The sequence below is a fragment of the Vibrio sp. KUL80 genome, assembly GCF_059725495.1.
In genome coordinates this window covers 807,400-865,070 of record NZ_AP045842.1, presented here as the reverse complement: position 1 = coordinate 865,070, position 57,671 = coordinate 807,400, and the positions used below count along the sequence as shown (strand labels likewise).

The window sequence follows — 57,671 nt, the reverse complement described above, 5'->3', positions numbered from 1 at the left end:
CTGAGTAATTGTAGGGTTATTTTCGTCGTTACATTTAATTGAGCCAGCAATTGGGTTTCTCATCCCCCAAATACTTTGCTTTGCTTGATAAGACCAGCGTTGTCCATTTAAAACAATCTCTATATTTTCAATGCCTCCCGATTTCAGATAATAAGTGCGACATTCATGGGAAGGTGTAGAAGAGGAAGCCAACTGCTGAAAGTGGTACGCTCTTCTCGCCAAAGAAACAAGCAGTACTACCATGAATTATCAGCAGTTGACCGAGGGCAGAAGATACCAGATTTCTGCTCTTTTGGAACGGGGAATTTCAGTTTCTGAAATAGCTAAAACAGTTCAGTGCCACCGCTCAACGGTTTATCGAGAGCTTAAAAGAGGTCGTAAAAGCAACCATTACTGTCCAAGCACGGCACAGATGCTGTCCATTACGAGACGAAGAGCTGCGCTTAAATACCGAATACCAAAGGAGCGTGTTGACTTTATTCGTCTTCTTCTAGAGGCGGATTGGAGTCCAGAGCAGATTTCGAGTGTATTGACGAAAGCTGGCGCAGCAGTCAGCCATGAGTGGATTTATCGTTTTGTTGCTAGCGACAAGCGCTCAGGCGGTAAATTATATCGTCACTTGAGACAAGGCCATAAGCGGTATCGTCGTGGTAAAAAAGAGAAAGCTCCAGCGATTAAGAATGCCGTTTCAATTGATGACAGACCAAGCATTGTTGACAGCAGAGAGCGGTTTGGTGACTGGGAAATTGACACTGTTCTCGGGAAGCATGGCACAGGCGCAATGGTGACTATTTTAGAGCGCAAAACACGGTTTTACTTGGTAAAGAAAGTACCATCTAAGTCAGCCGATGATGTTACCCAGGCCACAATAGATCTACTGATGCCTTACAAGGAGCATGTGCATACTATCACCGCAGATAACGGGCGAGAGTTCGCTGGTCATGAAGCCATCGCGAAAGCGCTCAAGGCAGATGTGTACTTTGCTCACCCCTACAGCTCTTGGGAGCGAGGTGCTAATGAAAATGCGAACGGCCTTCTAAGGCAATATGTGAAGAAAGGAACCGACCTATCGACGGTGACAGACAGTGATATAGAGTTCGCCCTATCGCGGATAAATTATCGACCAAGAAAGTGTCTAGGCTTCAAACAGCCAGCCATAATATTTAACAAAATGGCTTTGGCTGCTTGATATTGGAGAGTGTCGCACTTCGCCGTTGAATTCGGGCTTCTTTAGTCTGCATTAGAGTATCGAATTCAAATAAATCCTCAAAATCTAGCTCACTAAATGCTTTAGCCATTAGCTTCTGGTTAGCCACTTCCCAACGTTGGTTTCTCACTACTATGAGCCTCTTCTATGCTATCTGTCTGATAATGCTATCAATATAAATGTTAAACAATTTATAGATAATGTATTGACAAACGATAGTGAGATCAACAATCATAGTGATAATTATTATCATTAACGTAACTTTTGTTGCACTCTTGTAGCCATGTGGATGTTAGGTGCCCTGCTCTCAATGGGGCTAAATCAGACTTTATTATTTAGTTTTCTGCCGTATGTAGCAGATGTGTTAGGCATATCTGGTAGTTCATTAGAATGGTCTGGCGTCATAATTTTGTTGAACGTTAATTTGCTGAGTTATTTTATTGGTTCAAGCTATTGGCCCAATAAAATAACAAGTGATGGTTTTGCGGTTAGTGCTCGTCTCACCTTTACAGGTTACGCTTTAGTTAGCGTGATTTTTATTGTTGTATTAACGCTATTGTCGTTTGATTTATCTTGGCATTGGTTGTCTCTGATTATTCTTGGTGCGACAAGATTTGCAATGGGGTATTTTTCCAGTGCATTTCTCCCTATTGCTCATGGATATATATTGGCGCAGAGCCATGACCATGCTTCGCAGTATAAACAGCTCTCCAGAGCAAGCAGTGCACTAACACTTGGCCGTTTAATCGGACCGGCCTTAGCGCTTATCCCCATAAATTGGCTTTTGATATTGGTGGTACCGCTTCTCCCCATGTTGTGGAGTTACGTTCAATGTCCTTCTACTGACAACAATAGACAAGACCACAAGTCCCAGGTCTTGCCTGTCATGCAGAGGCTCAAACTTGTCCCAACTTGGACGCTCATTTGTGCGCTACTCACCACCGCTTGGGTTGCAAGTTTTCAGTTAGCGTTAGCTCCTGAGATTCACCGTCTGATCCCCACGCCTACTGAGGCGAGTCACCAACTGGCGATGTTTCTACTCGGCGTCTCGGTCGTTGCCTTATTTGGTCAAGCTGTGCTTATGCCCTTGCTCGCCCAATTTATTAGGGTACGTATCAGTTTGATGATTCTTGGACTGCTTGTTTTCACCGCTTTAATCATCGCCAAACCAGCGACTTACCCAGTTTTAGTGATGGCAGGAGTGGGCTTGGCATTGGCGGTGTCGGCTCTTCCTACTTGGTATAGCCAAGTAACGTATCACAATGCGGATGAGCGCATAAGCAAGGTGTCTGTCAGTGGTTTGATTGCTCAAAGCCACTCCATAGGGCATCTCGTCGGAACGGGAGCCACGGCACTGTTTTTGTCCCTGGGCGTAAATGCGCTCTATGCATCAGTCCTATTTGCCTTACTTCTTTTGATCTCGATGTGCGCTATCGGTAGCACGTCATTGTCACCTTCAACTATGTCTATATCAGAAAAATAAAGGAACATTATGAACACTCTAGTGAGAAAGGGACTTCCCCTAAGCTCCTTAGCTCTTTTAGTCCACAGCACGGTTTACGCCGAGCCAAAGAACGATCTGGATACTGTGATTGTCACGGGTACTAAGATTCAAACCACGATTGCAGATTCTGCAACCACGATGTGGGTTATTGATCAAAAAGAGCTAGAAAAGCACATCAATGCCGGGACGGATTTGAAAGGTGCATTGGGTCGCTTAATCCCAGGGTTTGATTTTGGCAGTGGTAGTCGAACCAACTATTCACAGAATCTTCGTGGTCGTTCTGCACTAGTCATGATTGACGGCGTATCGCTTAACTCGACACGTGAAATCAGTCGTCAGTTTGACAGTATTGATCCTTTCAATATTGCTCGAGTTGAGGTGTTATCTGGTGCAACGGCATTGTTTGGCGCGGGTGCGTCGGGCGGTATCATCAACATCATCACCAAGAAAGGTGAGGCTGGCGATACCAAAGTGGAAGCGCGAATCGGAGGCGTATCTGGCTTTAACAGCAGTGAAGATTTGACCAAACAAGCGGCGCTCGCTATTTCTGGTGGTAACGACACTGTAGCGGGTCGACTCTCTGTCGCTTATGAGGGCAAGGGGGCCGCTTATGATGGTGACGGTAACATGATCATGCCAGATATCACTCAGACCGATATGCAGTTTAACCAAGCTATCGATGTCATGGGTAATTTGGAGGTCAATATTGATGAGCTGCAATTGCTCTCTCTAACAGCACAGTACTACGATAGTCAGCAAGATACCGAGTATGGCGCCTACTTAGGTCCTAACTTAGCCGGTCTATTTGGTTTTCCTGAGCTGATTGAGATCCGCAAAGGACTTAAGCTCGATGAGCAACCACATACAGAACGCGTCTTTGTGAATGCGCAATACAAACATGACAGCGTGTTAGACCACGCCTTGCTTGCTCAACTTTACTATCGCAGCGAGTCATTGGGCTTCTTCCCATTCCCTGACACAACGACACCGATGTACGGTTCCTCTGTTCAGGATACCAGCATCTTTGGCGGTAAGCTGATGCTGCAAAAAGAGTGGCAGGATGTGGCATTAAATTACGGTGGTGAATATGCCTCGGAAACCTTCAGTGCAAAGCAGCGCGTATTTGATCTGCAAAAAGCGATGGCGTCTGGTGCGATGGAGTTTGAAAAGCTTCGTGAATTGCAGCGCTATCCGGATATCGACACGCAAAACGCAGCGCTGTTTGCTCAGGCTAACTGGCGCGTGGCAGAAGATTGGTTACTAACCGGTGGCGTGCGTTATCAAAAGACTCGTTTTGATGTCAGCGACTTCGTTGGCTTATCGCAGCAAGAGTATGTAGCAGCGGGTTTACTCTCTGGTGCCGACGCTATCCCTGGTGGCAGCTCATCAACAGACGTTTGGTTGTTTAACGCAGGTGGTGTCTACGACTTAGCGGATAGCCAGCAGCTATGGGCAAACTTTAGCCAAGGATTTAACGTACCGGACCCTGCCAAATTCTACGGAAAAGGCACCTATGATCTGACATCCAACCCAGGACACGCAACACTAACTAACAGCGTTAACATCAATAATACGCCGCTACCTGGTGTGAAAACGAACTCGATCGAGCTGGGTTGGCGTGCCAGCGGTAATAGCTATCAAACTCAGATTGCAGGCTACTACTCGCTATCGGATAAAACGCAGAAGATTAACACCAGTGATCTGACGTTGGACGTCGGCAGTGAAGAGAGCCGAATCTACGGTATTGAAGGCCAGTTTGATTACTACTTCACTCAGAATATTTACGCTGGTGTACAAGGTCAGTGGATCCGCAGCGAAGAGAAGAACCAAGGTGCTTGGCAGGATATGACCGCCCAGTTTGCTAGCCCATCAAGCGCGGTAACTCGCGTAGGTTATGACAACCTTGATTATGGTATGGAAGTGTTCTTGCAGTCACTGGCTGACTATGAAGATGCCGATAACAACAAGCTAAATGGTTACAACATCGTGGGCTTGTCTAGCTGCTACATGCTGCCTGTTGGTCAGATCAACTTCGGTATTGAGAACCTATTCAATACAACATACGAAACGATCTGGAGTCAACGAGCACAAGTATTGTACAGCGCGGTGTCGGCACCAGAATTGTTCAAATACAACGGTCAGGGTCGAACCTTCGCACTTAGCTACAGTGCTGAGTTCTAGTCAAACTATGACTCACCTCCGCTGATGGGGGTGAGCATCTAGATTGACCTAAAGAACGACAACCTTCTATCAAACGTCAGTTGGCTCAAGAAATATAACAATGAAACAAGAACTCAGTGATTTATATCAGCGCGTGTCCTATCACGTGCATGAAATGCGCGCGCCTGCGCCCGACAATAAGCAAATGCAAGCCATTCTCCAGGCGGCAATGAGTACTCCCGATCATGGCAGACTCAAACCTTGGCATTTTCTGGTGATCGAGTCATCACAGATCCCTCACATGATTGCGAACTTACGTGATGCGTGGCTCGCACACGACAAACAGGTATCAACCGCGCAAGCGAATCGACTAGCGGACTACCTCGCAAAGGCGCCAAGCCTAGTTCTGATTTCTGCGAAGGTGCAAGAGCATCGCGAAGTGAGCAAACAAGATCAACTGTTCTCTGCGGCGGCAGCGTGTCAGATGACCTTACTCGCCGCCGATCAATCAGGTTTTGGCGGCGTTTGGTACTCCACCGATGCGATTGAGTTGCCGGGTATTCGACAGTTACTCGGACTTACGGAAGCACACGTCCCCGTGGGCTTTATGATGTTCGGGACACCAGTAGAAAAGCGAACTAAAAAAAGAGGCAGTGTGAGCGCACATACTCAAGTTTGGCACGGACCTAACCAAGTCACTCATTGGTTAGACGAGCATTAAGGATTAGCAAGATATGACACATTCACTGACTTTTCAGTCCTTCTTTAACAGTTTATTCGTCGATATGCAGGGAAGTACGAATCTATGCCAAATCAACAACAAAGCGGTACAGTGCGCAACCTTTGAGCTCAATAATGCCCAGCTTTGGTTGCCACTTAGTTATTGCTCACCAACGGGTCGTCATCGGTATAAAGAGACGCTCTACCTTAGCCAAGATGATCACTGCCAACTTTTATCTTTCCCAGAATCGCTAGATTGGGTATTGGCGAACTACGATGATGGCGATGCAGCAAAGCGAGATCGACTCATTCAGCGCGTTGGTGCATCGGATGAGTTTGTTCAGCGAGCGAGCCAATCTAAGCAAAAGCGTGGTGCTGGCGAGCCTGTGACTTTTATCGAATCGGAACAGTCGCTGATTGGTGGGCACAGTATGCACCCAACACCAAAAAGCTGTGCGCCACTGACTCAAGAGGAGCAGGCAGTATACCTGCCAGAGTTTGAAAATAGCTTTTCGATAGAGTGGTTTTCCATCTCCAAAGAGCGCCTGATGTCAGAGTCAGTTGGGGAATCTGCTCACTCCAAACTGGAGGCGCTATTTAAGCTAAGCATTGCGGATAGCAAGCGACCGAATCTCGCAGAAAATCATGTAGCTTTCCCAATGCACCCTTTGCAAGCAAAAGCGTGGCGAGAGAGCGATGATTTCGCCGCGATGGCCAGTGACATGGTTGATTTGAACATAAGTAGTGCAGGGTGGCGGGCGACCTCTTCGACCCGTGCTATTTATCATCCGGATATGCCATGGATGCTCAAGGTTTCACTACCTATCAAATTGACCAATTCGCTGCGCTTGCTATCGGTTAAGGAGGCAAAACGCGGAATTCTGTTTAGCCGCTTATTGGGGCACGAGGCAGGACATGAGCTTTCTCAGCGCTTGCCAACGACAACCTTTTTCGAAGAGCCTGCTTGAGCAACGGTCACAAACCCACAAGGAGAAGGTTTAGACTTGCCTCTAATTAGTTTGCGCGATAATCCATTCTTTGCTGAAAAGCGCACCCAATTGGCGAGTACTTCAGCCAATGAAGGCAACACTCACCTGCTTGCGACGGTTAACCAAGTTTGCGTAGGGCTGCAGCAAGCTCAGGTTGTCAGTTGGGTTCAGCAAGTCGCCCTGCGCGAAGACATTTCTCAATATCAAGCGGCATGCGATTGGATCGGTGCATTTATGCAAAACGTCATTGCACCACTTTGTATCGCGCGCAGCGATTACGGTGTGGTTATGCTTGCCCATCAACAGAACATACTTTTGCGAGTTGATAACGGAATGCCAGCGAGCATGATGTATCGTGACTGCCAAGGCAGTGGCGTGACAGAACTTGCTTTAGAGCGTTTTGCTTCAGTGTTTGAAGGTGAAAAGCCAGAGTATTTCATGGAAGGTGAGTTTGTTAATCCTTATCTTGCCTATTATCTGATTGGTAACTCTTTGATCAACACAGTGGCTATCATTGCAGCAAGCGGCATGGTGACAGAACAAGTGCTGTATCAGGTATGTCGAGAAAAGCTAGCGGCATTGGCAGCAGCATCACCAGTAGACCCTAGCTTTTATAACTACTTGTTGAACTCAGATACCTTGCACTGGAAACGAAATTTTCTATGTTTTGTCGAAGAGCACAATGAAGCGACACTTAGCGACCCGACTAAGATCTATCGCGAGATCCCTAACCCGCTCAGCGAGGGCGCGCTCCCTGATTGCGTAAAGCCTCTACCTGATGGCTTTGATGTTGCGATTTTTCCGGTAGCGACTAATCAATGGTCTCTTAAAACCAATGGTATTGAACGTGGTCTTTTAAGCGTAAACGAGACTAACTGTGTTATCTCAGTAAAAGTCGATACCGGAGATCCGCTTATCTATTGGTCTGGTTTAGAGCACGCTTTCTTTGCGCTGGATTGTCAACAAATCACCTGTGAACTCGCACCTGAGTTTGTCCGAGGTTGTCTTGATACTGCGCAACGAATGACGAGAGCGAGTTTTTTGGAACATGCCCCAATTTGGCATCAGCCAGATCATAAACCGACCGGTGAGATTAGGTTAGAAGCAAGTAATGGTTTAACTCATCCGCCGAGGCCAGCTAAGCCAGTAGGCGTTTTTTATCAGCGCTATATCTACGGTCTGAATAAGGTGCTGACGTTTCGAAAGGCGTCGCTTTCCAGAGATCTTGAGTGCTTCAATCGTTGGCACAATGATCCTGCGATTTCACCTGTATGGGAGTTGGAAGGATCTCACCAAGACCATATCGACTACTTAACCAAAATGGAAATGGATCCTCATCAGTTTCCAGTTATTGGTGAGTTTGATGGGGTGCCATTTGGGTACTTTGAAATCTACTGGACGCCAGAAGATCGCTTAGGACCGTACTATCAAGCGCAAGATTTTGATCGTGGTGCTCACATGCTCTCGGCTAACCCTCGTTTTCGCGGCTGGCGATATTTCTCAGTTTGGTCTAGAGGCATCGTGCACTACTGCTTTCTAGCTAACGCCAAAACCAACAATGTAATGGGAGAGCCAAGAGCGGATAACAAAAAAGTCCTTGCCCTAACTGAACGGATTGGATTTGAGCATCTGTTTGATTTCGATTTCCCACATGAGAGAGCGGCGATGCTGCAATGCAAGCGCGAACGCTTCTTTGAGTTTTATACGTCCCAGGCTAGGTAGGTAATAGAATGAAAACAAAAGATTTTGATTTAGTAGGTGTCGGCATTGGTCCGTTCAACCTAAGTATAGCTGCGTTAGCAGCACCGAAGTCAGAGCTCAGCACGCAGTTTTTGGAGCGAAAGCCAGAGTTTGCATGGCACCCTGGTTTGCTCCTCAATCATGCCAAGATGCAGACCTCTTTCTTAAAAGACTTAGTCACCGCGGTTGACCCAACAAGCCCGTATTCGTTTTTGAATTATTTGGTACAAAAACAGAAGTTTTATCCGTTTACAGCGCGCGGCGACTTTATGATTTCTCGTCTAGAGTTCTCAGACTATATGGCGTGGGTTGCGAAACAATTGCCTAATACCCAGTTTGATTCAGGGGTGAGTGATGTGCGTTTCGAAGGCGATCATTTTGTTATTCAGTCCAACGGGCAGACTCTTACTAGCAAACATCTTGTAGTAGGGACGGGAACCCAACCTGTCGTTCCGGATTGTGCAAAGGGTAAGCTGGCCGACAACTGTTTCCATGCTCACGAAATGATGCAACGTAAACCGGATCTTCGCGGCAAGCGAGTGGTGATTGTAGGTGGTGGACAAACTGGCGCTGACATCTTTCAGCACATTTTTTCGGGTGACTTTGGTAAGCCACGTCAGCTTGATTGGATATCTCGCCGAGCAAATCTAGAAGGGTTGGATGAGAGCTGCTTTAGCGACCAATTCTTTATGCCCGATTACGTGAATCAGTTCTATCATTTGGACAAAGCGCAGCAAGCACGAGAGGTCTCTCGGCAAAAACTCACCAGCGACGGTATTACAGACGACTGCCTGAGTACCCTTTATCAGGCCTTGTATCATGACAAGTATGTGTTGCAAAACCCTAAGTGGTGGAGCATTCAACCTCATCAGGAACTCGTAGGTTTAGAAATGGTAGGGGAGCTAAATCAGATCACACTCAAGCATGGGATTACCAATAATATCAAGGCGCTACAGGCTGATGTCGTGATTCTTTGCACTGGATTCAAGCGAGTGCTAGCGCCGTGCTTAGAGAACATTGCTGACCAGCTACAACTTGATGAGCTGGGGCGTCCTTTATTGAATGAAGACTATGCGGCGTTTTGGAAGCAGCCAACTGACAGCAAACTATTTGTCGTGAACTCGGGTACTCACAACCATGGCATTATCGAACCCCAGTTGAGTTTGGCCGCTTGGCGAGCGGCGACAATCCTAAATAGTGTCAGTGATAAATTGCTCTATAACAATACCAGCTCAAGCAACATTATGGATTGGGATTTACACTCTTCTTCGATTCCGCAGATAGTCCAAAATAGCAACCCGCTCGATATTGCATCGTGAACAGTGCACCGTAAACAGTAAGCCCCGCATTGAATGCGGGGCTTACTGGTGTTTGAAGGTTTCTCTGACTTACGCGCGCACTCTTAAAGAATGTGAATGCAAGTTGTAGGTGATCGCGGTTGTCTGCCCTTGTTGAATGATGCTGAAGCATACTTCGTTGTCATTCCAAGAGACATCACTAAGAGTCGTATCATCATCCGAGTTCGACATATCGTGCAGTACAATTGTATTCAATGTTGCCGCATCAGAGCGAACTAGCGTGTAGGCTAAATTTGACGTTGCGGGATTATCCGGCGCTTCACCGATCAATACATCACAAGGTGAATCAAAGCGCATGTGTTGCTTAAATGGCTGTTGACCTTCTATGTCGTAATGTCCGTTGTAAGCTTGAACCGAAGTTAAAATACGAGTCTCGGTCATCCGTTCTAGCGGTCCATTTAGCGGGTTTTTGCAAGATTCAAAGTCTTTAAGCTCGAAGTGAGTGCCTCGAACATGATAGGTCAAGTCGAGCTGTTGCCTGTGCGGGTTCGCTATGAAGTTTGCTTCAATGTAGGCATCTCCCACACAAAATAGTATGCGTCTAAACATCACATTCTGATAAGAGGCGTTATCCCATTGCTCAATGGTGTGACTGTCAACTTTTGCTGGTGGCTGGTTCCAATCTGCTAACGTATCGATGACCTTACAGATCGGAGAGTCGGAGAAGTGCAGCAATGTTGGGTTAATTGGCGATTGGTTTTGCTGATTCACAACGAGTGTGTTGTGGGTGGCGGTATTTTTGTAGTAACCATAATGAAGCTCTGCTCCGTAGCCAGTGGTACCGAGATCGGGCAGGATCTCTTTGCCGTCACGTACCAAAATAAGACCTAGTCGATCGTAGTGATCATGCTCACCGCCATAAGGGCTGTGCTTAAGAAGCATGGCGTTATTTTGCAGTTGATCGTAATGAATCGTCACACCTGCTTGCGGAGTATGAATAGAGCGGCACTGTAACGGCAGCGCTTTCGGTAAAGTATCGACACCGTAGAGCAGTGCATCAATATTGTCGCGTGAGATGTTCTGATAGATGCTCGATAGAGCACTAGCAAACTCGTCACATGGGTATTGAGCGTAAGCGAACTCGAACAAATGAGAGTGCGTGATTTTCTCTTGCCCAGCAATACAATCGTTAAGGCGCGGGAAGTCGCCTGTATTTAGTACCAGGTTCAATGGAAACTTTAGCATCTTCAGGAAGTTCGGATTTGAGCTCACCGAGTAAGGGGTGTGATACGCCATCTTCTCGAAGTTTAACAGTGCTTGCAGGGCATAGTAATGATAGTGGATTGAGCCTTCGAACCACATCCCCTCTTCAGTACAACCATTATTGAGTTGGTAGTGAATACCGTAGTCAGTATTCAGCGCGAATTCGATGTAACGGCTGTCGTCGAGTATTAATCCTATCACACCGATAGTGGCATTGATTTTCATCTCGTGGTTGTGCAACTGATCGGTGCGATACTCCATCAAGAACTCAGCGCCTTCACGCAATAAACGCTGTTCTATGTAGTCACGTTCTTCGGCAGTAAACTCGGAGCGAACAAAATCATAGCCGCGAGCAAGATCCAAGTGACAGTTGGCTTCACAAAGCGTTTGTGCGTTGGCTTTACCTGGACCATTGTAGGGGATGCCACCATGCACTTCGTAGTCCGGATAATATTTGGCAGACTGCAGCAGAATTTCTTTTACTTTCAGAAGAAAGCGCGACTCCCCAGTAAGGTTCCAAAGTAGGCCTAAGTCATAGCAAGCCTTTGCATTTAGTCCGTTCAGCCAACGCCACCATGCGCCGTCATAAGGTTCACCAGTAAACTCTTTGCCATCGACAGGACAGCAGTGAGAGTTAGGTTTGTTTCTATCCCAAGTCAGACGAACGCCGTGCTCAGGGCAAAAATAATAGAGGTTCCAGGTTGCACGACCGTCTGGTGGTACTAGTGTGTCGCTGTTGAGTACCACCTCATTATCTTTAATTAGTTGTGAAATAGTCTCGTCAGAGGCGCGCTGTTTAATGGTTTGGATTTGTTGTTCACTGAATTGGATCATTGTGCGTCCCCTGTGACTTCATGTTGAGGAAAGTTGAAATAGCGCAGTGCATTGTAATAACAGATATTTTGAATCGTTTGTTTGAGAAGACTCTCATCGTTGGGCAATTCCCCACTCTCTACCCAAGATGCGAGGAGGTTGCATAGAACGCGGCGGAAGTATTCGTGACGACTCATTGAGAAAATATTTCTCGAGTCCGTTAACATGCCAACAAAGCGACCGAGCGCTCCGAGGTTTTTGAGCGTAGTTAGTTGAGCCTCCATGCCATCTTTGTGGTCGTTAAACCACCACGCAGCGCCAAACTGAATTTTTCCGGCTGCGGTATCACTGTCTTGGAATGCCCCGGCAATACAGCTGAGTATGGCGTTGTGATTTGGATTGATGCTGTAGAGGATGGTTTTTGGTAGTTGGTCACTGGCATCGAGCGCGCTGAGCAGCTGTGTAAGCCCTTCGGCGATCAAACGATCATTAATCACACTAAACCCAGTCCCCCCTCCGAGAGCCAGCTTTCTTCTCTCGTTCACATTGACGAGCACTCCGATATGAACTTGCATTGCCCAACCACGCGCATGGTATTGCTTGCCAAGCTCCTGAAACAGATAGGTTTTGAACTGAATGATTTCTCTGTCTGATAGAGGGTGCTGCTCGAGGATTTTTTGGAAAATATTGGATGCCTTAGTTTGGTCGCAAGACTCAAATTCAACGATAGTCAACCCAAGGTCAGAGAGTCGACAGCCCAGATTATGGAATACGTCCATTCTCATCGTGATGGCATGCATCAGATCACCAAGTGACGTTATGTCACATGCCGTTAGGTGTTCCAATGCATTGATAGTGCGGCGATAGCTTTCGACATCGGTAAAGCCAAACAGATCATCAGCTCGAAATGTCGGTAGTACGTCTACCTCAAAGTCAGACTCAGCGATGAGCTGGTGGTAGTTAAGCTCTGACAATGGAGAATCGGTGGTGCAAAGTGTTTTGACCTTACACTGCTTCAACACATTTCGAGTACTGAGTCTTTGCGTCGCCAATTCTGATTGGCAGTGTGCCCAGATGGCATCGCTGTTTTTGGGATCAAGTAAGAGATCACAGTTGAAGAATCGCTTTAATTCTAGATGTGACCATTGATAGAGGGGATTACCCAAAATAAATGGGGCAGTTTCGCACCACTTTTCAAACTTCTCTCGATCACTTGCATCACCCGTAACATAGAACTCATCCACACCATTGCTACGCATGGCACGCCACAGGTAATGGTCGCTGTGCAACCAACTTTGGGCAATATTGCTAGCACAGTAGTCTTCCCAAATCTCTTTGGCATCGAGGTGGTTGTGATAATCGATAATTGGCATCTCGCTTGCGAAGCTGTGATATAGATGCTGCGCGAGAGGTGATGCTAAAAGAAAATTGTCGTTGATATAGTCTTTGCTCATACGCTCTGTCTCAAAATACTAAGTAAGACACTGACTTTTTGCCTTACTTAACACTCTAAACAAGGGGCTGGAGACCAGCCCCTGTATGGTTAATTAGCTTTGTGCTTGAAGAGTGAAAACTGTGGTTTCTTTTGCGCTTTTAAGCAGTAAAGCCCCCACCGTTACAACAACACCGCCGCAGAATAGGAACGCCATGCGACCCCAGAATGGATTCGGAATAAGAACCATGGTGATAACTAAAGCACCAAACACAAGAATCAACTTACCAAGCATGCTACGTTGCTGGCGATCCACCGCATCTTGACCCGCTTCTTCAACAACTGGAGTGGCTACGTCAGTCCAGAACTCGTTGAGTTCAGTCTTACGCTCGCCGACAGGTTCTTTGTAGAACTTAGTGGTTAGACAGAAGAAACCGCCGGTGAATACTAGGTGACCAATGATGCCGTTCATGACTGTCATGTCTGCTGCTTCACGGCTAGTGAAACCACCCTCGATACCAAGCAGGTTAGCGATAACGTCAGGTGTAATCACAAAGCTCACCATGTAAGACACAACCATACCAACAGCCAGTGTTCCCCACGCCGCCCAATCTGGTGTCTTCTTAATGAACATACCAAAGAACAGAGGCACTAGGATTGGCATTTGAAGAAGTGTACTGACGTACATCATAGCATCAAACAGGCTTAGACCGCGCAGCGAGTTAATGAACAATGCAACAGCGATGATAAGAGTGCCGAAGACAATAGTTACGCCTTGGCTCACACGCATCAGCTTTTTCTCAGACGCATTTTTATTGATGATAGGGCTGTAGAAGTTACGGACAAATACCCCAGCGTTTCGGTTTAGACCTGAATCCATCGAAGACATGGTCGCTGCAAACACGGCTGACATTAGAAGACCCACCATACCGACAGGCATGACTCGCTCTACGAACACCAAGTAAACGGCATCTGCTGCTTTACTACCAAGCGCATCTGCGTGAGCCAGTGCTGCATCTGGATAAATAATTGCAGTTACCCAAGGTGGCATAAACCAAATCGCTGGACCAATCAACATGAGAACAAAGGCAAGTAATGCCGCTTTGCGTGCGTTAGTAGAGTCTTTCGCCGTTAGGAAGCGGTAAGAGTCTTGCATGTTGTTGATGTTTTGAAGCTGTTTGACAAACATGAAGATAAACCAAGCCACAAACAGCAATGGATAGTTCATGTTTGGACCCATAATTGAATCTGCTGGGAACTGCTCAATTAAGTTTGATGGACCACCAATTTTTATCAATGCCGCAACAGCACAAACTACCGTTACTGCCGTGATCACTACCATCTGTACAAAGTCAGAAGCGACCACGCCCCAAGAGCCACCAATCACTGAAATAAACAGTACGATTAAACCAGTAACCACAATCGTCGTTTCAATGTCGATCTTGAACACTGCGCTCACAAATAGAGCAAGGCCGTTAAGCCAAATACCAGTATAAACAATGCTGGTTGGCATGGTTGCCCAGGTGAACACCTGTTCGTTGGTTGCACCGAAACGACGTCTAACGCCTTCTACTGGTGTGACTACACGCATCTGGCGGAAACGATAAGAGAAGAACAACCAAGAGAGTAGGAAACCAAAGGCGTTAGCCATAAAGATAACCATAACTGGAAAGCCATCTGTAAACGCTTTACCAGCGGCACCAGTAAACGTCCAGGCACTGAACTGTGTCATGAAGGCGGTAGAGCCGACCATCCACCAGAGCATTTTACCGCCCCCACAGAAGTAATCACCGGTTGAATTGCCAGCGAGACGCTTGAATATGACACCTACAGCGATCATGAAGATGAAGTAGACGCCGACAACAAAAATGTCGATATTCATTACACTTACCCTTAAAAAATGAAATTTCTAACTTATAAAAATAAAACGATGGTTCAATAATGCTACATTTCCGGTGCGGACGCTACGTCTCCGTTCATTTTTGTGATGAATGAAACGGTTTTTCATTTTTTTATTTTTTAAGTCGAATTAAATTAATCTTCATATTTGAGAAGCAATAGTGACATGTGTCGAGTACAGAGATGAGTGATCAAGAAAACCACTCTAGTTCATTGAATGGGGCAATGATCAAACCTAAATTTGCACTTTTTATGTGTTTATGCACATATTTGGCTCAAACTACAGTTAGCACCAGTCTGATGTCAATGTTTAAAGATATTCTCATGATTTTTGTATTTAATTTGCTGATTTATAAGTCTAATATTCTTGATCTTAATTTGGATTTCGTTCGATTTATCTTCAGGTTCTAATTGTCTTTGTCGTATCGATAACTTGACTTACACATTATTTGATCGCGTTAACACAAAAGAGCTGTGTTTGACATATTTAGTTACATAGGTCACATATCATGCTAATTGAACTTTATAAAAACGGCATTTGTCAAATAATGAAACGGAGTTTTAAAAAATTACAAAGACAAAAAATGTAAAAGGAGTTCAGAATGAATGTCGATATGCTCGTCGTGGGCGTTTACTTTATCTTTATGATAGCGATAGGCGTCATCTTTAAACGCTTTGCGGGTAGCTCTACAAGTGACTACTTCCGTGGGGGCGGTAAAATGCTCTGGTGGATGGTGGGGTCCACTGCCTTTATGACGCAGTTCAGTGCCTGGACCTTCACAGGTGCCGCAGGTAAAGCCTTTACCGACGGCTTTCCTATTATGGTTGTGTTCATGGCCAACGCATTTGGTTTCCTACTCTCTTGGTTGTTCTTCTCTTATCGTTTCCGTCAAATGCGCGTAGTCACTCCTATTGAGGGTGTACGCCGCCGTTTTGGGGCCACCAACGAGCAAGTCTTTACTTGGGCAACCATGCCAACGAGCATTGTTTACACGGGCATCTGGCTAAACGGTCTTGCTCTATTCGTGAGCGCGGTATTTAAAGTGGATATCGAAACCACCATTGTGGTGACGGGTTTGATCGTACTGTTTATTTCAGTGATTGGCGGTGCATGGGGCGTTGTGGCGTCAGACTTTGTACAGATGGTGGTGATCATGGCGGTAACCGTGGTTTGTGCGGTTGCGGCATTGATTAAAATTGGTGGTCCGTCAAATCTGATTGAGCAGTTCCCAGCGGATTCAATCATGGGCTCTGATATGAACTATTCATTGCTGTTCGTATCTTGGTTTATCTTTATGTTTGTTAAGCAGCTCCAAAATATCAACAACATGCAAGATTCCTATCGTTTTCTTACAGCAAAAGATTCGACTAACGCTCGTAAAGCCGCATTACTTGCTTTTGTGCTAATGCTTATTGGTCCGGCTATTTGGTTCCTGCCACCTTGGGTAACAGCGGTAATGTATCCTGATGCGGCGACGGTGCATGCGGCTGAGCTTGGCAAAAAAGCGGCAGATGCTGTCTATCTGGTCTTTGTAGAAAATGCGATGCCTGTGGGTATGGTCGGTCTTCTGATGTCAGCTGTGTTTGCAGCGACTATGTCTTCAATGGACTCAGGCTTAAATCGAAATTCTGGTATCTTCGTGCGTAACTTCTATGCGCCGATCATCGACAAGAAAGCAGACGACAAAAAGTTAATGCGTGTTAGTCAGCTTGTGACTATGTGTTTCGGTGGTTTGATTATTCTTGTGGCATTGTTCATTAACTCGCTGCGCGGCTTGAGCTTGTTTGACGCGATGATGTATGTAAGTACTTTGCTTCAGATGCCAATCCTAGTTCCGCTTTTCTTCGGTATTTTCATTAAGAAAACCCCTGATTGGGCTGCTTGGGCAACGTTGGTTGTGGGTATCGTTGTCTCTTATTTAGTGAGCTTTGTTATCACGGCAGATGTTGTAGCTAACTGGCTGAATCTAGAAACACCATTTACCGGTCGCGAAGCAAAAGATCTTAAAGTTCTACTCGGCATTATGGGTCATCTATTCATTACGGGTGGTTTCTTCTGCCTAACAACTAAGTTCTATAAAGCACCTGTTGGCGAACGCAAACAAGAACTTACGGAGTTTTGGGATGATGTTGCGACACCAGTTATTGAAGAAGCTGGTCAGGACGAGTACGACCGCCAGCAACGTAAAATGCTTGGTAAGCTGATTCTGGTGTTTGGTGCACTGGTTACCTTAATGGTGCTGATTCCAAATCCATTCTGGGGTCGAATGGCATTCGTGTTCTGTGGAGCTGTCATTGTCACCGTAGGTAGTTTGTTACTTAAAAGCGCTAAGCAAGCCGATAAGCTAACCGCCAGCACGGCGAGCTAAGGTTTTACATCTCTATCCCCCTCAATTAGGAGCTACGCAGTTCACAGTAGCTCCTCTTTCAACACCAACTCTATATATCAATAAACACGGAAGGGAGACCAACGTGAAAATGAAAGTGAACAAACTAGTACTGCTGCTACCAATTACCCTCTATAGTGCCTATGGATTAGCCTCACCTGGTTATGAACAAGGTAAAGCACTTCCTACGCAATTTCAGAATACGATTTATGCTGTCGATCATGGTGTGATTGCCAACGATGGCATCGATGATTCAGAAGCACTTCAAGCCATCATCGATAACCATATCAGTGCCTCTAGCGAGGTGAATACTGTCATCGTGTTGTCGAGTAGACGACACTTGTTACCAAGTGCCGTCCCTCTAAGAACCTACGTGCAACTTTCACTGCATACGGCTCAAGCCTCCGCTAAGGCATCGTTTGATACCCAGCAACTCATAAAGCAGTTGGAACAGGTTCAACCCAAGAGTTTCGTGCTTGTCTCTTTGATTTCCGCTTAGCCAAGTATTCTTGGTAATCGGGGTCATAAGGAGTCGCGGCGTTTCGGATTTTCACATGTCGCTCTATTGGCACTTTTGCGATTTGGAACAAGTTGAAGTGACAGTCCATGTTCATAATTTTCTGCCAACCATGAAATTGCCATTGGCCTTTTCGGTTGAGAAAATATTTGGCACGCAAATCTTCAAAGTTGCGTTGGTGAATAGTGGCGCTAATAGCGTGACGCTGGATAGACCGCTTGAGTTTGATGTCCCGCTCAACAATGAAAATGGTTATAACAGCCGTGTGATGCCAGTAAGTGCAGTAGAGAATTTTGGGTTACAAGATTTCTACCTCACAATGGATACACAGGGCAGTCATTGTGAGGGGTACAATCGCAACCAGGTGTCAGAGAGTAATCCTAATGGCGTTCTCTACCGATATGAGAATGTCTGTGCTCAAGATGCCATACATGGAATCATCCTTAAATGGGCGAACAATGGTTGGGTGGATAACGTTCAAATCGATATGATAGGTTCTCACCCTATCGTTACCGAGTTCGCCAAAGATATTACCATCTCGAACAACAAGATTGACGGCTCATGGAACAAAGGTGCTGGTGGTAACGGCTATATTAGAGGCTCGAAACTCTAATATAGTTGGATTCACAACAACGATATCCTAAATATTCGCCACCTAGCTCTACAATGGTCTGCGACCGGTAATGTCGTCGAGCATAATGTACTCAATGTTGATATGAATCTTCATGGCGGTTGGGAGCGCAATAATCTCATTCGTGCCAACCAAATTGAGGTCCCGTTTGAACATCGCAGTTGGTCAAATGGCGCTCCGGAGTCTGGTGCAACTTGGCAGCCTATTTGGGTGGGATCGGGTATTGGTAACGTATATTTTGGCGTAGAAGCCATGCAAAAAGGAAAACCTTTTTCCGAATGGCAGTCGAAAGGGAATGAATTCGACTTTGGTTATAAATATAAGATTGACGATAATTGGACTCTAACTCCGGGTATGCCAATTACCTTCTTCCCAGGACATGTTACCTATAAGCCTCAACTACGCGCTCAATACAAATTCGATTCTGGGCTAGTCACTAAGCTTCGCTATCGTCATGAGTTCAGACAGTTCTCGGATGACCGTTCTGGAGAGCAAAAGAGTAAAGTGACAGCCAATATTGACTATAACTACAACGGATTTCAGTTTGGTTTAGAAGGTAACTACGAGAAAGGTCACGATGACCAGAAGTTCTTCAATAATGGTGACACTAACTGGGACGCTTTATTCAAGCTTGGATACAAAGGAGAAGATTGGAACTGGAGACCTTATGTAGAGTTTGCCAATGTTTCCGTTTCAAGCACATCCAGCGACCGTCAACTTAGAAGTCGTATCGGTATTACCTATAGCTTTTGATTTGTGAATAGTTCTACTTGTTGACGTTGTTTAGACCACTCTAAGGAATCATAGAGTGGTCTTTTTTTAGTTTATTATGGTCGCCAAAGCACTTCTGCAAGTGGGCGGTGGCAAAGCTTTAGCCGCTTGACTTGTACCAAAAATAACTCGGCACATCCAAGTGCGTCACTGGCAGCGGAATGCGCTTGATACGGGGGTAGATTGTAGTGTTGACGTAAATCATCGAGCTGAAAGCTACTGTGACCTCGGTTCTTTCCAAGGTAGCTAAATTGTTTTTCAAGGGCCAATGTATCCACCATATAGCAGGGGAAATCTGATAGACCGTAACGCTGTGACAGAAAGGTTTGGATAAAGCCAAACTCGATACAAGCACTGTGAGCGATGATTACTTTTCCGGAGATACGTTCGAGAAGTTGATCAAACGCATCGCTTGAGTCGATACCCTCAAGCAATACTTGCTGCGGCATGATGCCATTCACTACCGCACTTTCCGCGCGAACATAGCTCTCATTACGTAAGTAGACCTCATTCATGCTACCAAGATTAATTTCTTCGTAGTTGAGCTCTACACTGCCTATTGAGAGGACACGATCGGACTTAGGCTCTAACCCGGTTGTTTCAAAATCAATAGCAACAAACTCTAGGTCGCTGAGTGGTGATTTAAGGTCTGGAAGCGGCTGATCAAAAAATTGCGTTAGAGAATCAGAATTCCATTTTTGATTGGCCAGTTTTGAGTGCAGCGCCTGTGTTCTATTTTCATCTGAGAAAAGACGTCTAAGTGTTTTCGCTAACATGTCAGAATCCACTAGTAAATTTAAGCTTGGCTACATCCTGAAGTTCACTGATGATCTTGAATGCATCTTTGAGGTGTTTGCGTTCAAAGCTACTGAACTCATCCGGTCGGATGTGATTATCAGGGGTATCGTCTCTGAGAATTGCGTTTAGCTGATGTTTAAAGCGTACCTGAGTCAGGAAGCGGTAAGCACCAATAATGTTGTCGCAACTCTCTTGGGAAAGCGTACCTTTTTCCACCGCATAGCGAAAACGTTCCTCTGTCCCCGTAAGGGATCCCCCTGCAGCTAGGCTGTATATGCGTGCCAGATCGATGATTAGGTTCAGTGCGAATTTCTTAATATTAAGTGACTTTGTATTGTCACCGGTTTTCTCTAGCACCAAACTATTGAAGATACCCAATGGCGGGGAGGTTTCTATTGCATCTCGGGTTAACGCGGGGATAAAGCGTGGGTTAGCATGAATGGTATTGTGTAGGTGATTTTGTAGTTGTTCGACAAGATCGGCGTTGCCATAAACAGAGCGAATTTCCATAAAAACACTGATACTTAGCAGCTTGTTGTATTCAGGACTTGCCACCCATTTGGTGTAGTACTCTTTCCAACGCTCCACATTTTGGTTCCATTTTGCTGTTGCTGCCATGTACTTACCACTGCAAAGTGGATAACCCACAGCGGCTAAACCATTGCATACGCGCATGGCGAAGTAAGAGAAATAGAATCGGTCATCTTCTGTGGCATCTTTAGCTAAGACGAGTGCATTGTCTTGGTCAGACAGCATGTGGACTTCATTCCTAGCATGAGAGCCCGCTACCATCCACGCATAGTCACACGGTGGCTTGCCAAGCACTTCTTCTGTTAACTGAATAATACGTCTTGTGAAGGCGTCCATAATCATTGACATGACCTGACCGTGAATTTCTGCACTGACTCCACTCTCAACTAGGGCTTGGAATATGGTCTCTTTTTCGTCGCGAAGATTGGCAAGCGCGCTAATGGAGTCGGCATACTTGATTTTTTCAACAAGAAACAAAGATTGGGTTCTGTGGTTATGAACGAGATGAGTAGTAGTTAATAAGCCCTTAACTCTATGGTTAGCTACCACAGGTAAACAGCGGATATTGTATTGCAGCATGAGCGAGATGGCTTGAATGACTTTATCTTCACTATTGATAAGAATAGGGTTGGTGGTCATAACATCACTAATGGGACGACTGGTATCAACACCTTCAGCAACAACGTGCTGTGTCATATCTCGGTCGGTCACCAGTCCAACGATTTCCTCGTTCTCGAGCACGACCGCACATGAGCTGCGTTTTTTACCGCACATGGCTTTGGCGACATACTTTATTGAATCGCTTGTTCTAACCACCGTAATGTTCTCACTCGCCACCTCACCAACTGTGCGAAAAAAGAGTCCCTTATCTTCTTTGTTAACGATCGAGCGTATTGCAGAATGAAGGCGAGTCTTAGCTGTCGCAGCAAAGTAGTCCTTAAACTCAGGATGCTGCTCGCAGGTTTCTTGAATAATGGCGTGAGGAATAAGGTACAGCAAAGAGTCTTCAATGGCCTCAGCTCGATATCCATCTTCGGCATCCTTTAATGGCTCTAGAAAGGTAAATCCGAATTGGTCCTCTTCTCCTAGACGGGCTCTGAGCTTGTTAAGTTGAGTGCGTTGTTCGATGGCTCCTTTTCGAATCACATAGAGAAAGCGCTTCTCACACAATGCTTGGAACTCGATACTTTCACCTTTAGCCAGATACTTGACGGTGACTGCGCCTGCGAGTAACTCCACCACAGGGTTTGGTAGAAGATCAAACGGATCGAGGTGGACGAGAAAATCATAAACGTTATTGGAAGCCGAAGTGCCCATAGATATCCTTAAATCAAAACGCTGTTTCACTAATTATTATGATGGTAAAAAAAGCAGCACGAATGCTGCTTAATGGTAAGGTGTTGTTTAAACTGGGTAGTTATCGAAACCCAGATGTTCTGAAACGTTACGGCCTGCGGTATGCAGCAGGGCAATGTATTCTTGTTTCTTTTCTTCATCGAATCTAATCGTTGGGAAAGAAACTGAAATAGAGGCAATAGCCGCACCAAAGCGATCATAGATCGGCACGGCAATACAACGCAAACCAGGTTCTTGCTCTTCGTTATCTTCACCATAGTGCTGTTCTCGCACCAGTTTCAGCTCTTCAAGCAACTGATCCACATTCTCATGAGTGTGTTCAGTGTGTTTGATAAACTCTATATTAGCCAGCAGATCACGTACTTCGTCTTCAGACATATGTGACATCAAGACCTTACCGATTGCCGTGCTATATAGGGGATTTCGACGACCAACACGTGAATGCATTCTTAGGTGATAACTTGAGTCAATCTTATGCAGGTAGATTATCGACTCTTCATCTATCGCACCAAGGTGAGAAGTCTCATTGATGACATGACAAATCTTAGCCATTTCAGTATTTGCTAAATCGATCAGATCAACATGTTCTAACGCCTTAGAGCCAAGTTCAAATAGCTTCAATGTGAGAGCATATTTATCAGCCTCACCCTCTTGCTCTACGTAACCTAGAGTTTTCATTGTCTGCAAGAAACGGTATGTCGTTGCTTTAGACATCATCAAACGCTGTGATAGCTCTGATACGCCAATTTCTTTTTGCTCTGATAGTGCAGACAAAATGTTGAACACTTTTAGTACGGAGGATACTGCTTCTGGTTGGGTTGATTTTTCCATGTCATGCTCTGGCTTTTGTTTCCAATAGCTATGGATTATACCTGACCAGAATGCCTACGTCAGTAATTTCAAAAAGCCATTTCATTAATTTGAAACCAAATTGTGAGACGGCCATCACAATATGCAAAAGACGAATAAAAAAATGAAACGCAATTTCAAAAATAACTTTCGAACGTGTCATTTTTTGTGTATGTTTGTTTTAACACAGTGAGCATCCCCCTTTGTTCACCACACAAACACTACAAAGGAACAGACTATGATTCTTGATTCATTCAACCTTGAAGGTAAAGTAGCAATCGTAACGGGTTGTGATACTGGTCTTGGTCAAGGTATGGCACTAGGACTTGCTAAAGCGGGTTGTGACATCGTTGGCGTGAACATTGTTGAACCAACAGACACCATCGCGATGATGGAAGAGACAGGGCGCAAGTTTGTCGATATTCGTGCCAACCTTATGAAGCTAGATGATATCCCAGGTATTGTAGACCGCGCGGTGACGGAGCTAGGTAGAATCGATATTTTGGTTAATAACGCGGGTATTATCCGTCGTAACGATGCGATTGATTTTTCAGAGCAAGACTGGGATGACGTGATGAACATCAATATCAAGTCTGTGTTCTTTATGTCTCAGGCTGTTGCTAAGCAGTTTATCGCACAAGGTGAAGGCGGCAAGATCATCAACGTGGCATCTATGCTTTCATTCCAAGGCGGTATCCGCGTGCCATCTTACACAGCGTCAAAAAGCGGTGTTATGGGTGTGACTCGCTTAATGGCAAACGAGTGGGCAAAAGAAGGCATTAATGTGAATGCCATTGCACCTGGTTACATGGCGACTAATAACACAGCTGCATTGCGTGCGGACGAAAAACGTAATGCAGAAATTCTAGAGCGTATTCCAGCGGATCGCTGGGGCACGCCAGAAGATTTGGCTGGACCATGTGTATTCTTGGCATCAAAAGCTTCCGATTACATTAACGGTTACACCATTGCGGTTGATGGCGGCTGGCTGTCTCGCTAACTAGGTTGCGAGAAGATGGTTGACCTATTTTCTGTCGGACAAGCATTGGGCTTTTTGAGTTTTGGTTTAGGAATCTCCACCTTTTACCAGAAAAATGACAGACAGCTCAAAACCCTAATGCTGATCTTTAATATCAATCATCTTCTCCACTATTTATTGCTTGGTTCACTTATCTCTGCCGTTGCGGCTTTATTGTCGGCACTGAGAACCTTTGCATCAATTCATACACAATCCAAGTTAGTGGCTTGGTTGTTTATAAGTTTCGCTGCTGCTCTTGGTGCTTATTTTGCCGAGGACGTGTCACAGCTGTGGCCAATAATTGGCACGGCAATAGGAACCTATTGCATGTTCGCTCTCAAAGGCATTGCGATGCGGGTAGGTTTTTTGATAGGGGCAGCGTGTTGGTTGGTAAACAATATTTTAGTGGGCTCTATCGGCGGGATGCTGCTCGAAGCGACGCTGATCGCCACGAATATTACAACCATATGTCGAATGCACACAGAATCGTCGACCAAGACACAATCATACTAGGTTTTAAACATGTTCGTATTTAACAAAAATATTCAGTTAGAAGATTTGGGCGATGGCGTAAGTCGCAAAGTTTTGGCGCACAACGACAACATGATGTCGGTTGAAGTCCATTTTGAAAAAGGTGCCGTGGGCGCGATGCACTCGCATCCGCATGAGCAACTTACCTACGTACTATCAGGTGCGTTCGAGTTTACGATCGGTGATGAAAAGCACATCGTGAAGGCGGGTGACACCATGTATAAAGAACCAAATATTGAACACGGCTGTGTTTGTGTTGAGGCGGGAGTTCTCATTGATACATTCACACCAATGCGTAAAGACTTTGTTTAAAAATTCAAATTATTAGCGAGTATAATCGCTGGAGAAAAAATATGAAAATTGCACTAATGATGGAAAACAGCCAGGCAGCGAAAAATGCGATGGTACTGTCAGAGCTTAACCAAGTTGCTGGTGATTTAGGTCACGATGTATTCAACACGGGTATGAAAGACGACCAAGACCATCAATTGACATATATTCACCTCGGTATTATGGCTAGCATCCTTCTTAACTCAAAGGCTGTAGACTTCGTTGTTACTGGTTGTGGTACTGGTCAAGGTGCACTGATGGCAAGCAACCTACACCCAGGTGTGGTTTGTGGTTACTGTCTAGAACCGTCAGATGCGTTCCTATTCAACCAAATCAACAACGGTAACGCTATTTCATTGGCGTTTGCTAAGGGCTTTGGTTGGGCTGGTGAGCTAAATGTTCGTTATATCTTCGAAAAAGCCTTTACTGGTGCACGCGGTGAAGGTTACCCAACTGAGCGAGCTGTTCCTCAGGCGCAAAACGCAGTCATTCTTAACAATGTTAAGGCTGCAGTATGTAAAGATGTGGTTGAGTCACTAAAAGCAATTGACCAAGAGTTGGTTAAACAAGCGGTTGGCAGCACCCAATTCCAAGAGTGTTTCTTCGCTCATTGCCAGGTTCCTGAAATCGCAGAGTACGTTCGCACACTGATTGACTAAGGCTCTTTATGTAGCCTAAAGGACATTCGGTTTCAGTGTTTGTCCTTCATTCCTTATCGGGAATTTAATAGCCAGTCTTCTCGACTGGCTTTTTTTGCTTTGTGTTTGTTAGATCGTGAAAGCACTAACATGAAGAAATTGGTACTCATACTAAATTTGAACTTATCGGAGGTGGTGTATGACCACTCAAGGCTTTGCAAGATGCACTTGTTGCGGAAAAAAACGTGATCGAAGTTACTTTCGTTATCTCTCATTTATCAGTAGTAGCCCAATGTGTTATGACTGTGAACATAAATTGGAATCGATTGAGCTAGAGGTCGATAAAACACAGAGTTGCGAGAGCTTATCTGTGTCATAGCTCATTGTTGGGGGGCCAGCAAGGTGTATGGACTAGCATAGTGTACTGATAGTGACATAACTACACTTGATACCGGTAACATGGGTAACTCTCTATGTTGGCCAGATTACTCTTCCAACAGTTCCATCTACATCTCATAACCTCTTTTATTCAAATTGAAGTAACCATATCGTTTGTCTACTTATACCTGTTCGCTTTGAAGATGCAGGGTTGAGTAGCTGAAAACTATCCGTAATTCGGGATGTCTGCGAACCTGCAATTTCTGGTAATGCTACATCGAAAAATTCTTTGATGGTGGTGATGAGTGCTTTCTTAGAGGAGAAGTAAACCTTTTTCCGATCATATTCATTCATGACTCTCCAGAGCGGTTCTATCGAACTATAGGGCGGTAGTAATGAAGGTCGATATTGAGTACTTTCGCAGCGTCCTTCACCAATTCTGTACCGCCCTCTATGACAAGGTGTACTTTCTGCTCCAATGGGTAGTGATCTTTCTTTAGTTTCCAGAAAAATGAACAGTGCTTTCTCTGTTGATGGTGTCATACGTTTCAGAGACTGCTGCGCCAATGTCTTCCAGTGGCACAGCGTCGATTAGATTCAGGCGTGTACGGCTATCCGTTGTTTCGATGAGTTTGTCCTGACCATTCGAATCCAGCCATCGCTGAGTTTTGTCGACTGAGTTGGATGGACGGCATCCATAAACAATATTAGGGCTTCGCTCGGCTTAAGAACGTTATTGTATTACTCGACAAAGGCTTGCTGCATTTAATGAGATGGTACGTCCCTCTTCACAGCTAAACTTAACCAATGTTTAGCGCTCAAAGGAAGGTGTCCCATGTCAACAGCTCATATCATTGGTATTGACCTAGGTAAAAATACATTCCACATCGCCGCTCACGACAAAAGTGGCAATGAACTTTTCAGAAAGAAGTTATCACGCAAGAAGTTACTCGAATTTTTATCTTGTAGAGAGTCTTCAATCATTGCGATGGAATCATGCTGCGGCGCACATTGGCTTGCTAGAAAATGTGAGTCGTTAGGGCATATTGCGAGACTCATTCCTCCTCAATACGTTAAGCCTTACGTAAAAACTAACAAGAACGATTTTATTGATGCGTGTGCTATCGCATAGGCAGCATCGAGACCTTCAATGCGATTCACGAGCCATAAAACCGAATCGGCTCAGATCATTTCAACATTAAGAAAGCTTAGAAACGGCTATATCAGAGAACGGACAGCGTGCATGAATCGAATTGGTTCTATATTACTCGAGTTTGGAGTCAGTTTACCTAAAGGTCATGCTGCGATGAAAAAGCTGTTTCAGTGGCTTGCAGATGAGGGCCACTATGTACCACCTCAAATAATCTTCGAGCTAAGTGAGTTGCTCGAGCATTATAAGGTTTTGGATCATAAGGTTGAAAACCAACAAGTTAAGGTCGAAAAATTACTTGCAGAAGATCCACAAATGGAACAGCTACAAACTATACCTGGAGTCGGCCCAGTGATAGCAAGTGCATGCCTATCATCCATCGCTAACCCAACGGACTTCAAAATGGTAGAAATTTCGCAGCTTGGATTGGTCTAGTGCCTATTCAATATTCTACAGGCGGCAAGACCACAATGCTGGGCATTTCAAAGCGTGGGAACCGAGAGTTAAGGACTTTGTTCATTCACGCAGCTCGTTCAATTTTATGGAGAGATAAATCTGCGGAAAAGTACTTCGGTAGCTGGCTTATGGACCTTAAACAAAGGAAGCCTTTCAATGTTGCTGTCGTCGCGTTAGCAAACAAGCTTGCTAGGATAGCATGGTCTGTAATGACAACGAATAAACCCTTTTCAATCAGAGCTTAATTCAAATTTGCAATGGATAAAAAAGATGACAAAACGGTTAGACCACCAGATTGAAAACCTGTTGCCCCAAACAGCAACTTAGTATGCTTATCGTTTTGCGAGGACAATCTGGCGCGAACCTCATCGTAGAGCTGAGCCTTTAGGTCTCAATTAAGACTCTGAATATATTAGCGCAAATCAGCTCGTTATCTGGTTATCTACTTGCAATAACGGGACGTACCATATATTGGGACAGAACTTATGAGGCATACCCTGGGTTCTTGTATGAAAATCTATTGTGATGTAACCATTTATTCATACCCGAGACTCTATAGCGAATACCAATTCTGCTTCTGCATAGGCAACGGTTTGATACGGTCGCACAATCGATTTTCACGAGCGGAATCGTGCATCCGTTCGAGTTGTTATTTTTTGTGGAGATAGCGTCACTTTCATGGTTGCGTAGCATGATCCTGTTTTTACAGAAACTCAAGCATGTTCAATGATCACTTGGCTTGTGTTGTAGAACCATATACACACATAGAGTCCGGTAGCGATTGTCGTTGGTTTGAGTGGATAACACTACCTATCGGTACCCATTTTAAATGGATCTATGAAGTCTGCGCTTCTATCATCGATTACACTTGTTACCTTGTGCTAGGGCAATAACCAACAAACGAATTGAGATTGGAGAGAGATGTTTTACAATCTCACTTCAGCGTAGAAATTAGCTTTCCTTTCAAGAAAAAAAACGCCCCACTTTACAGTGAGGCGTTTGAGGCTTGTCTTGTCTTGTTTAGCTAGCTGTTTGCGTTTGCGTTTGCTTGTTGCCAGACCTAGAAGCATTGACCAGTAACACGCCGACTGACAGTACAATCGAACCACACAGTAAGAACAGGGCGCGACCAGCGATGTCATTCGGAATCAGAGCCATTGCTAGGACACCTAAACCTGCAGTACAGATGAGTTTGCCAAGCATAGAACGCTGTTTTGTATCTAGGTTTTGCTGTTCTTGAGACTCAGCCACAACAGGTGTGTTCCAGTTCTCGAATAGTTTCTCAACTTCCGCCTCACGTTCTGGTGTACGACCTTTGTAAACCAGTGTCGTTGCTAAGAAGAAACCACCGGTAAAGACAACGTGCGCCATCAAGCTTAGAGCAACTTTCAAGTCGGCCCATTCACGGCTAGTGAGAGCTTGGTCTAAATTGAACCAGTTTTCGATATCCTCAGCTTGTATTGAAATACCAAAGATGTAAGAAACGAAACCACCTACAACGAGTGTTGCCCAACCAGACCAATCTGGAGTTTTACGGATCCACATACCCAACAAAATTGGAATTAACATTGGGAAGCCAATCAATGCACCAATATTCAATACGATATCAAATAAGCTTAGATGACGTAATGAGTTGATGTATAAGCCGAGTCCAATGATGACCAAGCCCATTAATACGGTCATTGCTTTACTCACAATAACCAACTCTTTTTGCGAAGCGTTAGGACGTACAAACGGGCTGTAGAAGTTAACAACAAAAATACCCGCGTTACGGTTTAGACCTGAGTCCATAGACGACATGGTTGCAGCAAACATCGCTGACATTAGCAGACCAATCATACCTGCTGGCATGACACTTTCTACGAACGCTAGGTAAGCTGCGTCTACCCCAACACTATAATCGTTAGCAAAATCTGGCATGAATGCCGAAACGTACCACGACGGTAGGAACCAAATAAGTGGACCCACGATAGCTAGAACGGTTGCTAGTCCTGCTGCCTTGCGTGCATTATCACTGTCTTTGGCACAAAGGTAACGATAAGCGTTGATACTGTTGTTCATTACGCCGAATTGCTTAATAAGAATGAAGACAATCCAAAGAATGAAAATACTCATATAATTGAGATTATTACCAACCCAGAAATCACCTGTAAAGTTTGTAACAATGTTAGTTACGCCACCACCGTGGAAGTAAGCGGCAACTGCACAAGTAATGGTTACGGCCATGATAACTAACATTTGCATGAAATCAGAAGCGATAACGGCCCAAGACCCACCAGTTACTGACATAAGAACAAGTACAATACCAGTGAATATGATAGTCACTTCCATTGGAATGTTGAAAACCGCTGAAACGAAAATTGCGATACCGTTTAACGCGACACCTGCGGAAATCAAACTATCTGGCATACCTGCCCAAGTATAGAACTGCTCTGAACTTCTACCGAAGCGTTGGCGAATCGCTTCAATTGCGGTAACTACGCGCAACTGGCGGAACTTGGGTGCGAAATAGATGTAGTTCAAGAAGTAGCCAAACGCATTGGCTAAGAATAGGATTACAACGACGAAACCGTCGCTGAACGCGCGTCCTGCGGCACCTGTAAACGTCCATGCTGAAAATTGTGTCATGAAGGCGGTAGCACCCACCATCCACCACAACATTTTACCGCCCCCTCTAAAGTAATCACTTGTCGATGTCGTGAACTTACGGAACATCCAACCGATTGCGATTAGGAAGAAGAAGTAGGCGAGTACTACAAGAGTATCAATAGTCATGTTTCAGCCTTATATCATTCATACTGTCGATTATAGTAAATAATTTCCTTGTATTTTTGTAATACAATACGCCTAAAGTGTGATGAGGCACGCATCTTTGTTTGATGTTATTTGTAGAACATATTTTGTCACAAATTAAATATTTTAATAAACAGATAGTTAAGTGTGCATCAAGCAGTGATAAGGATTGGAGGTTGATAGGAAGGGTCAATTGAGAATGTAATGATTTGCATCGTATGTGAGCTGATTATTACCTTATTTGTGGGACAAAAAAGCGAGCCCAGAGGCTCGCTTTGTTCCCGATAAATGAGAGGACAGTTCGATTAGTTAACGTGCGCTACTGCGTCTTTAACTAGCTGACCTAGCTCTTCCCAACGACCTTCGTCGATTAGGTTAGTTGGTACCATCCAAGTACCACCACACGCTAGAACAGATTTGATTGACAGGTAGTCATCAACGTTCTTAAGGCTTACACCGCCAGTAGGCATGAATTTAACAGGGTATACCGCTGTCAGTGCTTTCAGCATGTTTACGCCGCCTGACGGCTCTGCTGGGAAGAACTTAAGTGTACGTAGACCCATTTCCATCGCTTGCTCTACAAGACTTGGGTTGTTTACGCCAGGTACGATAGCTACGCCTTTGTCTAGGCAGTATTGTACTGTGCGTGGGTTGAAGCCTGGGCTTACGATGAAGTCAACACCAGCGTCGATCGCTTGGTCAACTTGCTCGTTAGTTAGTACTGTACCAGCACCGATTAGCATTTCTGGAAATTCTTTACGCATTACAGCGATAGCTTCTACTGCACACTCTGTACGGAAAGTAATTTCAGCACAAGGCATGCCGTTGTCTACCAACGCTTTACCTAGTGGAATTGCGTCTTCAACTTTGTTGATCGCAATTACTGGGATTACTTTTAAGCTTGCTAGCTGTTCGTTTAATGTCGTCATGTTATTTGTCCTACTAATCAAGAGTTGGAGTTGCGTTTTTTGGAATAATAGCACCGCGGTGTTGAATAACTGTACCCGCGACTTTGTGTCCCATTGCTGCAGATGCAAGCGCATCACCGCCAGTTAGGCGTTTAGCAAGGTAACCTGCGCTGAATGAATCACCAGCAGCCGTTGTATCAATAACATTGTCTACTGGCTTCGGCGCAACATAATTTGCACTGTCGTTTGCAATCACTAGGCACTCTTTTGCGCCACGCTTGATTGCGATTTCAGCTACGCCAGCTTGGCTTGTACGTTCGATGCACTGTTCAACGTACATATCACCGAATAGCTCTTGCTCGTCTTCAAACGTCAGAAGAGCAGTATCGGTGAAGCCTAACATAGCTTTGTAAGTTTTTACTGCCGTTAGACGGTCAGACCACAGTTTTGGACGATAGTTGTTATCGAAGAACACTTTACCGCCTTTCGCCTTGAATTGTTCAAGGAAGCTAAATAGCTTTTCGCGACCGTTTTCAGTCAAGATAGCTAGAGTGATACCGCTTAGGTAAACCGCATCGTACTCAAGCAGTGATTCAATAAGTGTCGCGCTATCGTTCTGGTCAAAAACAAATTTTGCCGCAGCATCACTACGCCAGTAGAAGAATGTGCGCTCACCAGTTTCATCCGTTTCGATGTGGTACAAGCCTGGCATCTTGTCATTCAGACGTGGAATAAGAGAGGTATCGATGCCTTCTTCTGACCATGCGTTGATCATTTCAGCCGAGAATGGGTCGTTGCCCAGAGCAGTAACATAGCTCACCTGAATGTCACGACCTTGAGTCAGACGAGACAGGTATAGAGCTGTGTTTAATGTGTCACCACCAAAGCTTTGCTTTAGTAGTTCATCTTTGCGCTGCAGCTCTACCATGCATTCGCCGATGATTGCGATTTTGAATTGGTTCATAGATTGCTATCCAACTTTTGTGTGATTAACTGAGTAAGTCTTCACGTGAAGGAGAAAATATATCGAGTAGAACGCTGTCTTGTTCCAGTGCCTTAGTGCCATGGTCGAGCAGTTTCTTAACCATAAAAGCATCACCTGCTTTGAGCTCACGTCGTTCACCATCCACAATGGCTTCAAAACGACCACTGACAACATAGACAATCTGATCATGGATCTCATGCCTGTGAATAACGCCACTTGCACCTTTGTCATAACAAAGATGTGCGGCCATTAGGTCGTCTGTAAAACCCACTACCTTGCGTTTGATGCCTTGACTTACCTGTTCCCACGGGTGTTCATCAGCAGAGAAAAACTTGTGCACTAACTGGCTCCTAGACGATGTGACTGTCTACTTTTACATACTTTGATGACGACATCATAACCAAACCAAGAGATTTGTAATACAATAAGCTTAAGCTATTGTGATCTTGATCGAGTTTGTTTTTTTGAAACATCGTTTTAGTTGTTGGTAATTTAGCAGCAAATGGGCTTGAATAGTAGCTTTTCTACAAAGACATAACGATTAAATGTGACTAAAGTCCGTTTTCTTCCACTTTTCAATGTAATCAAAAGGCATATTGTATTACTTTATAGTGTAAACAATACGGAATTTTTAGATTGAGGGTGAAAATGTCTACGTTAGTGCAACCCATTTTGCTAAGTGATAGCGAAATTGAACAACTGAAGAAAGAAGTTGGCCGCGATACTCTAATGGGTAAAGCGATTGCAAAAAGCATCAAAGATGTTGAAGCATTCATGAAGCTTCCTCTCGAAGTACCTGGTCACGGTGAAGCGGGTGGTTACGAGCACAGCCGCCACAAGCAAAACTATACCTACATGAACCTTGCGGGTCGTATGTTCCTTATTACGGGTGATGATCGTTACGCTAAGTTTGTGCGTGATTTACTGGCAATGTACGCAGACCTATATCTCACCTTCGATTTTCATGTTCAAAAGAACACGAACCCAACAGGGCGTCTGTTCCACCAAATTCTAAACGAACACGTGTGGCTAATGTTTACTAGCCTTGCATACTCATGTGTTGCTGCAACCATGAGTGAAGAAGAGCGCCAAAACGTGGTTGACCGTCTGTTTAACCCAATGCTGGACATGTTTACGGTGAAATACGGCCACGATTTCGATCGTATTCATAACCACGGTGTTTGGGCAGTAGCGGCCGTTGGTATTTGTGGCTTAGCGGTTAACCGTCGTGAGTTCCTAGAGAAATCCGTGTTTGGTCTTGAGAACAACGGCACAGGTGGTTTCCTGGCGCAAATTACTCAATTGTTTGCTCCGTCGGGTTACTATATTGAAGGTCCTTATTACCACCGCTATGCGATTCGTCCACTGTGTGTTTTTGCTGAGGTTCTTCATCGTCATATGCCAGAGCTCGACATTTTCAATTACAAAGATGGTGTGATTGGTAATACGGTTGAAGCCATGCTAGCAACGGCGTACCCAAATGGTCAGTTCCCAGCACTTAACGATGCATCTCGCACTATGAGCATCAATGATGCGGGTGTACAGGTCGCAGTAAGTCAGTACGCGAAGCACTATGGTATCAACGATAACCTACTTGGTATGGCGAAGATCCAAGACTCTGTGTGGGTTCACGGCTGTGGTCTGGAGCTATCACAAGCGTTTGAAAAAGCGACGGATGTGGGTCTTCCATTCTGGCCAAGCGTTGAGCTCAACGAAGGACCAAATGGTGACCGCGGTGCGCAAGGCTTTATGCGCGTGCAGGACAAAAACAAAGACGTATTCCAGCTAGTGATGAACTATGGTCAGCACGGTATGGGACATGGCAACTTTGATACGCTGGGTATTTCTTACTTCAACCGAGGTAAAGAAGTGCTTCGTGAATACGGCTTTGGCCGCTGGGTTAACGTTGAACCTAAGTTCGGTGGACGCTACCTAGACGAGAACAAAACCTACGCTCGTCAGACGATTGCTCACAATGCAGTGACGGTTGACGAAACGTGCCAGAACTACTTTGACGTAGAGCGTGCTGACAGCGTACACGGTCTGCCACACTTCTTTGCAGAGGACAACGAGCAGATCGTTGGTATGAGTGCTTTTGCTAATGAGCACTACGATGGTGTTCAGCAGCAGCGCAGCGTGTTCATGTTCAAACATGACGATCTTGAAGCGCCATTACTCATCGATCTATTCCGCCTAACAGGCGAAGGCGAGCACCAGTACGATTATTCGCATCAGTTTGATGGTCAGGTGATCCGCACCAATTTTGAATACCAGGCACATAAAGAGCTTAATGTATTGAGCGAAGAGCTTGGCTATCGTCATCTTTGGAATGTGGCACAAGGTGAAGCAAACGAGACGGCGTTAGTTAGCTGGCTACAAGAAGACAGCTACTATACTTGGCTAGGCACCAGCTCGAATGACAATGGCGAGGTTATCTTCACTCGCACAGGCGCTAATGACCCAAGCTTTAACCTACGTAGTGAGCAAAGCTTTATCCTTCGCACTAAGGGTGAAGACACGTTATTTGCATCGGTACTTGAGACACACGGTTACTTCAACGAAGAGTTTGAGCAATCTGTCAGTGCCCGTGGCAGCGTTAAAAATATTCAAGTTGTTGGTCACAACGCGCAGGCGTCAGTGGTAGAGATTGAGACGGAAACCTCTCGCTTTACGCTAATGGTGAGCAACAACCCACAAGTTACTAAAGATACAACCAACAATGCTGATATCGCAGGCAAAACCTACTCTTGGGTTGGCTGTTTCGCGATTGAGCAGGAGACACTATAAATGAGCTATCAACCACTACTATTGAACTTTGAGGAAGCAGCGGAGCTGCGCAAAGATCTAGGTAAGGAAACCTTGCTAGGTAAGAAACTAGCGCGTGATATTGCTCAAGTGAATGACTACATGGCTGAAGTGGGCATTGAAGTCCCTGGCCACGGTGAAGGCGGCGGTTACGAGCATAACCGTCACAAGCAAAACTACATCCACATCGATTTAGCAGGTCGTTTGTTCCTTATCACTGAGGAAACTAAGTACCGCGACTACATCGTTGAGATGCTAACAGCGTACGCGAACGTTTATCCAACACTGGAAAGTAACGTTAGCCGTGATACTAACCCACCGGGTAAGATTTTCCACCAAACGCTGAACGAAAATATGTGGATGCTTTACGCATCATGCGCATACAGCTGTGTGTTCCACACGCTTTCAGATGAGCAAAAGCAACACATCGAAACAGACCTATTCAAACAGATGATCGATCTATTCGTTGTGACTTACGGTCATGACTTCGACATCGTGCACAACCACGGTCTGTGGGCAGTAGCTGCTGTGGGTATTTGTGGCTATGCAATCAACGATCAAGAATCTGTTGATAAAGCACTGTACGGTCTGAAGCTAGACAAAGTAAGCGGCGGTTTCCTAGCGCAGCTAGACCAACTGTTCTCGCCAGATGGCTACTACATGGAAGGTCCTTACTATCACCGCTTCTCATTGCGTCCAATTTACCTGTTCGCAGAAGCGATTGAGCGTCGTCAGCCAGAGATCGGTATCTATGAGTTCAACGACTCAGTGATCAAGACAACGTCTTACGCGGTATTCTCTACAGCCTTCCCGGACGGAACGCTACCTGCACTCAACGATTCGTCGAAAACCATCAGTATCAATGATGAAGGCGTTATCATGGCGACAAGCGTGTGCTACCACCGCTATGAGCAAAGCGAAACGCTGCTTAGCATGGCAAACCACCAACAAGATGTTTGGGTTCAATCGGCAGGTAAAACTCTGTCTGATGCAGTGGATGCTGCGGATGAAATCAAGCCGTTTAACTGGGGTAGCTTATACGTAACTGACGGTCCTAAAGGTGAGAAAGGTGGACTTACTATTCTCCGCCATCGTGATGCTCAAGACGATGATACGATGGCTCTTCTATGGTTTGGTCAACACGGCTCTGATCACCAGTATCACTCTGCTCTTGACCACGGTCATTATGATGGCCTTCACCTCAGCGTCTTTAACCGCGGCCAAGAAGTCTTGCACGACTATGGTTTCGGTCGTTGGGTAAACGTAGAGCCTAAATTTGGTGGTCGCTACATTCCTGAGAACAAGTCTTACTGTAAGCAGACGGTTGCTCACAACACAGTTACGGTTGATCAAAGAACGCAAAACAACTTTGACACGGCAACGGCTGAGTCTCGCTTTGGCTCGAAGCAGTTCTTTAAAGCGGATGACGCAAAACTGCAAGGTATGAGTGGTAAAATCAGTGAGTACTACGAAGGCGTTGACATGCAGCGTTCCGTACTACTGGCTGACATTGAAGAGTTCGAAAAGCCATTGGTTATCGACGTTTACCGTATCAAGGCAGACAAAGAGCACTCTTATGACCTACCGGTACACTTCTCTGGTCAGATCATTCGCACCGATTTTGAATACAACGCAGAGTCTACGCTACGTCCAATGGGTGAAAACTTCGGTTATCAGCACCTATGGAACCTAGGTAGCGGCGATGTTGAAGGTAGCTCACTTGTGTCTTGGCTACATGGCAACAGCTACTACAGCTTAGTAACAAGTGCAGTTGAAGGTTCAAAAGTGTTCTTCGCACGCCTTGGCGCGAACGATCCAGATTTCAACCTTCGTAGCGAGCCGGCTCTGATCTTACGTCAGTCTGGTCAAAACCACGTATTCGCATCTGTGCTAGAAACTCACGGTTACTTCAACGAAGAGTTCGAAGCATCTGTTGGTGCACGTGGCTTGGTTGAGACAGTAGCAACGCTTGCGGACAACGACGATGCCACCATTATTGAAGTGAAGACGACTTCCGGCAATGCGTATCGCTTCGCTATCAGCAACCGAGTAGAAGCAGAGCAAGACTCACTTCACGAGGTTAGCCTAGGAGAAGAGACAGTCAGCTTTACTGGCTCATTCGCTAAGCTATAAAACAGTTTTTAATTCAAGCCGGGCATTGCCCGGCTTTTTGCGTTTGTAAGTAAGGAGAATCATGGAGACACTTGATGGTGTAATTATTGTTGGCTACTTCGCGTTTGTGCTTTTTGCTGCACTGGCGTTCAAACGGTTTACCACTGACTCTTCAGGCTTTATTCGAGGCGGCGGTGCCATGATGTGGTGGATGGCGGGTGCAACGGCTTTTATGACTCAATTTTCTGCCTGGACATTCACAGGGGCAGCCGCCAAAGCCTACGAAGATGGTCTTACTGTACTGTTTATTTTCTGGGGCAACGCACTCGGATTCTTTGTCGCCGCTTGGTATTTTGCTGAGCGATACCGCAAACTGCGCGTTGAAACGGCGATGGAGGTGATTAAGATTCGCTTCGGTCGAAGTTCAGAACAAGTGTATACCTGGATTTCTTTTCCTTTGACCATATTGTCTGGAGCGATTTGGCTCAATGGATTGGGGATCTTCGCATCAGCTGTGTTCAATATCGATTTGATGGTCACCATCATAGGTGTTGGTGTTCTTGTGACTTTTATTGCTGTTAGCGGTGGTTCTTGGACGGTGTCGGCAACGAATGTCATTCAGCTTATCTTGCTAGTGGCGATTACCATGACCGTTGGCGCGTTTGCACTGATTGAAATAGGCGGTCCTATCGAACTTGCTAACGCCTATCCGACGGAAAGCTTTATGGGTCATGACATCAGTTACTGGCAGATTTTCTGGTTGTGGTGCGTAATCATGATGATGAAGCAGACGATGAACACCAGCAACGCGCTGTCATGTTATCGCTTTTTGGTGACGACTAATGAGCGAGAAGCTAAGAAAGCAGCGTTTGTGACAGGTGTGCTGTTTATCATTGGACCTGTGATGTGGTTCATTCCACCTTGGGTTACTGCGGCGATGAATGTGGATTTGATGGCCTATTATCCCAAACTCGCGGAAAGTGCTAATAACGCGGCATACGTTTATTACATCGACCACTACCTCCCGACTGGGATGCTGGGTCTAGTGCTTGCGGCAATGATTGCAGCGACGATAGCGCCAATGACCACGGCACTTAACCGGAACGCGGGTATTTTTGTGCGTAATGTTTATCAGTCGGTCATTAATCCTCAAGCATCCGAGAGCCAGCAACTGACAGTTGGCAAAGTCGCGACGTTAGTCAACGGTGTGCTGTGTGTGTTTGCTGCTTTGCTATTTGCGTCGGTCAAAGAGTACAGTTTCTTCGACATCATGATGTTGTTTGGCGCATTGCTACAAACGCCAATCTCAATTCCGTCGTTACTCGCATTTGTCACTTTAAAGACGTCAGATTGGTCTGGATGGGCGACAATTGCGGTTGGCTTATGTGTCTCGGCATTCATGCAGTTCGTGTTTCAAGTGAATTGGTTGCTGCCGTTGTTTGACGCGGCAAGCTTTACCCACCGTGAAACGGTAGATCTGCAAGTGGCCTCGACCATGTTAGCGCATATCTTTATTACCGGTGGATTCTTCATGTTCACCACTCTGTTCTATCGTGATCCAGTTGGATCGAGAAAGAGTGAGTTGAATCAACTTAAAACCAATCTGGCAACACCGATAAGCAAAGAGGAAGAGGCGCCGATTGATTATAGGCAAGGTGCGTACCTTGGCCGCATGTGTCAGGTGCTTGGTTTCTTGGTGATGTTAGTCAGTATTACTGCGGACTCTTTGCATGGGGCCAGTATCTTCGTTGTGATTGGTGCGCTAATACTGCTCGCTGGTACACACTTATACCGTACCCGAAAAGGAGGGGACGAGCCTTGTGAGCTATCCGCCAATTAAACCCCGACTCAAATAACGTCATAAAAGCCAGCACAGTTGCTGGCTTTTATTTTGTCTATCTTCTTGCTAGCCCACTTTGGTGAACTATAGTTGAAGTTAGCTAAACTTTCATAATATAGCTTAATGGGATCAACACGTTAGCCAAGATTTTGGGTCGGAAAAGTAAAGTGTTGAAGAGAACTTGGCTTACCATTAATGCTTTCACTAGAAATGGAGTCTCCAGTGAGTAACGAAAAGGACAACCTCAAAAAAAACCTATCAGAAGCGTTTACCGCGTCTTTGATTCGGTTTTCAACCATAGTGTTTATTGTGATCATGTGTTGGTGGGCATTTGCTCCATTCTTACCGATTCTTTTGTGGGCGTTGGTATTAGCCATTGCTCTGTTCCCAGTAAGAAAGTTCTTTGAAAGGAAGTTCAACTGGACATCGAAACGCAGTTCAACAGTTATCGCCTTGGTTGGTGTACTGGTTCTTGGTACACCTGTTGCTCTGGTGGGTAACTCGCTGGCAGTCAAAACCCTGCAAACTTACCAGCATTATCAAGATGGTGAGCTACATGTCCCCCCTCCGCCTCAAAAGGTCAAAGAGTGGCCTTTGATTGGTGAGGATACTTACCTAGCGTGGAGCGAAGCAGAGCGAGATCTCCCGACCTTTGTTGATAAGCGCCAACCTCAGCTTAAGAATGCTTCGGCGTGGTTTGTTGATAAAGCGAGTGGTGCCGCCAGCAGTGTCTTCTTACTGATTGGCGCGGTCATAATCGCAGGCATTATGCTCGCTTGGGCCGAAGACGGGACCAAGGCAATGCGCCGCATCTTCACTAGCTTTGCAGACGACGAGAAAGGCCCAGAGTTACACAACTTAACAACCGCAACCATCAGGCAGGTGGCCGTTGGTGTTATTGGGATTGCGTTCCTTACCGCAACCATATTTGGTGCCGTCATTGCGTTAGCGGGTGTACCTGCTGCTGCGCTACTTACTGTTGTCGCTCTGGTATTTGCCATTACTCAGCTTCCCGTCACCATCATCGCGATTGTTGCCGTTGCAATGCTTTGGTCGAACACCGATGGCTCGACGGTTCACAATGCGATTTTTTCAGTATTGATTATTGCTGCGAGCCTGGTCGATAACATCCTCAAGCCTATGGTGCTGGGTAGGGGATTAAGCGTCCCAATGCCAGTGGTGCTCATTGGCGCGATAGGGGGCATGATGTCAGGTGGTATCTTAGGGATGTTTATTGGCGCCGCTTTCCTTACTGCGGGTTATCAGGTGTTTATGAAATGGGTAGAAGCCGAGAACGATAAGGGTAAACCTAAAGAAAAGGCTCAACTCGAAGACAAAGAGACTTCTGCTACTAGCTGATAGTCTTTGACATGTATCCGCCCGCCTTTAGCTCGCTAAAGGCGGGTTTTCAACTTTTAGCGTCTCAACAGTAAGCCACAAGCCTATGAAGCGCTACACCAAGTAATCTAGGGGCTCTCTCTCTATAGGGAGAGCCATTTCTTATCCTGCCTAAAACCTAACCGCCATCACAAAAGACCACAATTATCCGACGACTCTCTCATTTGAGGTTTTTTCTGCTTATTTTGTAATACAAGATTATGAGATTATAAATATGTCAAAAGGTAAGCCTGTGTAAGCAAGAGCTTAGGTAGTACATCTTGCTTTATGGGTGGTTGAACAACTCATAAGTGATGGAACCATGAAGAAAAACTATCTCAAATCCCTACTAGCTTCATCTATCGTCCTTGCAATGACCGGGAGTGCATTCGCAGCGAATTCAACGACAATCAATACACCCGCCCCTGTTTCAGTGGTGGCATCAAGCCATGACGGAAATGCTCCGGAAATGGTGCTTGATGGAAACACGAAAACACGTTGGTCCGCTAATGGTGTCGGTGAGTCGATGACATTCGACTATGGTCAGAATGTAACATTTGATGCGGTGAAACTGTCATTCCACAAAGGCGATAAGCGCACGACCAAGTTTGATATCGAAACCAGCCTAGATGGGTCAACGTGGACCAAGGCAGTGACGGATGGCGAAAGCACAGGCAAATCGCTCAACCTAGAGCGCTTTGATTTTCCAGAAACAACGGCAAGATACATTCGCTACGTCGGCAAAGGTAACAGTAGCAGTGCTTGGAACAGTGTGACTGAGTTTGTCGGTGTGAACTGTAAAACGGACTTTTGTTCAGACCAAGAACTGCCACGAGCCGACATTCTAAAACCTGTGCTTATTGAGGCGACTAGCCACGATGGCAATGGCCCTGAGCGCATGTTTGATAATGATTTGAAGACCCGTTGGTCCGCTAATGGTGCCGGTGAAAATGTCACCTACGATTACGGCAGCGTTAACACGTTTGATGCGGTTCGTCTGGCGTTCCACAAAGGTAATGCTCGCTCAACGCTGTTTGATATTGAAGTGAGTGTCGATGGCAAGACGTGGACCAAAGCCTTAGAGGGAGGCGCAAGCTCTGGTGCGGTCAACGGTTATGAGCGTTTTTCTTTCGACCCGGTAGAAGCGCGTTATGTTCGATACGTGGGTAAAGGTAATTCAAAGAGTAGCTGGAACAGTGTGACTGAGTTTGCCGCGTTGAACTGTGCCATTAACTCATGTCCTACCAATCACATCATCACCGAAGAGGTGATTGCAGCAGAAAAAGCCGCAGAAGCGAAGAAAAAAGCGACTGCAAAAGTGGATGACAAGCGAAAAGATCTTCGCAAGGGTAACTTTGGTGCCGTTGTCGCGTTGCCGTGTGCAACAAGCTGTAAGTGGGATGTACCGTTACAACAACCTGTGCTGCCAGACACTCCAAAAGCGGGCAATAAGCCTGGTGAGAACTTTGACCTAACATCTTGGTATATATCTATGCCGTTTGACCACGATAAAAACGGCAAACCAGATAATGTTTATGAGTGGGATCTTGCTAACGGCTATGAGCACCCAGAACTTTTTTACACGGCTGATGATGGTGGTCTTGTATTCAAGACCTACATTAAAGGTGCACGTACATCGAAGAACACTAAGTTCGCTCGTACAGAGATGCGCGAGATGCTCCGTCAAGGTGATAAGAGTGTTGATACCAAAGGTGTGAATAAGAACAACTGGGTATTTAGCTCGGCACCAATTGAGGACCAAAAGGCCGCAGGTGGTGTTGATGGTGTTCTTGAAGCGACACTGAAGATAGACCACACCACGACAACCGGTGAACTCAACGAAGTGGGTCGCTTTATTATTGGTCAAATCCACGACAAGGATGATGAGCCTATTCGTCTCTACTATCGCAAACTTCCAAACCAAGATAAAGGTACGGTCTACTTCGCTCATGAAAACACCATTAAAGGCACTGACAAGTACTACAACCTTGTCGGTGACATGACAGGTGTACCAAAAGACGGTGACGGTATCGCGCTTGGTGAAGTGTTCAGCTACCGAATTGCGGTTGTCGGCAACGAAATGACGGTCACGCTGATGCGAGACGGCAAGCCAGACGTGGTTCAGGTGGTTGACATGAGTGAGAGTGGCTATGACGTCGGCGGCAAATACATGTACTTCAAAGCAGGTGTTTACAACCAAAATATCACGGGTGACCCTGATGATTATGTTCAAGCGACCTTCTATCAGTTGAAGAAGTCACACAGTAAGTTTGCAGCGAACTAATAGCTAAGCGAACTGAAAAATCATGAAAGCCAGCGCACGTGTCGCTGGCTTTTTATTGACGAGATAAAAGAACGGGTGCTTATCGAAAAGCGAGTCGATTATTTGAGATAAATTTGTTCTCGATGATTGCGTCTAGAGAGCATTTACCAGCACCTGCCAAGGTGAAGTACAAGAATACAGAGAAAAGCGTCCACTGATACTCTAGTCCACCATGAAGTGAGTTAAGACCCGCAGAGATACCCCCTAGTGTATATATGGCGACACTCATACAAACCAGCAGACCTAATGAAGCCAGTCGAGTTGCCAAACCAAACATTAGGGCCAGGCCTCCTAGGAACTCAGTATAAGCTGCTAAATAGGCACCTAATAATGGGAAAGGGACGGCGTTAGCCTCCAGAAATGGCACTAGACCTGCTGGGTTTAGCACTTTACCGAATCCATGATAGGTCATGATGAATCCCACCATAACTCTTAGTATCAACTCTAGCTTTCCATTTTCAGACGTAGCAATGAGTCTCGGAACGATCTGATTAAGCATTCTAGTTTCCTTTTTTTGCAGATGAGTTAGTAAAAATATTCGAGGCCAATGACGTGAGTATCGCCAATCGTGCCGCTGTCTCCGCCGTTAGAGAAGCGTCCTTCTGAGAGGGCAAGCAATTTCGGTGTTACGTAGTAATGAATGCCGTAGCCAACGAAGCGTTCGTTTTCTGCACCCCAGTTTCCGTAGACTTGAGCGTGATGAAGGATGAATTTAAGCTTGCTGTTAAAGGTGTATTCACCCACTACGTCATAGGTGTAATCATTAAGATTGGATGCTTTACCGTGTTCATTTAGATCAGAGCGCGTTAATGTGGCGCCGATATACCACTGACCTTGACGGTAGCTCATGCCGACGTTATGCGTTGCATCGCCTTTGTCTTTGTATAGCTGTCCACCTGAGCCATATAAACCAGCGTTGTGATAGGAGTAACCGATTCCAAATCCGTCACCAAAGAAGGGTGAAGCACCATAGGTGATGGTGAATGCTGAACCATCCGTTGTGAAAGCATCATCACTGTAATCAAAGCTTTGCTCTGATTCCGAGAGCTGTGTCGAAGCAACAAAGGTCCATTTGTCGTAGCTGTTTTTATAGAGAAGCGTATCGCTGTTTCGCCATGTTGCCTGAGCCGCTGCAACGTCCTGAAAGCCTAAGTAGGCCATCTTCAAAATTGGGAGGTGAGAGTAGTTCGCTCCCCAATCCTTACCAAACCAAAGTGTACCTAGGTAACTGTGTTCGACGCCTACGTACTCATAGCGTTTACGAAGCTTGCCGTTCTTTATCTCTGTTCCTTCTTTCAAATCTAAGAAGTTAAGATCGTACTCCATTCTGCCAAAGACGCTCCAATCCTCCGTAATAGGAACGTTTGCCGTCAGATTTGCGCGCACCTTAGCTTCTATGGGGTTTCCCTCTTTTGAGCCTTCGACGAGTGGCCCTCCATTGGTTTGGTAGGCACCAACCAAGCCGTTAAGCGAGACATAATCCTGAATTTCGAGCGCACAAAGTTGGCTCGCAGGTAGCAACATAGCCACTGCAAGAGTCTTTTTCATCATTTTACCTTTTGAAGATTTGACCAAAAAAAAGGTTCATCGCGGATTAGCGGGGACTTAAAACAAAAACGGTAGTAAGTGATAAGGTTACATCGCCAAATACAACCTTGCACAAACTACCGTTTTCATGCCGAATAATACTTTCCTATCATCGTTCTGGGAAGGCTTTCATGTCGTAAAGTCTGTACAAACGTCTTCTCTTATCACGATTACTCTCAAACCCAGTACGACTGCTCGATGTGCATGTGGGCAACATGTTCAAGCCATACATGATTATCAGTGGCGCACCATTAAGGAAGCGATGATTCTTGGCGTACCTGTCGAGCTGCACCTACAAACAAGGCGTATCAAGTGCCCTGACTGCGGTATCAAAACCGAATCTATTTCTTGGCTTGAACCTTTTGCCCGTCTTACTAACCGCTTGCGTAGTTATATTGAACAGTTGCTGCCTCTTCTCCCTATCAAACATATTTCCCAAATGACGGGTGTTCATTGGCATACCGTCAAGGAGATAGATAAGCGCCGGCTGCAAAATGTAGTGCCAGAGGTTAACTGGGCGGAGCTGCGACAGCTTGTTATGGATGAGTTTGCCCTCTTCAAGGGACATCGTTATGCCACTGTTATCGCGGATGCAAAGACGCATCAAGTACTTTGGATAGGCGTCGGACGCAGCCGAAAAGATATCCGTCCTTTTTTCGAGTTACTCGGTAAGCATGGCCAGAACATAGAAGCGGTTGCGATGGATATGAATACGGCTTTCGACCTCGAAGTGCAGCAGCATTGTCCTAACGCCCGCATTGTGTACGACTTATTCCATGTAGTCGCCAAATTTGGACGAGAAGTGATGGATAGAGTCAGAGTTGACCAAGCTAATCGACTTAAACAAGACAGGAAAGCACGTCAATGGATTAAACGTTCACGCTGGGTTCTCCTCAAAAACAGAGGCAATTTAGACAGTAAGCAGGAGAGTTATCTAAATGAGATACTGAGTATGAACAAGGACTTAATGGTGACGTATTTACTTGGCTCTCAGCTTAAAGAGTTATGGCGGTGCCAGTCAGAGAGCGAAGCGGAAGGCTTGTGGGACATATGGTGGGAGCAAGTTCAAGAAAGCGGGATCAAACCACTAATGGACTTCGCGAGAAAGCTCAAACCGTACCTTCATGGCATAGTTGCTTCTGCAAGGTACCCACTCAACACCTGTACGCTAGAAGGGATAAACAACAAGATAAAGTTAATCAAACGAATGGGCTACGGTTACCGAGATATCGATTACTTCTTTCTAAAGATAAAAGCGGCTTTCCCCGGAAAGCCGCGATGAACCAAAAAAAGGGGCTGGTCAAGCCCCGAAATGCCGTACTAGTTTTTCTCTATAAGAGAAATAAGGGCGCTTTTGAGCTGCGCCTCTTGGTTATCGTCGAGTGTGTTGAGCCACTGACTTTGAATCGTAGTGACAATAGTATTGCCACTTTCATGTACTTCGCGTCCTTTTGACGTGAGCTGAATGAGTTTTACTTTTTGATTAGTTGGATGCGGGATGATTGATACAAGATCGCGTTTGAGCATGTTATCGACCATGCGCTTTATGGTACTGCGCTCGCGCATGAGTTTATCTGCTAACACCTGTTGTGGCAGGTGAGTATGGTAGCTGAGTATCTCCAGCGCTTTCTGCATCTCAGTAGTGATATCGTGCGCACTCAAAAGTTGCTCTTGGACTTCATTTCGAAAACGGCGATAGGCAACCCCCATAAGGAAGAATGTCGATTCGTCGAGAAGCGGCGTCGCGAGCGTGTCATCTTTGTATGCCATTAAAATACCTTCAAGCATAAGTTCTTTTCTATCACTAAAGTAGTGCCACTAATGCTATGGTCTTTTTGTTGTATCTACAACAAAAAATGAGTGGATTTCATAGCCTGTTGCAAACTGTACGATTTTGAAATCGATTAAGTGGTGATAGGTATCTGGATGTAAAAAGGCAAGGCAATTGATTAACCAATAGCATCTAACAATGACGGTATTGGTGAAAGTAGGTCGTTATAGATAAATCTATGGCTTCAACGTGTGGGTTTTATCAACTGAACTGGTCTTTGGAAATGTGTGGTCAATTTTTACCCAAACAAATGTCTGCGCATTTGTAGCACGGTGAATTTAGATCTTAGACGTTGATCTTGAATATTAATATTAGTGAAAAATTTTCACCCAATAACAAGTAGTGATTCTAGTCATAAAGGCCATTAAAGCTTCATATTGCGTTTCACCGAATCGTTGACTGTAAAATAATAAGCGGTTACATTCCCGCCAAAATAACTACAAATTGTGTATTGCGGCGAAGACTGCAAATAGCGATTACACCTCCCCTTACAAACCTGAGTCTTTCAGGCCTACCCCGTTGTACTGAGACGTCGTTTGATGTCGCAGTGGTTATTAGTATCAGAATATTAGGTGCACCATGAAGAAGTTGCTTTTGGCTACTTTGTGTGGGGTGTTGTCTTTCTCATCTTCAGCTCAACCGCTTAAAGTGGCTGGTAAACCAGATGATGACAAACTCCATCTAACCTTGATTAAAGAGATCATTTCTCGCTCCGAGCAGTACTCTTCCATCGATTATATCTACGCAAAAACTGGCGAACCTGCTGGTCCACGTCTGCTTGCCGATCTTGAAACTGGCACGCTTGACGTCGTTTGGACTGCGACCAGTCAAGAGCTTGAGCAGCGCTTCGATGCCATTCCGTTTCCTATCTATCGTGGCATGTTGGGGATGCGTATTGGACTGGTAAGTAAAGAGCGAGCTAACCAGCTTGAGTCCGTAAAGTCTGTGGGACAATTGCAACGTCTATCAATTTGTTCAGGCAAAACCTGGCCGGATACTGCCATTATGGAAGCAAACGGTCTATCAATTGCTAAGTCGCTCAAATACCCAAACATCTTTGACATGCTGGTGGCAGGTAACCGCTGTGATGCGTTTATGCGTGGTGTTATGGAGCCTTGGGCGGAGGTGAAATATCACCCTCATCTGCCACTACAGGTTGATAGCAACGTGATGCTTCGCTACAAGATGCCGTATTTCCTGTTTGTGCGTAAGGGCAATGATGCTCTCAAAGAGCATCTGTTTAATATCATGCTCGATATCCACAATGAGGGGCTTTACGAAACCATGTTCTTTGCGGATAACGAAATCAAAGCCGCATTGAAACAGGCAAATTTGGGCGAGCGTGTCATTCTCGATCTCGACAACCCAAATATCACCCGCGCGACTAAAGCGATCCCAGAGCACTTCTTTTTTGACCCGTTAGCAGAGTAATCACGGTAGCACTATGAACAGATTGACGAAAAAAATAATCCTTGTTGTGACGCTAGTTATGACACTTGTGACTGCGATTGCTCTATCAACGCAGTACGTTTTAACCAAGAAGAATGTCGAGGCAGACCTTGCACAGGTCACAGCAGAAATTGAGCAAGAGCTGCAAGTTATCTTGCAAGAGCCGGTTTACGTATACGATAAAGCGCTCATCGGCAGCATCCTTGATGCCTACATCAAAAATGGCACCATCTCGAGTATTGTGGTCCGCGATCAAAATGGTAAAGAGATGAACCAAGTTCGCCAGCAAGCGGCTGAGTTTGAATCGCGTATTGAGATTAAATGGGATGGTTTGCCAATTGGTTCAGTATCACTGGGCTTTAACAGTGAGCAAGCGAGAAGCGAGCTGCAAAGCTCAATGCTTCGTTCGCTTATGATGTTTGGCACCTTGTACCTTGTGGTGATTGTGTCTCTTGGTTACATCATGGATCGCTTGGTCGTTACGCCAATCAAAGGCATGGCGAAAAGCATGAATGACATTGCTGCTGGTGGTGGTGATCTGACGTCTCGCGTTACCGCAACCTCTAATGATGAAGTGAGCGACTTGGCGAAGGCGTTCAACCGTTTTGTAGAGACAGTTCAAGAGATTGTTATCGATACCGCTCGCACGACAGAGAGCCTAAAACAAAACGGTTCTGCTATTACCTCAGTGCGCACTTCAGTGAGTGAGCAAACAGAAAATCAGCTTAAACTCACTCACGAAAGTTTGAGTAAGATTGAGCAGTTTAACCTGGCGACCAGCGAGATTGCAGCGAATACCGAGAATACACTGTTTAAGTCTAATGATGCACTATCATTAGGCGCATCGAGTGAGCAGGCGATCGCTCAAAACGTATCAAACGTTGAGGATTTATCCGTTAACCTAGAGACGGCAGCAGAACGAGCGAACGCTCTTAAGAATCGAAGTGATGACATCGGTCGAGTGGTAGAGGTTATTAAGGCCATTGCTGAGCAGACAAACCTTCTGGCACTTAATGCGGCAATTGAAGCTGCGCGTGCAGGTGAGAGTGGACGTGGCTTTGCGGTAGTAGCGGACGAAGTACGCGCGCTTGCTAGCAAGACTCACGATTCAACGAGCGAAATTGAGTCTATTATCGAGAGCCTTCAGCAAGAGGCAACCGAGTCCTTCAATGCGACTCAAGAGTCCAAGCAGTTGGTTGAGTTAACTAAGGTGAGCTCTGATGAAGCTCAAGAAGCACTGACGAAAATGATTGAAGCGGTAACCAGCATCAACGCAATGGTGGAGTCGGTCGCAAGTGCTTGTGAAGAGCAATCCAATGTGAGTAATACGGTTGCGCAAGACATGCGAGAGTTGGATACCAGTGCAGCGGACATGCGCGCCGTGAACGATGAGCTTCAGGCACTCGCTAAGGCTATTACCTTAAACACGACTGAACTTGATAGTCAGATTCGTCGCTTTAGGTATTAATTTTTTAGACTGAACGCCTCATTGTACTATCATTCGATGAGGCGTTTATTGATCACTGAGCTCTAGCTAAAACGTACAACTTTCACTTATTAATCATATTATATTAACTGCAATATAAGCTGGAGAATAAACAGTTTAGCCCTCCTAAAAATTCATCTCAGCTTTTGCATGCCCGATGAAATACATCTGTTTGCAAGTCGCCCGCTATACTGCGGTTTCATTGTGTTTCCACCACCTTAAATGTTCACCACGGAAAAGGCTTCGGGAGTGATTTTAAGTGTCAAACGCAATTTTTGACGTTATAGAATCCAAAGATAGATATTACTCTATTTGGGTTTATGCCGTAACGTTATTCATTTGAATACTAGAGGCATTTTGGTAATTAAGATGTGTTTTTGCAATTTAAATGCAGGGTGTATCAATAATAATAGGGGTACTTTTATCTTGTGTTATTTTGGTGTAAAGCCGCTCTCAAAATTATTGCAATTAGCTTAGTTTCTATGTTTGTGTAAATAAGGAATGAACCACAATGTACAAAAAGATTATATTTTGTTCAATGCTAGGGTTAACTATATCGGCATCGGCATTTAGTAATGATAAGGTTTCCGATAGCAATAAGCAAGACGCTGATATTCATCAATTTTACGTTCAAGAAGGTACAGATCCGACTTGGTCAGAAGTCTTGAGTACAGATGCGTTAAAACCGTTACAGACCCATACTTCAGCAGGTTTTGAAGGATCTAAAATTAAAATCAATCGCGAAAAAGTTGAGACGGGACCTTATGGGGATCGACCAATCAATAGCGAAAGCAATAAATATCGTATACATACTGTAGGCCACCCTTCAATTAAGCAGGACCAATTTCATTTATGGAGCCGTTGGTATCAAGAAGACGGTAACACACAAATTTTCCGACTATTTAAAGACGAAGAGAATGTTAGTAATAAGCGTGAGCTAGCGGCTCGAGTAGAGGCATTTAGCCCTCAAGACCGTTGGTTAACTGAACCGGGTGTTTGGCATGAGTTTTCAGCACGCTTCAACGTCTTGAAAGCCGCGGGGTGCTCAGCAGAGCCTGTTAAAAAACACTACTGTTCTTTGTTCCAAGCCAAGGGTAATAACGTCGACCATTGGTCTGTCATGTTGAGAGTTCATGGTGACGGAAGTCTGTGGTTTTATCCACGCGGCGCTAAGCACACAAAAATTCGTGACAATGTCATAGGTCAGCCATTTGATATGAAAGTTCGTGACAATGGCGTGGATTATGAAATGTATATCGATGGTGAGTTAGTGGGTACTGGGCAATTTAAACGTACCGAAAAAATTGGATTTAGATGGGGAATCTATGTTGGTGCAACCAAAGTCCTTGATGATATTTTAGTTCTGGTTACTGGAGCAAGTATGAAGTAGCTTTATTGAAATGGGTAAACCAATTCAATAGTAAATATCTAGAAAAAGCTAGACGGTGATGGTTTCACAGTCTGGCTCATTATGTAGATGGTTCATCGTTTATCAATTTATTGAACTATTTCGTTAATATATAACATGATTAAGAGATTTAGACTGTGGTACGAGGATCTGGCTGATGAGAAAAATGTTACTACTAAAGAATAAATTGTTGTTTATTTGTATCGCACCTTTATTACTTGTTTCGTTGGTCTTGTTTATAACCACTATCAATGAGTTGGATTCTTTCAAAGAAGAGCAAATAGCTCGTGAGCGTGTCGTTCTATTGGAACAAAAGAAAAGCGAATTAAAACACCTAGTAACGTTAGCTCTATCTTCCATGGAAGATATATTAAAACTTCCCGCTTCAACAGAGCGAGATATGATGGTTGTCAACATGGCGAATCGTTTTAATTTTGATGATGACTCTTTCTTCTTTATTAACTCTTATGATCAATGGTCAATTGCAAATGGTCGATTAAATAGAACTGAGCCAAAGAAGCTGACGTTTGCTCGCGAAATCCCAACCGAACCGCATCCGCTCGAGAAAATGGTGGCTCAAGCCCAAAAAGGGGGCGGATTTGTCCAGTATGACGCACAAAAAAGTACAAATTCCGCATACTATCCAAAGCTTGCCTACACGCAAAATGTGCCCGGTTATGATTGGTTTATCGGTACTGGATACTTTATTGATGATATAGAGCTTGCTGCGCAAATGAAAGTGAATTCATTTGAAGCAACAATAACCCGAATTATGAACCAGACAGGTATGATCACGTTGGTCATTTTTATCCTGTCATTAGTTGCGTGCGCGTTTTCTATTATTAGGGCTTTAAAGCCGTTTGATAATATGAATGAAGCATTACAAGACATTGCTCATGGTCAGGGAGACTTAACTCGTAATTTGGTGGTTGAAGTTGATGATGAAGTGGGTCGATGTGCTAAGTCATTTAATGACTTTTCAGATAAAATTCGCATGATTGTCACGAGCGTTTCAACAGAGGCGAAGGTGATTAAAGGCGCATCTACTGCACTAGATAACTCATCCAAATCCAGTTTAGATCTAGTACAAGAGCAAAAGGTTAAAACAGAATTTTTGACCCATGTCATTCATGAAATGATCACAAGCGCACAAGAAATTGCCAACAACGGGGTTCAAGCCGCTAGTGCTGCTAATGAGGCAACAGAGGAAGCAACAAAAACATCGGCGTCACTATTCGAGGCGGTGCAAGAGCTGAACAAGCTCAATGAAGATATTAATATGTCCTCAAGTGCGATGAATGAGTTAAGACAAGAGACGGAAGCGATCGGCTCGGTACTTGAGGTAATTCAACAAATAGCGGAACAAACGAACTTGCTGGCTCTTAATGCCGCTATTGAAGCTGCCCGAGCCGGTGAACAAGGGCGAGGTTTTGCAGTTGTAGCTGATGAAGTAAGGACTCTTGCTAGCAGGACCCAGGCGAGTACCGAAGAGATTCGTGTAATGATCGACAAACTACAAATTAGCGCAAATAATGTTGTTGAATCAATGACGGTGAGTAGAGCGTCGAGTGTTCATGCTAAAACAGTCGCTGAAGAATCTCACCACTCTCTAGATAGAGTGAATCAAGCAATTACTTTGTTGAATGAGGTAAATGCTACGATTTCGACGGCTGCCAATGAGCAGACTTCGGTCACAGAAGAATTAAACTCTAATCTACATGGCTTATTTGAGCTTGCTAATAATACCGAATCTGAAGTCAATTCTGTGGCTAAAATTAGTTATGAGTTGAAGCAAAATGTCGTTGCACTCGATAAAGAAATGTCACAATTTACAGTGTGATCAGCTAAATGACTAAAACATGAAGTGACGGCAGTGTCACTGCAAGGATTATTGAATTGCTAGATAAAGTCTTTGAAATATACTGCCACGTCAGTCATGCTCATCAAGTTTTTAAGCATGATGGACCTCGCGATATTATGCCAACCATTCAAAGTGTCTTTACATATATTTTCAATACGTTTTCGTTCGATTACGTTCAGTCAGTTAATATCACTAGAGTGCTTTACCGAAGAATGAGGATAATTTTGTGACTCGTTATTTTTACATCGTTTTAGTTTCCCATCTATTGTTGTCTTCCGCGGCTTTTGCTAGCGTTGAACAGCCATCAGACTTGCCACTTGTCGCAACTATTATAGGTTCCGGTTCACCTAATTATAATGCTGATCGCGCTCAATCAGGAGTTCTCATTACGCAAGGGGATACTAGATTATTAGTTGATATGGGTGACGGTGTCAGAAATAACCTCTATAAACAGGGGACAGATCCAAGAATGCTTGATGCACTGATCTTTACTCACCATCATGTTGATCACAACGCTGATTATATTCCGATTTTGGTGCAGAGCGTGATGGGCAAAAAGCCTGTTAGAATTTATGGCCCTAGTAATACCAAACACTTAACACAAACCTTACTCGATCTGTACCACGAAGATTTAAGCTATCGTCTTGCAAAAAGAGGCAGGACATTGGATGTGCGGGCTAGTCAAATTACCACAAACGATCTTAAAACGGGTGATACTTTCTCTGTTGGTGATATCAAGGTTTCTACTTTAGAAGTACCTCATACGATAGAAACTTTAGCTTACCGCTTTGATTATAAACAACAGTCCATTGTTGTCACTGGTGACCTTGTATATACCGATGAACTAGGCCCATTTGCTAAGGGAGTCGACTGTCTAATTATTGATTCGGGAGGTGTAGTAATGGAGGGGAAAGATGCGAAAAGGAACAAACGTCGAGGGCAGGGCCCAAGGTTAAGCGTAGTCGATAGCAGTAAGAAACACCGACAAAACAGCGCTCATTTGGGCCTTACGGATTCTGCCTTGATTGCAAAGCAAGCTGGAGCTCAAAATCTGGTTTACGTTCATTTTGGCGTTGGGCAAGTGAATATAGACGCTACTTTAGCGGAGGTCAGAAAGCAGTATGCTGGTACCGTTATCTTTTCTGATGATTTAATGGAATTAGACTGTGGAGGCTAGGGTTTGCCAGGACACACACCAAAAACAGTTAGTTAAGGAGTGCGTCCTTTTTTGATTTCTTTAATTGATTGGAGGCGACTAAGCGATTCTGCCTGCGGCTTTTATTTTAATATGCACCATGTTGCCCTGAAGGTAACTGAGCGGTATTTCACTGCGCTCAATCACCGACACACTGTTTGCGCACGCACCTGCTTCCATAGCGAGTTGGCAGGCTTCTTTCTCCAAGTTAGCCAATATCTCAGCTCGCTGGTTAGGTTCGATGGGGACAATCTTATCTAGCTGACCCGATATCTCTCCGAGCGCGACACCAATCGCATTGGCGACTTCAAAGTGCTCTGGACGAACGACAGAGCTGACACCTTCAAATTGATTGGGCATTAGCGCGCTGCCACCGCCAACGAGAATAACGGGCACTTTAGTAGCAGAAGTCTTCATTCTGTCGATGGCATCTTCGACCTTTTCTACCATATGAGCGTAGATTTGATTGGCCGTTTCTGGTGCCAAATCAATAGACTCTTGCTTTGCCTTACCTGTCCATTCCATCACTTGTTTGGTGAGTGCCACGTCAGTGAGTGTTAACGTATCCCCACCAAAGCTGAGTGCCTTTTGAGTGAGCTCATGACCGACACTTTCAGGACCTAACTGAATGTCACCATCGGTGAGCGTTACTTTGGTGCCCCCGCCAATGGCGATGGCTAAAATGTCCGGCATGCGAAAGTTAGTGCGCACTTCACCAAGCTCGACGGCTACGCTAGATTCGCGAGGGTAGCCATGTGTTAACGCACCGACATCTGAGGTTGTACCGCCGACATCGACCACAATAGCATCATCAAGCTTAGTGAGGTGACTTGCCCCACGAATGGAGTTAGTAGGACCGCACGCCACAGTAAGAATAGGGTACTTAAGCGCGAACTCTTGAGACATCAGTGTCCCATCGTTTTGCCCGAAATATGGCGTAACAGCGATGCGGTGTTTCTCTAGCGCGTGGCAAAATCCTTCGACAAAGCGTTTCGCTGTACCTTGCAGGGCCGCATTTAAAATAGTGGCGTTCTCACGCTCTAAGATACCTAGACTGCCAACCTTGTGCGAAAGGGAAATATTAGCCTCAGGCAGTTCCTCTTTCACCCACTGTTCAACCAATAGCTCTTGGTCACCGTTAACGGGAGAAAACACACCACAAATCGCTACAGAATCAACTTTGCCCTTCATCTTCTGACACAACTGACGGATCTCTTGCTCATCCACGTCGGCGATTTTTTGACCGTCGTACTCATAGCCACCGTGGGCTTGATAGAAATGCTCGCCGAGTAAGGTTTGCCAAGACGCGCTCCAACCACAAAGAGGTGGCACAGCGCTGCCGCTCGGCAGTGCTAGGCGAAGCATACCTACCTTGTCGAGACCTCGCTTCTCAACAATGGCATTGGTACATTGAGTCGTGCCAAGCATGGCATGTTTGACAATCTCACCTGTCAGGTTTGCTTGGTGCAATAGTTCATCAATGGCGTTATCAATGCTCGTCGAAATATCGTGTGTTGTCGCTACCTTTACCTTAGAGATAACCTTGAGCGACTCATCCAAAAGGACACCGTCTGTGTTGGTTCCACCGACATCAATACCGAGGCGATAAATAGCGGTTGTCATAGTCCTGCCTCCGTATTTGTACGTTTCGAAAGGTTTTCGATGGCGACATACTCAACGCCATAGCCAAAGTAATCGGGACCGGCGACTTCGATACCCTTAGCAGTGCGCCATTTGGGATCGCAAGGGTAAGCGATAAGCTCAATTCGCTGTCCGTATCTAAGCTGCTCGGTCGTTATGGGTTGCCCAGTTTCATGGTCTAGGATGCTGATTAAATCGGGTGTGCAAGCTAGGAGCGATTCTTGGCTCATATCACTCGCCTTAGTTCCCTTATGAGCGAGCAACAGTTCATTTTGGAAATGAACGTAGACGGGATCCGCATTACTTTCAGAGGCTTTAAGCGGCTCAATGACGACACCGCCCGTTACGAAACCACCGCCGGTATTTCGGTCGATATCGACAATCTTACCGCTAATAATTCGGTGTCCTTCAGCAATGTCCAACACGGCATCGACCGCGCTGTCACCACGAGCGTTTGCTTCACGAATGGCTTTTCCTATCTGCATGGCTTTGGTCAGGGTCGCACCGAGTGCGCTGCGTTTGAGCTCTTCGCCATACATAGGGTAATCACACATCGCTGCAGAGCCACCCATTTGCTCAGTGATTGGGCGAGCAAATCGCTCAGACCAAACACCGTCGATAGGGTGTAGGGTCACGACGTTACCCTTTTCATCAGCAAGCGTGTTGGGTGCGGACGGCAAACCGTCTAAATAAAAGGTCACCATTTGCGACTCTGGGAATGCGCGTCCCATGGCATCACAGTCGATCACTGGGATCCCTTTTTGTGCAGCAACCAAAATTGGGATCAATGAGTTGAAACCGCCAACCTCAATAGGGAAGGTCGCTTCGATACGCTCACCGACGGCTTGTTCCATCGCTTCAAACGCCACCAACATTTGATCTTGAGAGTTGAGTTTCTCAATGGCGACGGTGGGTGCGCCGATCATCGACGAAGGCACTGTCATCCAGTCATCTTTCACCTCATCCAGCGAAATAAGCTCGACAGGCTTTTCCGCATTGGCGATGGCAACTTTTGCCATCAGCGCACCACTATAAGGGTCACCACCCCCTCCGGTGCCAAGTACAGTGGCACCTAGGGCAATGTCATCAATCATTTGATCATTGAAAATCACGAACCGCTTCCTTATTTGATACTGACAGCTTTACAAGCACAATGTAGGCAACGAAGGACGCAAGAATACCGTCAATCGCTGAAATACTGGTTAATGAGAATAGGTTGAAGAATTCGCCTGCTGTGCATGCACTCACCGCACTACCAAATGCCCAAGCGACCAAGCCTTTTAGCATCCAGTTTGGTGCACTTTGAATACGTTCAAACTCAAGTGCAGACTTATCTAAGAAGTAGTATTGAGCTAGGTAAACACCTGCTGAAGGCGCAATCGTCACACCCAGAAGTGTGAGAAATGCAGTAAACATATCGATCATGCCAAGCTGAGCGATAGCGAGGCCAAGAATGGTCATCATGATGACCAAAATAGGACGCGGTACATTTGGCAACACAACCGACATGCCCAGAGCGCCCGAGACAAGGTTGCTGCTGTTGGTCGTCCACTGAGCAAACACCAGAACGATGATCGCTGCCATACCTAAACCAATGCCGAAGAACACATTGACGAGGTCGTCGGAGCCAGTCATTTGCGTGAGCAGCAGGGCAACAACAATCGTCGCGCTGTTACCAAATAGGAAGCCAAAACCGGCACCGAGAATCGCGTCTTTGCGCGTTTTCGCGTAGCGGGCAATATCAGGAGCCGCGACAGCAGCGAGGATCCAAATCGACATGACATAAGAAATAGCCTCACCCATAGAGAGTGGCGACTCAATAACCTTGTCACCCGCGCTCTGCGCACCTGCCGCCATAAATAGGCCAACAGTAATCAGTGTCACCATGAGTGGTACTGAATAGGCGCTAAGCTTACCGAGCGCTCGGACACCATAGATTGCGGTGATCATCATGAGTACGCCGCCACCAACCAACGCAGCAAAGTGAGAGACGACGATGTCATACTGCGCTAGCGCATCGACAAGTATGTAGGCGAAAAAGTCCGCCTGAAACGCGAACCAGCCAACAAGAGAAACACCATTGATAGCGCCGAGGACCTTACCACCGTGGCGACCAAATACAGAGCTACTCATTAATGGTGTTGAGACGCCAGATTGGAAACCAATATTAGCGCAAAGCATGGCAAGTACGGCGAGAATGGCAGAGCCCGCGAACGTCGCAAATAGGGCGTCGTGAATGGTGAGTCCGGTACTCAGAAACGCACCCAAGAACAGACCAGAGATATCTATACCAATTGCAAGCCAGATCAGACTGATGACATACCATGAGCGTTTTGCTTTCTCGGGTACGGGTTCTAACTCAAAGTCATCAATCTTCCGTGCTGTTTGTGTGTTCGCCATCCTAAGCTCCTAAATAATTATCCATAAAGTTCACATAAAAAAAGTTAGCAGCTTGTTACATACAAATAAATACATATTATTAGATACAAACATTCGTTTTTGGTTATGTATTAAATTATGGCTATTCATATTGAGAAACTGGACAAGCGCGACCTGAGACGATTAGAGATTTTCTGCGAGATCGTTGAGCAGGGCGGCATCAGCAATGCTACCGTAAGTACTGGGCTGAGTCAGCCTGTGCTGAGTAATCAGTTAATAGAACTCGAAAAGAGCCTGGGCGTGACGCTTTGTAAGCGAGGCCGAA

At 45.4% G+C, this 57,671-nt stretch carries 44 protein-coding genes and 5 pseudogenes (2 of these 49 only partly in view); 29 read left to right on the top strand and 20 right to left on the bottom strand.

All coding sequences use genetic code 11. The features are described 5' to 3' along the window. A protein-coding gene (locus AC6I8U_RS20510; RefSeq protein ID WP_498019524.1) for an IucA/IucC family protein crosses the window boundary here: on the bottom strand, positions 1–243 show its start. The gene continues 1,512 nt to the left of window position 1, outside the view; the window shows 243 of its 1,755 coding nt (coding positions 1–243); it begins with the start codon at positions 241–243; its stop codon lies off the left edge, out of view. On the opposite strand from AC6I8U_RS20510, the gene AC6I8U_RS20505 reads away from it, so the two are divergent. From AC6I8U_RS20505 to AC6I8U_RS20475, 7 genes are all read left to right on the top strand, one after another. Further along, on the top strand, positions 242–1,189 hold the full coding sequence (locus AC6I8U_RS20505) for an IS30 family transposase (RefSeq protein ID WP_498018479.1): 948 nt from the start codon (positions 242–244) through the stop codon (positions 1,187–1,189). The two genes, AC6I8U_RS20510 and AC6I8U_RS20505, sit on opposite strands and share 2 nt — an antisense overlap. Before the next feature lie 328 nt (positions 1,190–1,517). Then, the gene (locus tag AC6I8U_RS20500; RefSeq protein ID WP_498019523.1) at positions 1,518–2,690 is read left to right on the top strand and encodes a hypothetical protein; all 1,173 of its coding nucleotides are present in this window, start codon (positions 1,518–1,520) and stop codon (positions 2,688–2,690) included. Positions 2,691–2,699: 9 nt separating this feature from the next. Beyond that, positions 2,700–4,892 carry a TonB-dependent receptor gene (locus AC6I8U_RS20495; RefSeq protein WP_498019522.1) on the top strand — a complete coding sequence of 731 codons (2,193 nt, stop codon included), beginning with the start codon at positions 2,700–2,702 and terminating at the stop codon, positions 4,890–4,892. Positions 4,893–4,992: 100 nt separating this feature from the next. Then, a complete protein-coding gene (locus AC6I8U_RS20490; RefSeq protein WP_498019521.1) occupies positions 4,993–5,592 on the top strand; it encodes a nitroreductase family protein in 600 nt (199 codons plus the stop codon). 13 nt (positions 5,593–5,605) lie between these two features. Then, on the top strand, positions 5,606–6,559 hold the full coding sequence (locus tag AC6I8U_RS20485; RefSeq protein WP_498019520.1) for an IucA/IucC family protein: 954 nt from the start codon (positions 5,606–5,608) through the stop codon (positions 6,557–6,559). 36 nt (positions 6,560–6,595) lie between these two features. Further along, complete coding sequence (locus AC6I8U_RS20480; protein WP_498019519.1) at positions 6,596–8,302, top strand: GNAT family N-acetyltransferase; 1,707 nt, start codon at positions 6,596–6,598, stop codon at positions 8,300–8,302. An 8-nt stretch (positions 8,303–8,310) separates the two neighbouring features. Further along, positions 8,311–9,639: a lysine N(6)-hydroxylase/L-ornithine N(5)-oxygenase family protein gene (locus tag AC6I8U_RS20475; protein WP_498019518.1), complete on the top strand. Its 1,329-nt coding sequence runs from the start codon at positions 8,311–8,313 to the stop codon at positions 9,637–9,639. Positions 9,640–9,708: 69 nt separating this feature from the next. Here the strand turns inward: AC6I8U_RS20475 and AC6I8U_RS20470 are convergent, their stop codons facing one another. The 3 genes from AC6I8U_RS20470 to AC6I8U_RS20460 form a co-directional block, all read right to left on the bottom strand. After that, the gene (locus tag AC6I8U_RS20470) at positions 9,709–11,715 is read right to left on the bottom strand and encodes a heparinase II/III domain-containing protein (protein ID WP_498019517.1); all 2,007 of its coding nucleotides are present in this window, start codon (positions 11,713–11,715) and stop codon (positions 9,709–9,711) included. Next, positions 11,712–13,148: a glucuronate isomerase gene (uxaC, locus tag AC6I8U_RS20465; RefSeq protein WP_498019516.1), complete on the bottom strand. Its 1,437-nt coding sequence runs from the start codon at positions 13,146–13,148 to the stop codon at positions 11,712–11,714. The genes AC6I8U_RS20470 and uxaC overlap by 4 nt, the downstream gene beginning before the upstream one ends. Positions 13,149–13,241: 93 nt before the next feature. Further along, positions 13,242–15,008, bottom strand: coding sequence for a sodium:solute symporter family protein (locus tag AC6I8U_RS20460; protein WP_498019515.1), 1,767 nt, complete (start codon positions 15,006–15,008; stop codon positions 13,242–13,244). A 619-nt stretch (positions 15,009–15,627) separates the two neighbouring features. Here AC6I8U_RS20460 and AC6I8U_RS20455 point away from each other — a divergent pair. Beyond that, positions 15,628–17,394 carry a sodium:solute symporter family protein gene (locus tag AC6I8U_RS20455; RefSeq protein ID WP_498019514.1) on the top strand — a complete coding sequence of 589 codons (1,767 nt, stop codon included), beginning with the start codon at positions 15,628–15,630 and terminating at the stop codon, positions 17,392–17,394. Between the two features lie 103 nt (positions 17,395–17,497). Further along, positions 17,498–17,911: a hypothetical protein gene (locus AC6I8U_RS20450; protein WP_498019513.1), complete on the top strand. Its 414-nt coding sequence runs from the start codon at positions 17,498–17,500 to the stop codon at positions 17,909–17,911. Here AC6I8U_RS20450 and AC6I8U_RS20445 read toward each other — a convergent pair. Beyond that, positions 17,847–18,080 (bottom strand): annotated as a pseudogene (locus tag AC6I8U_RS20445) (group II intron reverse transcriptase/maturase); the annotation flags it as partial. The gene AC6I8U_RS20450 and the pseudogene AC6I8U_RS20445 sit on opposite strands and share 65 nt — an antisense overlap. On the opposite strand from AC6I8U_RS20445, the gene AC6I8U_RS20440 reads away from it, so the two are divergent. Together AC6I8U_RS20440 and AC6I8U_RS20435 are read left to right on the top strand one after the other, a co-directional pair. After that, the gene (locus AC6I8U_RS20440) at positions 17,967–18,542 is read left to right on the top strand and encodes a hypothetical protein (protein WP_498019681.1); all 576 of its coding nucleotides are present in this window, start codon (positions 17,967–17,969) and stop codon (positions 18,540–18,542) included. The pseudogene AC6I8U_RS20445 and the gene AC6I8U_RS20440 sit on opposite strands and share 114 nt — an antisense overlap. Positions 18,543–18,644: 102 nt before the next feature. After that, positions 18,645–19,313, top strand: a complete 669-nt coding sequence (locus AC6I8U_RS20435; protein ID WP_498019512.1) for an oligogalacturonate-specific porin KdgM family protein — start codon at positions 18,645–18,647, stop codon at positions 19,311–19,313. A gap of 74 nt (positions 19,314–19,387) precedes the next feature. Here AC6I8U_RS20435 and AC6I8U_RS20430 read toward each other — a convergent pair whose 3' ends face one another. The 3 genes from AC6I8U_RS20430 to kdgR all read right to left on the bottom strand — a co-directional run bounded on the left by AC6I8U_RS20430 (position 19,388) and on the right by kdgR (position 22,847). Further along, the gene (locus tag AC6I8U_RS20430; RefSeq protein WP_498019511.1) at positions 19,388–20,107 is read right to left on the bottom strand and encodes an exonuclease domain-containing protein; all 720 of its coding nucleotides are present in this window, start codon (positions 20,105–20,107) and stop codon (positions 19,388–19,390) included. A gap of 1 nt (position 20,108) precedes the next feature. Then, entirely contained in the window at positions 20,109–21,977 is a 1,869-nt protein-coding gene (locus AC6I8U_RS20425; protein ID WP_498019510.1) for a DUF294 nucleotidyltransferase-like domain-containing protein, read from the bottom strand. A gap of 87 nt (positions 21,978–22,064) precedes the next feature. Beyond that, positions 22,065–22,847: a DNA-binding transcriptional regulator KdgR gene (gene kdgR / locus AC6I8U_RS20420; protein ID WP_498019509.1), complete on the bottom strand. Its 783-nt coding sequence runs from the start codon at positions 22,845–22,847 to the stop codon at positions 22,065–22,067. A gap of 256 nt (positions 22,848–23,103) precedes the next feature. Here kdgR and kduD point away from each other — a divergent pair, with 256 nt between their 5' ends. From kduD to AC6I8U_RS20400, 4 genes are read left to right on the top strand one after another with little or no spacing between them, the layout of a single operon-like run. Further along, on the top strand, positions 23,104–23,865 hold the full coding sequence (kduD, locus tag AC6I8U_RS20415) for a 2-dehydro-3-deoxy-D-gluconate 5-dehydrogenase KduD (RefSeq protein WP_498019508.1): 762 nt from the start codon (positions 23,104–23,106) through the stop codon (positions 23,863–23,865). Between the two features lie 15 nt (positions 23,866–23,880). Continuing rightward, on the top strand, positions 23,881–24,396 hold the full coding sequence (locus AC6I8U_RS20410; protein WP_498019507.1) for a YgjV family protein: 516 nt from the start codon (positions 23,881–23,883) through the stop codon (positions 24,394–24,396). A gap of 9 nt (positions 24,397–24,405) precedes the next feature. Beyond that, entirely contained in the window at positions 24,406–24,726 is a 321-nt protein-coding gene (locus AC6I8U_RS20405; protein WP_498019506.1) for a cupin domain-containing protein, read from the top strand. Between the two features lie 41 nt (positions 24,727–24,767). Then, positions 24,768–25,403 (top strand): RpiB/LacA/LacB family sugar-phosphate isomerase, encoded by a 636-nt coding sequence (locus AC6I8U_RS20400; protein WP_498019505.1) that lies wholly within the window; start codon positions 24,768–24,770, stop codon positions 25,401–25,403. Between the two features lie 504 nt (positions 25,404–25,907). Here AC6I8U_RS20400 and AC6I8U_RS20395 read toward each other — a convergent pair. Further along, positions 25,908–26,522, bottom strand: a pseudogene (locus AC6I8U_RS20395) (transposase); the annotation flags it as partial. 73 nt (positions 26,523–26,595) lie between these two features. On the opposite strand from AC6I8U_RS20395, the pseudogene AC6I8U_RS20390 reads away from it, so the two are divergent. Further along, positions 26,596–27,611: pseudogene (locus tag AC6I8U_RS20390) on the top strand (IS110 family RNA-guided transposase). A 234-nt stretch (positions 27,612–27,845) separates the two neighbouring features. Here AC6I8U_RS20390 and AC6I8U_RS20385 read toward each other — a convergent pair. The 5 genes and pseudogenes from AC6I8U_RS20385 to AC6I8U_RS20365 form a co-directional block, all read right to left on the bottom strand. After that, positions 27,846–27,927 (bottom strand): annotated as a pseudogene (locus AC6I8U_RS20385) (winged helix-turn-helix domain-containing protein); the annotation flags it as partial. 459 nt (positions 27,928–28,386) lie between these two features. Then, positions 28,387–30,141: a sodium:solute symporter family transporter gene (locus AC6I8U_RS20380; RefSeq protein ID WP_498019504.1), complete on the bottom strand. Its 1,755-nt coding sequence runs from the start codon at positions 30,139–30,141 to the stop codon at positions 28,387–28,389. 323 nt (positions 30,142–30,464) lie between these two features. Then, the gene (locus tag AC6I8U_RS20375; protein WP_498019503.1) at positions 30,465–31,088 is read right to left on the bottom strand and encodes a bifunctional 4-hydroxy-2-oxoglutarate aldolase/2-dehydro-3-deoxy-phosphogluconate aldolase; all 624 of its coding nucleotides are present in this window, start codon (positions 31,086–31,088) and stop codon (positions 30,465–30,467) included. A 13-nt stretch (positions 31,089–31,101) separates the two neighbouring features. Beyond that, on the bottom strand, positions 31,102–32,031 hold the full coding sequence (gene kdgK, locus AC6I8U_RS20370) for a 2-dehydro-3-deoxygluconokinase (RefSeq protein WP_498019502.1): 930 nt from the start codon (positions 32,029–32,031) through the stop codon (positions 31,102–31,104). Between the two features lie 25 nt (positions 32,032–32,056). Next, positions 32,057–32,392: a cupin domain-containing protein gene (locus AC6I8U_RS20365; protein WP_042474713.1), complete on the bottom strand. Its 336-nt coding sequence runs from the start codon at positions 32,390–32,392 to the stop codon at positions 32,057–32,059. Positions 32,393–32,700: 308 nt separating this feature from the next. On the opposite strand from AC6I8U_RS20365, the gene AC6I8U_RS20360 reads away from it, so the two are divergent. The 6 genes and pseudogenes from AC6I8U_RS20360 to AC6I8U_RS20335 all read left to right on the top strand — a co-directional run bounded on the left by AC6I8U_RS20360 (position 32,701) and on the right by AC6I8U_RS20335 (position 42,470). Continuing rightward, positions 32,701–34,839 (top strand): heparinase II/III domain-containing protein, encoded by a 2,139-nt coding sequence (locus AC6I8U_RS20360; protein ID WP_498019501.1) that lies wholly within the window; start codon positions 32,701–32,703, stop codon positions 34,837–34,839. Further along, positions 34,840–36,990: a heparinase II/III domain-containing protein gene (locus AC6I8U_RS20355; protein WP_498019500.1), complete on the top strand. Its 2,151-nt coding sequence runs from the start codon at positions 34,840–34,842 to the stop codon at positions 36,988–36,990. It abuts the gene before it with no gap. A 61-nt stretch (positions 36,991–37,051) separates the two neighbouring features. Continuing rightward, positions 37,052–38,809, top strand: a complete 1,758-nt coding sequence (locus AC6I8U_RS20350; protein WP_498019499.1) for a sodium:solute symporter family transporter — start codon at positions 37,052–37,054, stop codon at positions 38,807–38,809. Between the two features lie 222 nt (positions 38,810–39,031). Beyond that, positions 39,032–40,168, top strand: a complete 1,137-nt coding sequence (locus AC6I8U_RS20345) for an AI-2E family transporter (RefSeq protein ID WP_498019498.1) — start codon at positions 39,032–39,034, stop codon at positions 40,166–40,168. Positions 40,169–40,508: 340 nt separating this feature from the next. Then, positions 40,509–40,910, top strand: a pseudogene (locus tag AC6I8U_RS20340) (discoidin domain-containing protein); the annotation flags it as partial. A gap of 66 nt (positions 40,911–40,976) precedes the next feature. Further along, positions 40,977–42,470, top strand: coding sequence for a polysaccharide lyase family 7 protein (locus AC6I8U_RS20335; protein ID WP_498019610.1), 1,494 nt, complete (start codon positions 40,977–40,979; stop codon positions 42,468–42,470). A gap of 79 nt (positions 42,471–42,549) precedes the next feature. Here the strand turns inward: AC6I8U_RS20335 and AC6I8U_RS20330 are convergent, their stop codons facing one another. Further along, positions 42,550–43,008 carry a DoxX family protein gene (locus AC6I8U_RS20330; RefSeq protein ID WP_498019497.1) on the bottom strand — a complete coding sequence of 153 codons (459 nt, stop codon included), beginning with the start codon at positions 43,006–43,008 and terminating at the stop codon, positions 42,550–42,552. 26 nt (positions 43,009–43,034) lie between these two features. Beyond that, positions 43,035–44,060: a porin gene (locus AC6I8U_RS20325; RefSeq protein WP_498019496.1), complete on the bottom strand. Its 1,026-nt coding sequence runs from the start codon at positions 44,058–44,060 to the stop codon at positions 43,035–43,037. Between the two features lie 124 nt (positions 44,061–44,184). Between AC6I8U_RS20325 and AC6I8U_RS20320 the strand changes: the two genes are divergently transcribed. Then, positions 44,185–45,378, top strand: coding sequence for an ISL3 family transposase (locus AC6I8U_RS20320; RefSeq protein ID WP_498016666.1), 1,194 nt, complete (start codon positions 44,185–44,187; stop codon positions 45,376–45,378). Positions 45,379–45,416: 38 nt separating this feature from the next. Here the strand turns inward: AC6I8U_RS20320 and AC6I8U_RS20315 are convergent, their stop codons facing one another. After that, positions 45,417–45,866 carry a MarR family winged helix-turn-helix transcriptional regulator gene (locus tag AC6I8U_RS20315; protein ID WP_498019495.1) on the bottom strand — a complete coding sequence of 150 codons (450 nt, stop codon included), beginning with the start codon at positions 45,864–45,866 and terminating at the stop codon, positions 45,417–45,419. 640 nt (positions 45,867–46,506) lie between these two features. On the opposite strand from AC6I8U_RS20315, the gene AC6I8U_RS20310 reads away from it, so the two are divergent. The 5 genes from AC6I8U_RS20310 to AC6I8U_RS20290 all read left to right on the top strand — a co-directional run bounded on the left by AC6I8U_RS20310 (position 46,507) and on the right by AC6I8U_RS20290 (position 53,308). Continuing rightward, positions 46,507–47,358, top strand: a complete 852-nt coding sequence (locus tag AC6I8U_RS20310; RefSeq protein WP_498019494.1) for a transporter substrate-binding domain-containing protein — start codon at positions 46,507–46,509, stop codon at positions 47,356–47,358. A gap of 13 nt (positions 47,359–47,371) precedes the next feature. Then, on the top strand, positions 47,372–48,844 hold the full coding sequence (locus AC6I8U_RS20305; RefSeq protein WP_498019493.1) for a methyl-accepting chemotaxis protein: 1,473 nt from the start codon (positions 47,372–47,374) through the stop codon (positions 48,842–48,844). 529 nt (positions 48,845–49,373) lie between these two features. Next, positions 49,374–50,252, top strand: a complete 879-nt coding sequence (locus AC6I8U_RS20300) for a hypothetical protein (RefSeq protein ID WP_498019492.1) — start codon at positions 49,374–49,376, stop codon at positions 50,250–50,252. 175 nt (positions 50,253–50,427) lie between these two features. After that, the gene (locus tag AC6I8U_RS20295) at positions 50,428–52,110 is read left to right on the top strand and encodes a methyl-accepting chemotaxis protein (protein WP_498019491.1); all 1,683 of its coding nucleotides are present in this window, start codon (positions 50,428–50,430) and stop codon (positions 52,108–52,110) included. Positions 52,111–52,357: 247 nt separating this feature from the next. Next, a complete protein-coding gene (locus tag AC6I8U_RS20290; protein ID WP_498019490.1) occupies positions 52,358–53,308 on the top strand; it encodes an MBL fold metallo-hydrolase in 951 nt (316 codons plus the stop codon). Between the two features lie 78 nt (positions 53,309–53,386). On the opposite strand, the gene AC6I8U_RS20285 is transcribed toward AC6I8U_RS20290, so the two are convergent. The 3 genes from AC6I8U_RS20285 to AC6I8U_RS20275 are packed head-to-tail and all read right to left on the bottom strand — an operon-like array spanning position 53,387 to position 57,367. Further along, positions 53,387–54,949: a hydantoinase/oxoprolinase N-terminal domain-containing protein gene (locus AC6I8U_RS20285; protein ID WP_498019489.1), complete on the bottom strand. Its 1,563-nt coding sequence runs from the start codon at positions 54,947–54,949 to the stop codon at positions 53,387–53,389. Then, positions 54,946–56,079, bottom strand: coding sequence for an S-methyl thiohydantoin desulfurase family protein (locus AC6I8U_RS20280; RefSeq protein WP_498019488.1), 1,134 nt, complete (start codon positions 56,077–56,079; stop codon positions 54,946–54,948). The genes AC6I8U_RS20285 and AC6I8U_RS20280 overlap by 4 nt, the downstream gene beginning before the upstream one ends. Beyond that, on the bottom strand, positions 56,066–57,367 hold the full coding sequence (locus AC6I8U_RS20275; RefSeq protein WP_498019487.1) for a cytosine permease: 1,302 nt from the start codon (positions 57,365–57,367) through the stop codon (positions 56,066–56,068). The genes AC6I8U_RS20280 and AC6I8U_RS20275 overlap by 14 nt, the downstream gene beginning before the upstream one ends. A 117-nt stretch (positions 57,368–57,484) precedes the next feature. Here AC6I8U_RS20275 and AC6I8U_RS20270 point away from each other — a divergent pair, with 117 nt between their 5' ends. Beyond that, positions 57,485–57,671, top strand: partial view of a LysR family transcriptional regulator gene (locus AC6I8U_RS20270; RefSeq protein ID WP_498019486.1) — the beginning only. The gene runs 731 nt beyond the window's last position; the window shows 187 of its 918 coding nt (coding positions 1–187); its start codon is at positions 57,485–57,487; its stop codon lies beyond the right edge, outside the window.

Coding starts and splice junctions, on each gene's coding strand:
- AC6I8U_RS20505 (WP_498018479.1), top strand. CDS start 242: ATGAATTATCAGCAGTTGACCGAGGGCAGAAGATACCAGATTTCTGCT.
- AC6I8U_RS20500 (WP_498019523.1), top strand. CDS start 1,518: ATGGGGCTAAATCAGACTTTATTATTTAGTTTTCTGCCGTATGTAGCA.
- AC6I8U_RS20495 (WP_498019522.1), top strand. CDS start 2,700: ATGAACACTCTAGTGAGAAAGGGACTTCCCCTAAGCTCCTTAGCTCTT.
- AC6I8U_RS20490 (WP_498019521.1), top strand. CDS start 4,993: ATGAAACAAGAACTCAGTGATTTATATCAGCGCGTGTCCTATCACGTG.
- AC6I8U_RS20485 (WP_498019520.1), top strand. CDS start 5,606: ATGACACATTCACTGACTTTTCAGTCCTTCTTTAACAGTTTATTCGTC.
- AC6I8U_RS20475 (WP_498019518.1), top strand. CDS start 8,311: ATGAAAACAAAAGATTTTGATTTAGTAGGTGTCGGCATTGGTCCGTTC.
- AC6I8U_RS20470 (WP_498019517.1), bottom strand. CDS start 11,715: ATGATCCAATTCAGTGAACAACAAATCCAAACCATTAAACAGCGCGCC.
- uxaC (WP_498019516.1), bottom strand. CDS start 13,148: ATGAGCAAAGACTATATCAACGACAATTTTCTTTTAGCATCACCTCTC.
- AC6I8U_RS20460 (WP_498019515.1), bottom strand. CDS start 15,008: ATGAATATCGACATTTTTGTTGTCGGCGTCTACTTCATCTTCATGATC.
- AC6I8U_RS20455 (WP_498019514.1), top strand. CDS start 15,628: ATGAATGTCGATATGCTCGTCGTGGGCGTTTACTTTATCTTTATGATA.
- AC6I8U_RS20440 (WP_498019681.1), top strand. CDS start 17,967: ATGTCGCTCTATTGGCACTTTTGCGATTTGGAACAAGTTGAAGTGACA.
- AC6I8U_RS20435 (WP_498019512.1), top strand. CDS start 18,645: ATGAATCTTCATGGCGGTTGGGAGCGCAATAATCTCATTCGTGCCAAC.
- AC6I8U_RS20430 (WP_498019511.1), bottom strand. CDS start 20,107: ATGTTAGCGAAAACACTTAGACGTCTTTTCTCAGATGAAAATAGAACA.
- AC6I8U_RS20425 (WP_498019510.1), bottom strand. CDS start 21,977: ATGGGCACTTCGGCTTCCAATAACGTTTATGATTTTCTCGTCCACCTC.
- kdgR (WP_498019509.1), bottom strand. CDS start 22,847: ATGGAAAAATCAACCCAACCAGAAGCAGTATCCTCCGTACTAAAAGTG.
- kduD (WP_498019508.1), top strand. CDS start 23,104: ATGATTCTTGATTCATTCAACCTTGAAGGTAAAGTAGCAATCGTAACG.
- AC6I8U_RS20410 (WP_498019507.1), top strand. CDS start 23,881: ATGGTTGACCTATTTTCTGTCGGACAAGCATTGGGCTTTTTGAGTTTT.
- AC6I8U_RS20405 (WP_498019506.1), top strand. CDS start 24,406: ATGTTCGTATTTAACAAAAATATTCAGTTAGAAGATTTGGGCGATGGC.
- AC6I8U_RS20400 (WP_498019505.1), top strand. CDS start 24,768: ATGAAAATTGCACTAATGATGGAAAACAGCCAGGCAGCGAAAAATGCG.
- AC6I8U_RS20380 (WP_498019504.1), bottom strand. CDS start 30,141: ATGACTATTGATACTCTTGTAGTACTCGCCTACTTCTTCTTCCTAATC.
- AC6I8U_RS20375 (WP_498019503.1), bottom strand. CDS start 31,088: ATGACGACATTAAACGAACAGCTAGCAAGCTTAAAAGTAATCCCAGTA.
- kdgK (WP_498019502.1), bottom strand. CDS start 32,031: ATGAACCAATTCAAAATCGCAATCATCGGCGAATGCATGGTAGAGCTG.
- AC6I8U_RS20360 (WP_498019501.1), top strand. CDS start 32,701: ATGTCTACGTTAGTGCAACCCATTTTGCTAAGTGATAGCGAAATTGAA.
- AC6I8U_RS20355 (WP_498019500.1), top strand. CDS start 34,840: ATGAGCTATCAACCACTACTATTGAACTTTGAGGAAGCAGCGGAGCTG.
- AC6I8U_RS20350 (WP_498019499.1), top strand. CDS start 37,052: ATGGAGACACTTGATGGTGTAATTATTGTTGGCTACTTCGCGTTTGTG.
- AC6I8U_RS20330 (WP_498019497.1), bottom strand. CDS start 43,008: ATGCTTAATCAGATCGTTCCGAGACTCATTGCTACGTCTGAAAATGGA.
- AC6I8U_RS20325 (WP_498019496.1), bottom strand. CDS start 44,060: ATGATGAAAAAGACTCTTGCAGTGGCTATGTTGCTACCTGCGAGCCAA.
- AC6I8U_RS20320 (WP_498016666.1), top strand. CDS start 44,185: ATGCCGAATAATACTTTCCTATCATCGTTCTGGGAAGGCTTTCATGTC.
- AC6I8U_RS20315 (WP_498019495.1), bottom strand. CDS start 45,866: ATGGCATACAAAGATGACACGCTCGCGACGCCGCTTCTCGACGAATCG.
- AC6I8U_RS20310 (WP_498019494.1), top strand. CDS start 46,507: ATGAAGAAGTTGCTTTTGGCTACTTTGTGTGGGGTGTTGTCTTTCTCA.
- AC6I8U_RS20305 (WP_498019493.1), top strand. CDS start 47,372: ATGAACAGATTGACGAAAAAAATAATCCTTGTTGTGACGCTAGTTATG.
- AC6I8U_RS20300 (WP_498019492.1), top strand. CDS start 49,374: ATGTACAAAAAGATTATATTTTGTTCAATGCTAGGGTTAACTATATCG.
- AC6I8U_RS20295 (WP_498019491.1), top strand. CDS start 50,428: ATGAGAAAAATGTTACTACTAAAGAATAAATTGTTGTTTATTTGTATC.
- AC6I8U_RS20285 (WP_498019489.1), bottom strand. CDS start 54,949: ATGACAACCGCTATTTATCGCCTCGGTATTGATGTCGGTGGAACCAAC.
- AC6I8U_RS20275 (WP_498019487.1), bottom strand. CDS start 57,367: ATGGCGAACACACAAACAGCACGGAAGATTGATGACTTTGAGTTAGAA.